Source organism: Candidatus Pelagibacter sp. PS_44, from assembly GCF_059417735.1.
In genome coordinates this window covers 172,482-230,152 of record NZ_CM182063.1, presented here as the reverse complement: position 1 = coordinate 230,152, position 57,671 = coordinate 172,482, and the positions used below count along the sequence as shown (strand labels likewise).

57 protein-coding genes and 1 tRNA gene (2 of these 58 cut by a window edge) are annotated in these 57,671 nt (G+C 29.8%); 18 read left to right on the top strand and 40 right to left on the bottom strand.

Annotated features, from left to right (window positions below; genetic code table 11):
* The 6 genes from alaS to AC5SLO_RS01205 form a co-directional block, all read right to left on the bottom strand.
* Positions 1–1,759, bottom strand: partial view of an alanine--tRNA ligase gene (gene alaS, locus AC5SLO_RS01230; RefSeq protein ID WP_494573391.1) — the 5' portion only. 911 nt of this gene lie to the left of the window's left edge; the window shows 1,759 of its 2,670 coding nt (coding positions 1–1,759); the start codon lies at positions 1,757–1,759; the stop codon falls past the left edge of the window.
* A gap of 97 nt (positions 1,760–1,856) precedes the next feature.
* Entirely contained in the window at positions 1,857–3,008 is a 1,152-nt protein-coding gene (recA, locus tag AC5SLO_RS01225; RefSeq protein WP_494573390.1) for a recombinase RecA, read from the bottom strand.
* Between the two features lie 105 nt (positions 3,009–3,113).
* Entirely contained in the window at positions 3,114–4,412 is a 1,299-nt protein-coding gene (locus AC5SLO_RS01220) for a TolC family outer membrane protein (RefSeq protein WP_494573389.1), read from the bottom strand.
* Positions 4,412–5,335, bottom strand: coding sequence for a uridine kinase (locus tag AC5SLO_RS01215; RefSeq protein WP_494573388.1), 924 nt, complete (start codon positions 5,333–5,335; stop codon positions 4,412–4,414). Before AC5SLO_RS01215 ends, AC5SLO_RS01220 begins: the two co-directional genes overlap by 1 nt.
* A gap of 6 nt (positions 5,336–5,341) precedes the next feature.
* A complete protein-coding gene (locus AC5SLO_RS01210; RefSeq protein ID WP_494573387.1) occupies positions 5,342–5,704 on the bottom strand; it encodes a GFA family protein in 363 nt (120 codons plus the stop codon).
* A 16-nt stretch (positions 5,705–5,720) separates the two neighbouring features.
* Positions 5,721–6,269, bottom strand: coding sequence for an SOUL family heme-binding protein (locus AC5SLO_RS01205; RefSeq protein WP_494573386.1), 549 nt, complete (start codon positions 6,267–6,269; stop codon positions 5,721–5,723).
* A 164-nt stretch (positions 6,270–6,433) separates the two neighbouring features.
* On the opposite strand from AC5SLO_RS01205, the gene AC5SLO_RS01200 reads away from it, so the two are divergent.
* Complete coding sequence (locus AC5SLO_RS01200; protein ID WP_494573385.1) at positions 6,434–6,829, top strand: LexA family protein; 396 nt, start codon at positions 6,434–6,436, stop codon at positions 6,827–6,829.
* Positions 6,807–8,084 (top strand): Y-family DNA polymerase, encoded by a 1,278-nt coding sequence (locus tag AC5SLO_RS01195; protein WP_494573384.1) that lies wholly within the window; start codon positions 6,807–6,809, stop codon positions 8,082–8,084. The genes AC5SLO_RS01200 and AC5SLO_RS01195 overlap by 23 nt, the downstream gene beginning before the upstream one ends.
* Before the next feature lie 4 nt (positions 8,085–8,088).
* Here AC5SLO_RS01195 and AC5SLO_RS01190 read toward each other — a convergent pair whose 3' ends face one another.
* The 3 genes from AC5SLO_RS01190 to AC5SLO_RS01180 are packed head-to-tail and all read right to left on the bottom strand — an operon-like array spanning position 8,089 to position 11,116.
* Positions 8,089–8,922, bottom strand: coding sequence for a heparin lyase I family protein (locus tag AC5SLO_RS01190; protein WP_494573383.1), 834 nt, complete (start codon positions 8,920–8,922; stop codon positions 8,089–8,091).
* The gene (locus tag AC5SLO_RS01185) at positions 8,919–9,791 is read right to left on the bottom strand and encodes a glycosyltransferase (protein ID WP_494573382.1); all 873 of its coding nucleotides are present in this window, start codon (positions 9,789–9,791) and stop codon (positions 8,919–8,921) included. Before AC5SLO_RS01185 ends, AC5SLO_RS01190 begins: the two co-directional genes overlap by 4 nt.
* 2 nt (positions 9,792–9,793) lie before the next feature.
* Positions 9,794–11,116 carry a glycosyltransferase family 39 protein gene (locus AC5SLO_RS01180; RefSeq protein WP_494573381.1) on the bottom strand — a complete coding sequence of 441 codons (1,323 nt, stop codon included), beginning with the start codon at positions 11,114–11,116 and terminating at the stop codon, positions 9,794–9,796.
* 80 nt (positions 11,117–11,196) lie between these two features.
* Here AC5SLO_RS01180 and AC5SLO_RS01175 point away from each other — a divergent pair, with 80 nt between their 5' ends.
* Positions 11,197–11,739: a TraR/DksA C4-type zinc finger protein gene (locus AC5SLO_RS01175; protein ID WP_494573380.1), complete on the top strand. Its 543-nt coding sequence runs from the start codon at positions 11,197–11,199 to the stop codon at positions 11,737–11,739.
* Here AC5SLO_RS01175 and AC5SLO_RS01170 read toward each other — a convergent pair.
* The 4 genes from AC5SLO_RS01170 to AC5SLO_RS01155 all read right to left on the bottom strand — a co-directional run bounded on the left by AC5SLO_RS01170 (position 11,736) and on the right by AC5SLO_RS01155 (position 14,552).
* Entirely contained in the window at positions 11,736–12,362 is a 627-nt protein-coding gene (locus AC5SLO_RS01170) for a glutathione S-transferase family protein (protein WP_494573379.1), read from the bottom strand. The two genes, AC5SLO_RS01175 and AC5SLO_RS01170, sit on opposite strands and share 4 nt — an antisense overlap.
* Positions 12,359–13,375 carry an NAD(P)/FAD-dependent oxidoreductase gene (locus AC5SLO_RS01165; RefSeq protein ID WP_494573378.1) on the bottom strand — a complete coding sequence of 339 codons (1,017 nt, stop codon included), beginning with the start codon at positions 13,373–13,375 and terminating at the stop codon, positions 12,359–12,361. The genes AC5SLO_RS01170 and AC5SLO_RS01165 overlap by 4 nt, the downstream gene beginning before the upstream one ends.
* Positions 13,376–13,696, bottom strand: coding sequence for a 2Fe-2S iron-sulfur cluster-binding protein (locus AC5SLO_RS01160; protein WP_494573377.1), 321 nt, complete (start codon positions 13,694–13,696; stop codon positions 13,376–13,378).
* An 85-nt stretch (positions 13,697–13,781) separates the two neighbouring features.
* Positions 13,782–14,552 carry a bacteriorhodopsin-like gene (locus tag AC5SLO_RS01155; RefSeq protein ID WP_494573376.1) on the bottom strand — a complete coding sequence of 257 codons (771 nt, stop codon included), beginning with the start codon at positions 14,550–14,552 and terminating at the stop codon, positions 13,782–13,784.
* A gap of 215 nt (positions 14,553–14,767) precedes the next feature.
* Here AC5SLO_RS01155 and AC5SLO_RS01150 point away from each other — a divergent pair, with 215 nt between their 5' ends.
* Both AC5SLO_RS01150 and AC5SLO_RS01145 read left to right on the top strand, forming a co-directional pair.
* A complete protein-coding gene (locus AC5SLO_RS01150) occupies positions 14,768–16,663 on the top strand; it encodes a propionyl-CoA synthetase (RefSeq protein ID WP_494573375.1) in 1,896 nt (631 codons plus the stop codon).
* Positions 16,663–16,995 (top strand): DMT family transporter, encoded by a 333-nt coding sequence (locus AC5SLO_RS01145; protein ID WP_494573374.1) that lies wholly within the window; start codon positions 16,663–16,665, stop codon positions 16,993–16,995. The genes AC5SLO_RS01150 and AC5SLO_RS01145 overlap by 1 nt, the downstream gene beginning before the upstream one ends.
* Here the strand turns inward: AC5SLO_RS01145 and AC5SLO_RS01140 are convergent.
* On the bottom strand, positions 16,992–18,296 hold the full coding sequence (locus AC5SLO_RS01140; RefSeq protein ID WP_494573373.1) for a dihydroorotase: 1,305 nt from the start codon (positions 18,294–18,296) through the stop codon (positions 16,992–16,994). The two genes, AC5SLO_RS01145 and AC5SLO_RS01140, sit on opposite strands and share 4 nt — an antisense overlap.
* 43 nt (positions 18,297–18,339) lie before the next feature.
* Between AC5SLO_RS01140 and ygfZ the strand changes: the two genes are divergently transcribed.
* From ygfZ to nadC, 3 genes are read left to right on the top strand one after another with little or no spacing between them, the layout of a single operon-like run.
* Entirely contained in the window at positions 18,340–19,227 is an 888-nt protein-coding gene (ygfZ, locus tag AC5SLO_RS01135) for a CAF17-like 4Fe-4S cluster assembly/insertion protein YgfZ (protein WP_494573372.1), read from the top strand.
* A gap of 51 nt (positions 19,228–19,278) precedes the next feature.
* A complete protein-coding gene (nadA, locus tag AC5SLO_RS01130; RefSeq protein WP_494573371.1) occupies positions 19,279–20,268 on the top strand; it encodes a quinolinate synthase NadA in 990 nt (329 codons plus the stop codon).
* A 5-nt stretch (positions 20,269–20,273) separates the two neighbouring features.
* Positions 20,274–21,107, top strand: coding sequence for a carboxylating nicotinate-nucleotide diphosphorylase (nadC, locus tag AC5SLO_RS01125; RefSeq protein WP_494573370.1), 834 nt, complete (start codon positions 20,274–20,276; stop codon positions 21,105–21,107).
* On the opposite strand, the gene ppdK is transcribed toward nadC, so the two are convergent.
* From ppdK to AC5SLO_RS01105, 4 genes are read right to left on the bottom strand one after another with little or no spacing between them, the layout of a single operon-like run.
* The gene (ppdK, locus tag AC5SLO_RS01120) at positions 21,091–23,766 is read right to left on the bottom strand and encodes a pyruvate, phosphate dikinase (RefSeq protein WP_494573369.1); all 2,676 of its coding nucleotides are present in this window, start codon (positions 23,764–23,766) and stop codon (positions 21,091–21,093) included. The genes nadC and ppdK overlap by 17 nt on opposite strands.
* Positions 23,766–25,832, bottom strand: a complete 2,067-nt coding sequence (gene glyS, locus AC5SLO_RS01115; RefSeq protein ID WP_494573368.1) for a glycine--tRNA ligase subunit beta — start codon at positions 25,830–25,832, stop codon at positions 23,766–23,768. The genes ppdK and glyS overlap by 1 nt, the downstream gene beginning before the upstream one ends.
* Entirely contained in the window at positions 25,832–26,716 is an 885-nt protein-coding gene (locus tag AC5SLO_RS01110) for a glycine--tRNA ligase subunit alpha (RefSeq protein ID WP_494573367.1), read from the bottom strand. The genes glyS and AC5SLO_RS01110 overlap by 1 nt, the downstream gene beginning before the upstream one ends.
* Positions 26,706–27,512, bottom strand: a complete 807-nt coding sequence (locus AC5SLO_RS01105) for a S49 family peptidase (protein ID WP_494573366.1) — start codon at positions 27,510–27,512, stop codon at positions 26,706–26,708. The genes AC5SLO_RS01110 and AC5SLO_RS01105 overlap by 11 nt, the downstream gene beginning before the upstream one ends.
* A 112-nt stretch (positions 27,513–27,624) precedes the next feature.
* Between AC5SLO_RS01105 and AC5SLO_RS01100 the strand changes: the two genes are divergently transcribed.
* Complete coding sequence (locus AC5SLO_RS01100; protein ID WP_494573365.1) at positions 27,625–28,638, top strand: polyprenyl synthetase family protein; 1,014 nt, start codon at positions 27,625–27,627, stop codon at positions 28,636–28,638.
* Here the strand turns inward: AC5SLO_RS01100 and pdxH are convergent.
* Positions 28,635–29,261, bottom strand: coding sequence for a pyridoxamine 5'-phosphate oxidase (pdxH, locus tag AC5SLO_RS01095; protein ID WP_494573364.1), 627 nt, complete (start codon positions 29,259–29,261; stop codon positions 28,635–28,637). The genes AC5SLO_RS01100 and pdxH overlap by 4 nt on opposite strands.
* A 33-nt stretch (positions 29,262–29,294) precedes the next feature.
* Here pdxH and aroC point away from each other — a divergent pair, with 33 nt between their 5' ends.
* The gene (gene aroC / locus AC5SLO_RS01090; RefSeq protein WP_494573363.1) at positions 29,295–30,377 is read left to right on the top strand and encodes a chorismate synthase; all 1,083 of its coding nucleotides are present in this window, start codon (positions 29,295–29,297) and stop codon (positions 30,375–30,377) included.
* An 8-nt stretch (positions 30,378–30,385) separates the two neighbouring features.
* Here aroC and dxs read toward each other — a convergent pair whose 3' ends face one another.
* Positions 30,386–32,302, bottom strand: coding sequence for a 1-deoxy-D-xylulose-5-phosphate synthase (dxs, locus tag AC5SLO_RS01085; RefSeq protein ID WP_494573362.1), 1,917 nt, complete (start codon positions 32,300–32,302; stop codon positions 30,386–30,388).
* Positions 32,299–33,171 carry a polyprenyl synthetase family protein gene (locus AC5SLO_RS01080; RefSeq protein WP_494573361.1) on the bottom strand — a complete coding sequence of 291 codons (873 nt, stop codon included), beginning with the start codon at positions 33,169–33,171 and terminating at the stop codon, positions 32,299–32,301. Before AC5SLO_RS01080 ends, dxs begins: the two co-directional genes overlap by 4 nt.
* Before the next feature lie 254 nt (positions 33,172–33,425).
* Between AC5SLO_RS01080 and AC5SLO_RS01075 the strand changes: the two genes are divergently transcribed.
* A complete protein-coding gene (locus AC5SLO_RS01075) occupies positions 33,426–34,358 on the top strand; it encodes an L-threonylcarbamoyladenylate synthase (RefSeq protein WP_494573360.1) in 933 nt (310 codons plus the stop codon).
* Between the two features lie 143 nt (positions 34,359–34,501).
* On the opposite strand, the gene AC5SLO_RS01070 is transcribed toward AC5SLO_RS01075, so the two are convergent.
* Positions 34,502–34,578, bottom strand: a tRNA-Arg gene (locus AC5SLO_RS01070).
* A 23-nt stretch (positions 34,579–34,601) separates the two neighbouring features.
* On the opposite strand from AC5SLO_RS01070, the gene AC5SLO_RS01065 reads away from it, so the two are divergent.
* Together AC5SLO_RS01065 and rpoH are read left to right on the top strand one after the other, a co-directional pair.
* A complete protein-coding gene (locus AC5SLO_RS01065; RefSeq protein ID WP_494573359.1) occupies positions 34,602–35,582 on the top strand; it encodes an RluA family pseudouridine synthase in 981 nt (326 codons plus the stop codon).
* A gap of 54 nt (positions 35,583–35,636) precedes the next feature.
* Positions 35,637–36,518, top strand: coding sequence for an RNA polymerase sigma factor RpoH (gene rpoH / locus AC5SLO_RS01060; RefSeq protein WP_494573358.1), 882 nt, complete (start codon positions 35,637–35,639; stop codon positions 36,516–36,518).
* Here rpoH and AC5SLO_RS01055 read toward each other — a convergent pair.
* The 18 genes from AC5SLO_RS01055 to AC5SLO_RS00970 all read right to left on the bottom strand — a co-directional run bounded on the left by AC5SLO_RS01055 (position 36,515) and on the right by AC5SLO_RS00970 (position 52,259).
* Entirely contained in the window at positions 36,515–37,807 is a 1,293-nt protein-coding gene (locus AC5SLO_RS01055) for an adenylosuccinate synthase (protein WP_494573357.1), read from the bottom strand. The two genes, rpoH and AC5SLO_RS01055, sit on opposite strands and share 4 nt — an antisense overlap.
* On the bottom strand, positions 37,807–38,619 hold the full coding sequence (gene thiD / locus AC5SLO_RS01050) for a bifunctional hydroxymethylpyrimidine kinase/phosphomethylpyrimidine kinase (RefSeq protein ID WP_494573356.1): 813 nt from the start codon (positions 38,617–38,619) through the stop codon (positions 37,807–37,809). Before thiD ends, AC5SLO_RS01055 begins: the two co-directional genes overlap by 1 nt.
* 1 nt (position 38,620) lies before the next feature.
* Positions 38,621–39,952 carry a phosphoglucosamine mutase gene (glmM, locus tag AC5SLO_RS01045; RefSeq protein ID WP_494573355.1) on the bottom strand — a complete coding sequence of 444 codons (1,332 nt, stop codon included), beginning with the start codon at positions 39,950–39,952 and terminating at the stop codon, positions 38,621–38,623.
* On the bottom strand, positions 39,952–41,004 hold the full coding sequence (gene folP, locus AC5SLO_RS01040; protein WP_494573354.1) for a dihydropteroate synthase: 1,053 nt from the start codon (positions 41,002–41,004) through the stop codon (positions 39,952–39,954). The genes glmM and folP overlap by 1 nt, the downstream gene beginning before the upstream one ends.
* Before the next feature lie 6 nt (positions 41,005–41,010).
* The gene (ftsH, locus tag AC5SLO_RS01035) at positions 41,011–42,909 is read right to left on the bottom strand and encodes an ATP-dependent zinc metalloprotease FtsH (RefSeq protein ID WP_494573353.1); all 1,899 of its coding nucleotides are present in this window, start codon (positions 42,907–42,909) and stop codon (positions 41,011–41,013) included.
* 60 nt (positions 42,910–42,969) lie between these two features.
* Positions 42,970–43,995, bottom strand: coding sequence for a tRNA lysidine(34) synthetase TilS (gene tilS, locus AC5SLO_RS01030; RefSeq protein ID WP_494573352.1), 1,026 nt, complete (start codon positions 43,993–43,995; stop codon positions 42,970–42,972).
* Complete coding sequence (gene ybgF, locus AC5SLO_RS01025; protein WP_494573351.1) at positions 43,976–44,959, bottom strand: tol-pal system protein YbgF; 984 nt, start codon at positions 44,957–44,959, stop codon at positions 43,976–43,978. Before ybgF ends, tilS begins: the two co-directional genes overlap by 20 nt.
* Positions 44,960–45,056: 97 nt before the next feature.
* Positions 45,057–45,533, bottom strand: coding sequence for a peptidoglycan-associated lipoprotein Pal (pal, locus tag AC5SLO_RS01020; RefSeq protein ID WP_271516389.1), 477 nt, complete (start codon positions 45,531–45,533; stop codon positions 45,057–45,059).
* A gap of 87 nt (positions 45,534–45,620) precedes the next feature.
* Entirely contained in the window at positions 45,621–46,961 is a 1,341-nt protein-coding gene (gene tolB, locus AC5SLO_RS01015; RefSeq protein WP_494573350.1) for a Tol-Pal system beta propeller repeat protein TolB, read from the bottom strand.
* 1 nt (position 46,962) lies between these two features.
* Positions 46,963–47,772, bottom strand: coding sequence for a cell envelope integrity protein TolA (gene tolA, locus AC5SLO_RS01010; RefSeq protein ID WP_494573349.1), 810 nt, complete (start codon positions 47,770–47,772; stop codon positions 46,963–46,965).
* Between the two features lie 5 nt (positions 47,773–47,777).
* Positions 47,778–48,194, bottom strand: coding sequence for a protein TolR (gene tolR / locus AC5SLO_RS01005; protein WP_494573348.1), 417 nt, complete (start codon positions 48,192–48,194; stop codon positions 47,778–47,780).
* Position 48,195: 1 nt separating this feature from the next.
* A complete protein-coding gene (gene tolQ / locus AC5SLO_RS01000; RefSeq protein ID WP_494573347.1) occupies positions 48,196–48,870 on the bottom strand; it encodes a protein TolQ in 675 nt (224 codons plus the stop codon).
* A gap of 53 nt (positions 48,871–48,923) precedes the next feature.
* Positions 48,924–49,418, bottom strand: coding sequence for a RuvC family protein (locus AC5SLO_RS00995; RefSeq protein ID WP_271516377.1), 495 nt, complete (start codon positions 49,416–49,418; stop codon positions 48,924–48,926).
* A complete protein-coding gene (locus AC5SLO_RS00990) occupies positions 49,418–50,143 on the bottom strand; it encodes a YebC/PmpR family DNA-binding transcriptional regulator (RefSeq protein ID WP_271516373.1) in 726 nt (241 codons plus the stop codon). Before AC5SLO_RS00990 ends, AC5SLO_RS00995 begins: the two co-directional genes overlap by 1 nt.
* Positions 50,144–50,148: 5 nt before the next feature.
* Positions 50,149–50,955, bottom strand: coding sequence for a TIGR00282 family metallophosphoesterase (locus AC5SLO_RS00985; RefSeq protein WP_494573346.1), 807 nt, complete (start codon positions 50,953–50,955; stop codon positions 50,149–50,151).
* Positions 50,952–51,497 (bottom strand): 5-formyltetrahydrofolate cyclo-ligase, encoded by a 546-nt coding sequence (locus tag AC5SLO_RS00980; RefSeq protein ID WP_494573345.1) that lies wholly within the window; start codon positions 51,495–51,497, stop codon positions 50,952–50,954. The genes AC5SLO_RS00985 and AC5SLO_RS00980 overlap by 4 nt, the downstream gene beginning before the upstream one ends.
* Positions 51,498–51,501: 4 nt before the next feature.
* Entirely contained in the window at positions 51,502–51,948 is a 447-nt protein-coding gene (locus AC5SLO_RS00975) for a cell division protein ZapA (RefSeq protein ID WP_494573344.1), read from the bottom strand.
* A complete protein-coding gene (locus AC5SLO_RS00970) occupies positions 51,936–52,259 on the bottom strand; it encodes a 5-formyltetrahydrofolate cyclo-ligase (RefSeq protein ID WP_271516365.1) in 324 nt (107 codons plus the stop codon). Before AC5SLO_RS00970 ends, AC5SLO_RS00975 begins: the two co-directional genes overlap by 13 nt.
* Positions 52,260–52,313: 54 nt before the next feature.
* On the opposite strand from AC5SLO_RS00970, the gene tkt reads away from it, so the two are divergent.
* The 5 genes in view from tkt to thiE are tightly spaced (at most 1 nt apart) and all read left to right on the top strand, a layout consistent with a single transcriptional unit that may run on beyond the window.
* Positions 52,314–54,278, top strand: a complete 1,965-nt coding sequence (gene tkt / locus AC5SLO_RS00965; protein ID WP_494573343.1) for a transketolase — start codon at positions 52,314–52,316, stop codon at positions 54,276–54,278.
* Complete coding sequence (gene gap / locus AC5SLO_RS00960) at positions 54,275–55,282, top strand: type I glyceraldehyde-3-phosphate dehydrogenase (RefSeq protein ID WP_494573342.1); 1,008 nt, start codon at positions 54,275–54,277, stop codon at positions 55,280–55,282. The genes tkt and gap overlap by 4 nt, the downstream gene beginning before the upstream one ends.
* Complete coding sequence (locus tag AC5SLO_RS00955) at positions 55,282–56,460, top strand: phosphoglycerate kinase (protein WP_494573341.1); 1,179 nt, start codon at positions 55,282–55,284, stop codon at positions 56,458–56,460. Before gap ends, AC5SLO_RS00955 begins: the two co-directional genes overlap by 1 nt.
* A gap of 1 nt (position 56,461) precedes the next feature.
* Entirely contained in the window at positions 56,462–57,472 is a 1,011-nt protein-coding gene (locus tag AC5SLO_RS00950; protein WP_494573340.1) for a class I fructose-bisphosphate aldolase, read from the top strand.
* Positions 57,459–57,671, top strand: the 5' end (the start) of a protein-coding gene (thiE, locus tag AC5SLO_RS00945) for a thiamine phosphate synthase (protein WP_494573339.1). It continues 411 nt past the right edge of the window; the window shows 213 of its 624 coding nt (coding positions 1–213); the start codon lies at positions 57,459–57,461; its stop codon lies off the right edge, out of view. The genes AC5SLO_RS00950 and thiE overlap by 14 nt, the downstream gene beginning before the upstream one ends.

Below are 57,671 nucleotides of genomic sequence, written 5' to 3'. Positions count from 1 at the left end.
ATCCTTTTTGTGTGACATGATCACCTAATACTCTTCTCAATGACTCATGCAGTAAATGAGTTGCTGAATGATAAGCTCTAGTATCATTCCTTCTATTAGTGTCTATTTTCATTTCAACATCTTGGTCAAGTTTAATTGATCCACTCAAAACTTTTCCATAGTGAACAAATAGATCTCCTATTTTTTTTTGAACATCTGTTACTTCAAATTTGAAATCATCCTTAATAATCACTCCCGTATCAGCTACTTGACCTCCTGACTCAGCATAGAATGGTGTTTGATTTACAACTATAATGCCTTCATCACCTTTATTTAGCACCGATACTTCTTTATGATTTTTTAGTAAACATTTGATTATGCCTTGAGCTTGGTCATATTCGTAACCAAGAAATTCTGTTGTCCCAATTTTTTCTTTAATACCATACCAAATTTTTTCAACAGTACTATCGCCTGAGCCCTTCCAATTTTTTCTTGCAAGTTCTATGCTCTCTCGCATTAATTCATCAAATCTTTTTTTATCAAATTTTAAAGATCTATATTTTAAAATATCTTCTGTTAAATCAATTGGAAATCCATAAGTCTCATACAGCTTAAATGCTACATCTCCTGGCAAAATATTATCAATCTTAGATATTTCTTCATTTAGAATTTTAATTCCTTTATCCAATAAAACTAAAAATTTTTCTTCTTCTGTTTTTAGAGTTTCTTTAATTAATGATTGTGCTCTTTCAAGTTCTGGATAATTATTAGACATCTCCTCTAATAGTGTTTTAAAAATATCATAAAAGATTGGTTTCTTAGATCCCAACAAATGTGAGTGCCTCATGCCACGTCTCATTATTCTTCTTAAGACGTAACCTCTTCCTTCATTAGAAGGCAAAACTCCCTCTGCTAATAAAAATGAACTTGCACGTAAATGATCAGCTATTACTCTAAAGCTTGATTGATTGTCATCAGTTACCTTAACTTTTAAAGTATCAGATGCTGATTGTATTAATTTTTTAAAATGATCTGTTTCATAATTATCATGAGTACCCTGTAAAAGTGCAGCTATTCTCTCAAGGCCCATTCCAGTATCTACAGATGGCTTTGGTAATTCAATTCTTTTATCTTTTGAAATTTGCTCATATTGCATAAATACTAAATTCCATATTTCTATAAAACGATTACCATCTTCATTTTTGCTTCCTGGTAATCCACCCACGAGATGGTCTCCATGATCATAAAATATTTCAGAGCATGGGCCACAGGGACCTAAATCACCCATTGACCAAAAATTATCTGTAGTAGAAATTCTAATTATTCTATCGTCATTAAATCCTGCTATTTTCTTCCAAAAATTGAATGCTTCATCATCACTATGATATACAGTTACATAGAGACGATCTTTATCAATTCCAAATTCTTTAGTGATTAAATTCCAGGCATAACCAATGGCTTCTTCTTTAAAGTAATCTCCAAATGAGAAGTTGCCCAGCATCTCAAAGAAAGTATGGTGTCTTGGTGTGTAACCTACATTTTCAAGATCATTATGTTTTCCACCAGCTCTTACACATTTTTGTGAAGTGGTTGCTCTTACATAATCTCTTTTTTCCAGTCCAGTAAATACATTCTTAAATTGAACCATACCTGAGTTTGCAAACATTAAGGTTGGATCGTTATTTGGAACTAAATTACTAGAATCTACTATCTCATGATCATTTTTTTGAAAATAATCTAAGAAAGTTGTTCTAATTTGATTTAGTGTTTTGTCGGCCATATTTATAAAATACAGCTTTTTTATTTGATGTCTAGATATGAGTAGGGAAAAAAGGCGCTTAAATTAAGCGCCTTTTAATAATTAAAGATGACTTTAACTAATTCTTTTTAGATGGTGGAGTTACTTCTTCTTTTGTCTCAGTAACCGGATCTTCTATTTGATCCTTCGCAGCTTTTTCAGGATCTAATGGATTACCTTCAATTTTTTTTGCTATTACACCAGCTTTTTCTCTAATTGCCATTTCAATTTCTGCTGCAACTTGAGGATTTTGCTCTAAGTAAATTTTAGCATTTTCTCTTCCTTGGCCAATTTTTTCACCTTTATAAGCATACCAAGCACCTGATTTTTCAACAATCTCAGCTTTTGCCCCAAGGTCAATCAACTCACCAACTTTGCTAATTCCTTTTCCATACATCAGATCAAATTCAACAACTTTAAATGGTGGTGCTACTTTATTTTTCACCACTTTAACTCTTGTTGAATTTCCAATTATTTCATCTCCATTTTTAATTGCACCTATTCTTCTAATATCCATTCTTACTGATGAATAAAATTTAAGCGCATTACCACCAGATGTTGTCTCTGGACTACCAAACATAACTCCAATTTTCATTCTTATTTGATTTATAAAAATCATCATTGTGTTTGTATTTGAAATTGAGCTAGTCAATTTTCTTAAAGCCTGACTCATTAATCGTGATTGAAGACCTACGTGATGATCTCCCATCTCGCCTTCAATTTCAGCCCTAGGTGTTAATGCAGCCACTGAGTCAATTACGATAACAGATATTGATCCAGATTTAACTAAAGTATCAGCTATTTCTAAAGCTTGCTCACCAGCATCTGGTTGAGAAATTAATAATTCATCAGTATTTACACCAAGGTTTTTTGCATATACTGGGTCTAATGCATGTTCAGCATCAACAAAAGCACATATACCACCTGCTTTTTGAGCTTCAGCAACCACCTGTAATGCTAATGTTGTTTTACCAGAAGACTCTGGTCCATAAATTTCTACAATTCTTCCTTTAGGCAAGCCACCAATACCAAGAGCTACATCTAAACTCAACGATCCAGTTGATACAGATTCTATGTCCATTGCTCTTCTTTGACCTAGCTTCATTACTGAACCTTTTCCAAAGTTATCAATAATCTGGCTCATTGCTGCGTCTAAAGCTTTATTTTTATCGTTTGCGTCTGTTGCTTGTTGTTTTGTAGATTTAACTACTTTTAGGTTATTTTTAGTCATTTTATGCCCTTTTTTATTAAATAATTAGTATTCGAATCGTGTTTTAAATGTACACATTTTGTTCTTATTTTCAATAGTTATTTTTTTAGTGAAAAAATTAGGTAATTACTGGAGTTTTAGATACTTGCTATTTAAGTAGCCTACTGACTGTAACAATTTAAATTGAGACAGTAGATAATTTCTTTCTGAATCTGCCAAGCTTATTTTGGCATTTAATAAAATTGAATTGGATTGGATCACATCCAAAGTTGATCTTCCAAGTCCTGACTCATATTCAACTGTTATTCCTTCGTTTGCAATCTCAGCTGCTTTAACTTGAGATGTAACAGAATTTAATAGGCTTTTAGAAACTTGAAAATTTGACCATGCACTTGCAACATTTGTATCATTAGATTTTAGGGCATTATCTAACAATAATTTTTTTCTATTCTTAAGATTTTTACTTTTATTTAATGAGGCATAATTTTTTCCTCCATTAAAAATTGGCCATGAAATAGTTGCTTTTAAAATTTCTTTATCACGTTCACCTATCGTTGAACTTACATCGTCTGATTTTGAACTATTAAAAGATAAGGATGCAGAGGGTGATAGATCTGATCTGGCTATAATCATATCTTTTTCTGATTGTTCATATTCTAATCTTGAAATAATTAAATTCGGGTTTTCTTTTTTAGAAATTTCAATTGCTTCATTTAAGCTTACAGGTAATGCAAAATTTAAATCAGATTCTTTGTCTAAAGAATTTATATCAGCAATTGGTCCTATTATTTTTTCATAGTTTAATTTGGCAGTTACTGTTTCATTTTGAGCTTGTAAAAATTTAGCTTGCGCTCCTGCAAGTGATGACTCGGATTGAGAGAGATCAGATAAAGTAATTTGTCCTCTTTCTAATCTAGCCTGGTCGGTTTCAACTTGTCTCTCTAATAAATTAACATTATCTTGATTAATCTTTAATTTTTCTTCAGCAAATATAAGTCCTGTATAAGCTTCTATGGCTTGATATAAAATTTCTTGCTCTGTTTTTAATAGTTTTGCTTGAGCCAAAGTTAATCCAATTTTACTTTTTTCTAAACTTGCAGTACCTGCAAATCCTTGAAATAGTTTTTGCTCAATATCTATAGATTGTGTTTTAGGATCAACGTCTGTAAACGCAGAGTTTGCTCCTGAACTATCAGTTTGCTTTTCAGTATTTTCTTGGCTTTTTGAGCCTGACAAAGTAACGCTTGGCAAAAATTGACTTTTTGATATTTTTACTTCTTCTAAAGAAACTTGAATATTTTCACGCTCTGCATTCAGCACTGGATTTTCATTGTAAGCTTGTAACAATGCTTCTGATAATGGTGCAGAAAAAACATTTCCACTAAAGAAAATAAATAATATAAATATTAAAAAGTTTTTTTTCATTATTTTTTAAATTTTATTTTTTGTATTTGATGTTTATTATTTAAATACATAATAACTGAAGAGTTTTTTACAGCATCTTTAAACATTTGTTGAGTAATTCTTTGATAGGTTTGCATAAAATTTATAACATCACCACTACTCATAATCTTTAAGTTTTTCTTATTTTTTGTTTGTAACCAAAGCTTTCTCTCTTGCTTTAGCCTCCACTCTCTTAATAAACTAAAGTTTTTAGCTTTTAAATATAGTAATCCATCTAATTGACCAAATAATGCTTTGTATTTATTTTTTAACTGATCATTAACATGCTTTCTCCATCTAGCTTGCTGATCATAGACTTTTTCAACTGAGTTTATTGGTTTTTTAAGTTGGTTATTTGATTGCGCTCTAGCCCCTACACACCAACCTTCAAAGATTACAACATCAGGTTTTTTTTTTATTCTATGCCACAAATTTTTTGGATAACGATCATCAATCGCTTTATTGAATGCTGGCACTTGTAATCTTTTAAAATTTTTAGCTTTAATCTTTTTAAAAAAATTTAGCATTAAATCAACATCATGTGTTCCTGGCACACCTCTTGTCATTAATAAAGAATGTTTTTTTTTAGATAATAATTTTCTATCTTTTCTTGTTTTATAAAAATCATCAATTGAAATTTTAAAAACATTTAGTTTAAAATATTTTTGTAAAATTAATGTTAAAAGTGATGAGATGGTTGTTTTTCCTGATCCTTGCCCTCCTGCTAAACCAATTATCAATGGATTTTTTTTTGTTTTTTTTGAAATCCAATAACTAATTGGGATTAGAAAAGATTTTATCATCTTATCTTTATTTTTAAATTTATCTTTTTTTGTTTCTTGTGAAGAAATAAATTTAAAACAATCTTTCTTAACCTTGCTATAACATTCGCCAACAGACCACATAAAAAATTATTTTTTATCTAAAGGATGATTTTGACCATCATTGACAGGAACATCTTTCATAACAAAAGTATTTATTTCATCTATACATCCTACATTAAATCCTGTCATTGCAGGATTTGCTCTTGGATTATGATGGGTATAAATTCCACAAACTGAACAAAAGTAATGTTTAGCTATTTTTGAATGGAATTGATAAAGAGTTAATTTATCTTCACCTTTGGTAACTTTAAAATCTTCATTTTTTACCATCGACATAATTGCTCCTTTTCTTTTACAAATAGAACAATTGCATTTTATTACTTTAGCTAAATCTCCTTCTAAATTAATTTCTGCTTCTACAGTGCCACAATGACAAGTTAGTTTTTTCATTATTTTTTCTCCATTTCTATAAATCTACTCTATACATTACTTCATTTCTTTTAAGTATTGGTAAAGTAAATGGTGAGTTATATGACGCTCTTATTGGTGGACTTAGAACCAATAAGTTGTCTTGCTTAAGCGCTTTTTCTAAAATATCCTTATTTTTTAAAAAATTTTTATCTGAAGATCTCCCCGAATATTCAATCACAGCATAATATCCACCCTCAATAGTTAAAATTTTTACTTCTGAGTCGACTGGTTTTGGTGCATTATCTTTATTAAATTTTGATGGCAAATAAAATTGCATCGTCATATTTTCATTTTTAATTTCTTGAGTAACTGGAACTGTCATTTTTATTTCTTCATTTTCTTTATTATTTCCTGAAATATAATTAAACAATTTTCTAAAACCATTACCTTGAACAGAATTTGTTTCAATGACCAAACGATTAGGGTATTTTCTTATTTCATAAATTTTATTCTCTTTTACTACCTCGTAGTTTGTTTCTTCGTATGCCATCAATTGAGAACTTAAAGTTAATATAAAGGTTAAAACTAATAAAATTTTTTTCATTTTCGAATTTTTTAAACTATCTCTGGTTGAAGTTATCCACAAGCATACAAAATGTGGTTTTGGATGTTCACCTTTTGATTCACTTTTGATTCACTTCCAGACTCAAAATACAACCTATTGCGTGCATTGTATAACTAGTCTATAAATAAGAACAAAATAAGAACATGAAACTAACTATCCCTTATTACTTACATAAAGCAGGTGCTGGGTTTCCCTCTCCTGCAACGGATTATATCGAAGAAGATATTGATCTGAACATACATTTAATAAAAAATGTTCCAGCAACTTTCATCATTCGTGTTCAGGGTAAATCAATGGTCGATGTTGGAATTAATGATGGAGATTTATTGGTAGTTGATAAAAGTTTAAAACCAAAAAACTTTTCAACAGTTATTGCAAACGTTCATGATGAGCTTGTGGTTAAAAGCTTGGTTCAAGAAAGAGATAAAAAGTTTTTAACGTCAGGGTCTAAAGATTTTACTGATAAAATTTTAATTAATGAAGAAGAAGACATCTTTATTTGGGGGGTTGTAACTTATGTCATACATTCTACGTACTAAAAAAATAGCATTAGTTGATTGTAATTCTTTTTACGTTTCTTGTGAAAGATTATTCAATCCTAAAATAAGAAGAAAACCTGTTGTAGTTTTATCTAATAATGATGGTTGTATCATCTCAAGATCTAATGAAGCAAAAGCTTTAGGGATCAAAATGGGTGAGCCTTATTTTAAAGAAAAAGATATTATCATAAAAAATAAGGTTGAAGTTTTCTCTTCTAATTATTCTTTATATGGTGATTTATCTAGAAGAGTAATGCGAACTCTTAAAAGATTTAATACAAAAATAGAGGTTTATTCTATTGATGAGGCTTTTTTAGATTTATCAAATTTTCCAGATCAAGATATAGAAAAAGTTGGCAAAGAAATTCGAGACACAGTTTTACAATGGACAGGGATCCCAACTAGTATTGGAATTGCTAAAACAAAAACTCTAAGTAAAATTGCAAATCATATTGCAAAGAAAAAACAATCAGGAGTTACTAGTTTAATTAATATTGAAAATATTGACCCTATTTTAGAAAAAATAGATATTAATGATATATGGGGTGTTGGTAGACAACTTACAAAATTTTATAATAAAAATGGAATTTATAATGCTAAGCAGCTTAAAAATAAATCTAACAGCTGGATTAAAAAATCTTCTAATGTTTTAAGTTCAAGAACTGCAATGGAACTTAAAGGTATTCCTTGTATTAATTTAGAAACAACTACTACAAAAAGAAAGAGTTGTGTTGTCTCAAGATCATTTGGGAAAAGAGTAGAAAGATTTCAAGAGTTAAAAGAAGCAGTTGCAAACTATTGTTTAAATGCATCTGAAAAAATTAGATCAGAGTCATTAGTTGCAAAAGCAATCACAGTATTTGTTAGAACTAGTCCCTTTCAAAGAAACTATGGATATTACTCAAATGCAAAGACAGTTGATTTTCCAATTGCAACAAACAATAGTATTGAAATAGTTAAAGCTGCAGTAACAATTCTAGAAACAATTTTCAAAAATGGTTACCAGTACCAAAAAGCAGGTGTCATGCTTACGGGATTATCTAACGCTAATGAAAAAACAAATCTATTTTCATCTGAAAAAGATGAAAAGATAAATACTTTAATGAGATCTATTGATAATACTAATTATAGATATGGTAGATCAACTTTAAGTCTTGCAAGTGCTGGGGTTCAAAAAAAGTGGAATATGAAAAGAGAGTATTCTTCTAAAATAGATACTGCTGATTTTTATTGTCTACCAACAATAAGAGCTTAAATAATTAATTTTGAATTAATTTCAAAAGTCTTTCTTTTTTATTTGTTCTAAATAAATTGTCATAATAGACAACTTGCGTTGGGTATTCTCCGTGCACTTCATCGTTCCATCTACTGATCCAACTATGGTAAATTCCAAATTTATTATAATATTTTCCTCCATAACCAGTCCTTCCTTTATAGTCATTATAAAGAATATCGTTTACATACATCTTTATAAATCCTTTATTAGGATCTTTAGACATTTTGGTATGAAATATGATTGTAGTCCACTTACCTCGCATATCATCAATTTTAAGATGTTTGTATATAAGTCCCTGGGAGTCCATTCCATTTACAGCAAAATATCTTGGTTCTAAATTACCTCTTTTAACTCTTAGCATCATTCTTGGATGTCTTTGTTGATTTGTATTTCCCCACTCATAAATCTGAAACAGAGAAGTGCTTACAGGTTCAACTGTTTGAAAATCCTCTGGTATATAAATACTTACAGAAATCCATTTTTCACCTGTATATCTCGGACCAGATGAGGAATACTCGCTTCTAGCTCTGTCTCCTCCTCCATGTCCAACAACTGCATCTCTTCCATTGTTTTTACAATCAGAATAATCTCCATCTTTATCTTTACCGCAATCTCTTGGCAGCAATGTTATCTTCCAGGCTTTTTCACCTAAAGCTGGAGAAGTAACAGTTTCTCTAAATTTCGAAAGTTTCTTACCTGTTGCAACACTTTTTTTCCATTGAAGATTTGTAATTTCTCTCGCATTTACTTCTTTAGAAAAATTTGTAGTTCCTAAAATTAGTAAACTAAGAAATATTGTAAAAAAAAAATTTTTCATTTAATTTGATCAATATTACTTATGTTTGATAAAGCTTTATCGAATTCATCAATATTTTCTCTTAAAGCCAAAGCAGAAATTGAGTAGATCATTGCTAGTAAAAGTACTAGAGGAATTGATGTTAAAATAGAGGCATAACTCTTTATTAAAAGGATATAAATTACAATAAATAAAGCTGATCGAATTAATACTGTTTTTTTAAAAACACTTATTATTGAAAGTGAATGCTTCAACAAATTCATAAAACTCATTTTAGAAGGACCAAAATACCTATCTCCTCTAATAGATGAAATCTCTAATAAGTCATTTTCTATTTTTGTTAATGAACCAGAAAAACTATTCCATGTAGCTTTTTCATTTATCAATTTTTCTACAGTTATTTTTGGAAGACATGTAAAATTTCCAAATTTAATTGATTTTCCTGTAAATGTTAAGGTTATTATTTTGTGAAATTCATAACATAATTTAAAAAACAAACCTTCGGATCTTTTTACCCTTTTTCCAACTATAGGTTTATCATTTGAATTTTGTATTAGATTTATAAACTCTTTAATTTCTTCAGGTCTATCTTCACCATCTCCATCCATAGGTATTACATAGTCAAATTCTTTTTTTTCATAAATATACTTTAATCCTGAGGCAATACATCTTGCATGACCTCTGTTTTCTTTCATATTTACAATTTCAATTGAATTAATATTTTCAGTGTTTTGATATTCATCAATTATTTGTTGAGAAGATGCATCGTTAATAACAACAATTGAAATCTCAGAATTGATACCTTCTATTTCAGAATTTATATTTTCAATTAGCTTGGTTAAGCTCTCTCGATCGTTGTAAACTGGAATTAAAATTACATATTTTTTCATAGCTATTTTGATCCAACACAAACATTATCAAGACACATATAATCTTTCAATTGATCAAGCTTTTCTTTTTCAACAAAACCCTCCCACACCGGTCTTGATTTTAGATGATATGATAAATTACCTGCATTCCACTCATTTCCATAAACTACATTTATCTTAGAATTGAACTGTTGATCCCAAGCATATTGAGTTTTAATAGCAATTTCCTTCCCTGGGTAATCAGTTCTTTTGTCTTCTTTTGATATTGAGACATAAGCATAAAGCACTGGTGACAGAAAAAATAAAAAGATGAAGCCAATCATAAATGGTTTTAACTTTTTAATATTGATTTGAGCTTGAAATAAATAGACAAATAAAGTTCCAAAAAATAAATAAAACGGTGTCATCCACATTGTTCTAATCTTAGAGCCTGTAACCGCTGAAGTTAAAAACATTAAAATGATAGGTAAAATGTTAATCGCTAACAAAAAAAGTAATTTTTTATCTTTAAAAGATATTCTAAATTTGATTTTTTTTACTAAAAGCCAAACTAAAATTAAAAATGGGATTAGTAATCCAATTTGCTTTATTAGAAAGATTAATGGAAATTTTGTATGATCAATTAAACCAGATTGTTCTAATCCAGTTCTTGCAAGTCCATAAGTTATAGTAATAAAATCATTATTGTTTAGCCAAATTAGATGAGGAACTAAAACAATCAAAAATACCTCTAGAGTTATAAGATACTTAAAATCAAATTTTCTATCTTTCTTAATAAATATTAAATATATAAATAAAAGATCAATTGAAACTAAAAGATAAACAAACAAATATTTGGATAAAAAACCAAATGCTGCAAATAATCCAACTAAAAAACAATCAGTAAATTTTATTTCTTTACTAGTATAAATTTTCCATGAAAAATAAACTGTTAAGGACCAAAATGGAAGCTGGCAAACATTTACATTAAATTCAGGAGTGGTAAAATTATAAAAATAAATTGCTTCAATAAGTAAAACTGAAATTATACCTAATAAATCACTATTAAAAAATTCTTTAGAAAATTTAAATACATAATAAAAAGAAATAACTACAAATATTTGACTAAGCAAATAATATATCCAATCTTGAGATCCAAAAATTTGAAAAAAAACTTCTGGAAAAAAAGCACTCATTGGAGGATGTTTGTTAAAACCCCATTCTAAATTGCTGCCCCATGCTAAGGCTTCAATTGTATCAAGAGGTAGATTGTTATTTGTTAACGAAGGAATTAATGTCCATAAAAATAAATGTGCTGTGAGAAAGACATAAAAGAACTTATTAATATTATTTTTATTAAGTAACATTTTATATAGATTTTATATGAATTAAGCTTGCTTGACACCTATTAATTGCTGAATATACTCCGGCCACTAAATTTATACATATGCCCAAAACTTCAAAAAAAACTGCTAAAAAAAAAGTTGCTAAATCTAAAAAATCTACTTCTATAAAAACAAAACCTGCTAAAGAAGTTAAAAAAGTTATTGTTGAAGAAAAAAAAACTAAAGCACCAGTTAAAATTTCAAAAAACTATCTTCCAAAAGAAACTGAAAAATATATGTGTGAAAAGCACTTAATTTTTTTTAAAATAAAATTAACTGAGTGGAAAAAAGAGTTAGTTAAAGCAAATAATGAGGCTCTCTATCATGGATCAATGGATGACAATAGTATTTCAGCAGACATTGTGGACCAAGCAAGCTCATACACAGATAAAGCTGTTGAAATGAAAGCGATCAACCGTCAAATAAAATTAATTTCTAAAATTGATCAAGCTCTATTGAGAATTAAAAATGGAACATATGGATTTTGTGAAGAAACAGCTGAGCCAATAGGATTAAAAAGATTAGTGGCTAGACCTGTTGCTGACTTATGTATAGCTGCTCAAGAAAAACACGAAAAAGAAGAAAAAGTATACGCTGACGATTAAGGCTTTGGTATTATTGAGCCATTTTTTAATAAATCATATCCTTTTATAACAGCCTCTCTTTTTGAAATATCCAAATACCATCTTGTCAGGCTTTTATAATTATTAAGTCCAATATCATGCCATTCATGTCTTGCTATCCAGGGCCAAGTTGCAATATCAGCAATGGTATATTCATTTCCAGCTAAGTATTTTGATGAAGATAATCTTTCATCTAACTCACCATAAATTCTTTTAGCGATTTTAAAATATCTTTCTTCTCCAAATTCACTTTTTCCAGGATTATAATGATGAAACTGATGATGTTGACCAATCATTGGTCCAATAATTCCCATCTGCGCCATCAACCATTGATTAATAATATAGCGATCTTTTAAATCATAAAACTTGTTATATTTTTCACCCAAATAAATAAGAATTGCCCCAGACTCAAATAAAGATTGTCCATTTTCATGATCAATGATTACTGGAATTTTTCCAAAAGGACTTATTTTTATGAAATCTTTTTTTAATTGTTCACCTTTAGATAAATCAATTTTAGTAACTTTAAAATCACAGCCTAACTCTTCTAACATTATTGTAATTTTTTTTCCATTTGGAGTGTCGGCAGTAAAAAGCTCTATCACTCTTTAATACCCAGTCTACTTTTTACTGTTTTGGAAGAAGTCGTAAATTCAAATCTGTATTTTTCATTTGGTTTTGCATACTTAAAACAGCCTCTAGCAGCTAATGCCCCTTCATGAAAACCTGAAAGAATTAGTTTTAGTTTTCCAGGATAGGAACAGATGTCTCCAATTGCAAAAATGCCTTTTTTATTAGTTTCAAAATTTTCTGTGTTAACAGGAATAGTTTTTTTATCTAAATTTAATCCCCACTCAGCAATAGGTCCTAATTTCATGATCAATCCAAAAAAACCCAAAACATAATCTGTTTTAATTTCATTTATACTTTCATCATCATGTTTAATGTTAATACTTTCAATTTTATCATCACCTTCAACTGAGTCTAGTTGGTACTTAGTATAAATCTCTATTTTACCTTCTTCTTTCAATTGATTAACTTTATCAATACTTGCTTGCATTCCTCTAAAATCATCTCTTCGGTGAACTAATATTACCTTTGAGGTATTTGATAATTCAATTGCCCAATCTAATGCTGAATCTCCTCCACCAAAAATAGTAACAGTTTTATCTTTAAAAATTTTTTTATCTTTTACTGAATATAATATTTTTTTACCTTCGTATTTTTCTATTTCTTTTGTTGAAAATTTTCTTGGTTCAAATGAGCCTACTCCAGCTGCAATAATTATGCTTGAAGTTTCAAATTGAGTTCCTTTATTTGTTTTTATTAACCATTTTTTTTCATCTTGCTTAATTTCTTCTACTCTTTCATTTAAATGAAAATTTGTTTTAAATGTTTTTATTTGCTTAAGTAAATTATTGGTTAATTCTTCCCCAGTACATTCTGGAATAGCTGGAATGTCATATATAGGTTTATCTGGATAGAGCTCAATACATTGTCCACCAATTTTATCTAAATTATCTACTACTTCACAAGTCAACCCAATTATTCCCAGTTGATGAACACAAAACAAACCAACTGGTCCAGCACCAATAATCAATGTATCTGTTTTAATCATTTAACCTTGCTTTGATGGAATGCTTACTATTAAGCCATCTAATTCATCTGAAACTATTAGTTGGCAGCTTAATCTACTATTTTTTTTTGGCTCAAATGCCATATCCAACATATCTTCTTCACCATCTTCTTTTTTAGGAAGTTTGTCAAACCACTCTTCATTTACATAAACGTGACAAGTAGCACAAGCCATACCACCTCCACAATCTGCATCAATACCTTGAATATCATTCTGGACAGCGCCTTCCATAACGGTTAGCCCATTGGGCACTTCTATAATTTTGCTGTTACCATTGTTTTCTAAATAAGTAATTTTAGGCATATATTCTAAATATAATTACAAAAGAAAAAAGGGCAAGTATGCAAAAACATACCTGCCCTTTTTTTTAATTATTTAACGAGTAAAACTACTTCTTAGCTCTACCAGGTTGTTGCATTGCTGCTGCCCAAATGATTAGACCAAAAGCGATCTTGTTCAAAAAGTCAGCTGCATTGTAAATCACGTTTAGCGCGTTAGCATCTACACCACCTGTTAGGTAACCAAATACATAACCTAATGGGTAAATAGCCCAACCAACTGTAACGATCATTCTCATAGCACCAAACGCAGTAACAAGAGCTTTGTTTCCGCTCTTCGCTGCATTTTTACCTGCTTCACCTGAAAACACTTCATAAAGAATGTAGAACCATCCAGCCATACCGATTACAAAACCAAGTGTAGCATTAATGTATCCTGCTTCTCCTAAGTATCCACCGACTAACATTACTAAAGTACCAATCATCAATCTCCAGAATATTCCAGAGTTTGCTTTATTTACTGCTGCAAGAACAAAATAGAATTCTAACATCAATAATGGAACTGTAATTAACCAGTCAATATATCTGTATACTGTTGGTGACTCACCAGTCATGATCCACACATCTCTCATGTACATGTAGTGTATGAATGCAATACCAGTTACTAGTCCTGCAACAGTTATTGAAACTCTCCAGCCAGCTGGAACTGATGCTCTTTCAATAAAAAAGAATGCCGTTGACGCTAATAACGCCATTGACACAAGCCAGAACGAAATTCCGACAAAGTCATCAGAAGCTAACAGTGCAGTTTCTGCGTTTGCTACACCTGTAACACCCATAAGGGCTACAGCTGTAAGAGCAAACAATTTTAGTTTTTTCATAAAAAACTCCCTCTTTTGTTAGTTTTTAACTTTTAGTTTATATAAACTAGACACAAATATTAGTTTGTATCTATAATGTGGATTAACTATCAAAATAAGTAAGTTTTTAGAAGTTTTAAATTCGTCTAATTTGTGTTGATTTTATTGACTTTTTAAATTTAAATACAATTTTTAATTTAAAAACCCAAAAATAATAAAAAATAGAATCAAAACCAATGAATAATAAATTTCACCAAATATACGAAAATTCTATTAAAAAACCTGAAGAGTTTTGGCAAGAAGTCTCGAAGGATATATTTTGGTTTAAAAAACCAGCAAAAATTCTAAACAAATCTAATCCTCCTTTTTATAAATGGTTTGAAGATGGAGTTACCAACACCTGTTATAATGCTTTAGACATTCATATCGATGAAGGTAGAGGTGAAAAATTAGCTTTAATCTATGACAGTCCCATAACTGGTAACAAAAAGCAGTTTACCTATAAAGAATTAAAAGAAAAAGTTTCAAAATTTGCAGGAGCTTTAAAAAACCAAGGGGTTAATAAGGGAGATAGAGTTATAATCTATATGCCCATGATCCCAGAGGCAGTTATTGCAATGTTGGCTTGTGGAAGAATTGGAGCAATTCACTCAGTGGTATTTGGTGGTTTTGCATCCAGTGAATTAGCAAGCAGAATCGATGATAGTAAAGCAAAAATATTAGTAACGGCTTCGTGTGGTTTTGAACCAGGAAGAACTGTTGAGTACAAACCTCTAGTGGATGAGGCCATAAAAATGGCATCTCATAAGATAGAAAAATTAATCCTATTTCAAAGATCTGGAAATGAAGCAAATATAAATGCTCCAAAAGAAATCAGTTGGGATGAAGCGCTTTCAAATGCAAAAGAAGTAGATTGTGTTGAAATGAATTCAAATGATTTAGCTTATATTTTATATACCTCAGGAACTACGGGTGTTCCTAAAGGAATAGTTAGAGATATTGGTGGTCATATAGTTGCTCTAAAATGGACTATGAAAAATATTTATAATATTGATACTGATGATGTCTGGTGGTCAGCAAGTGATATTGGCTGGATAGTTGGTCATTCTTATATAGTCTATGCTCCTTTGTTTAAAGGTTGCACCACAGTACTATTTGAAGGAAAACCTGTTGGCACTCCTGATGCTGGTGCTTTTTGGAAAATAATTTCTGATTATAAAGTAAAATCACTTTTTACTGCACCAACTGCTTTTAGGGCTATTAAAAAAGAAGACCCTGAGGGGAAGTTTTTTTCTAAGTATGATTTAAGTAAATTTGAGTCATTGTTTTTAGCTGGTGAAAGGGCTGACCCTGATACCATTAAGTGGGCAGAAAATTTATTAAAAGTTCCTGTAATTGATCATTGGTGGCAAACAGAAACTAGTTGGGCAATTAGTTCTAATTGTACAGGAATTGAAATGATGAAAACAAAGTATGGCTCAGCTTGTAAGGCAGTCCCTGGTTATGACGTTCAAATTATGAAGCCAGATCAAACTTTAGCAAAACCTAATGAGATGGGAGATATAGTTATAAAATTACCTTTGCCTCCTGGAACTTTTCCAACACTATGGAATGCAGATAAAAGATACAAAGATAATTACATGACGAACTATGACGGTTACTATGAAACTTATGATGCAGGTCATATAGATGAAGATGGTTACATTTGGATTATGTCTAGAACAGATGATATTATTAATGTTGCAGGCCACAGATTATCAACTGGAGCTATTGAAGAAGTTTTATCAGAACACCAATCAGTTGCTGAGTGTGCAGTATTAGGCGTTGCGGATAAATTAAAAGGACAATTGCCAATTGGTTTGGTCGTTCTTAAATCTGGTGTTGAAAAAGATCACGCAACAGTTTCAAAAGAGTGCATTCAGATGGTTAGAGATAAAATTGGTCCTGTTGCTGCATTTAAGATTGTAATTGTTATTAAAAGATTGCCAAAAACAAGATCTGGAAAAATATTGAGAGGAACAATAAGAAAAATTGCTGATGGGGAAGATTATAAAATGCCAGCAACTATTGATGATCCTTCAATTTTAACTGAGATAAAAGAAGACTTAATGAAAAATAATATTCTTAAATAATGATAAAGACATATTTATTTTTAACTATTGCAATTTTTTGTGAGGTAGGTGGAACAATGTTATTACCCGTTTCACAAAATTTTACCAAAATAATTCCAACCACAACACTTGCAATTTTGTATCTATCTTCATTTTACCTTTTAACATTTGTGGTTGATAAACTTCCTATCGCCATTGTTTATGCAACATGGAGTGGCCTTGGTATATTTACAATTGCAATATTAGGATATATTTTCTTCAAACAATCACTATCATGGCAGGCTGTTTTAGGGTTGTTCTTTATTGTTACTGGTGTTGTTCTGGTAAATAGCTTTACTATAAAAAATATCTAAAATTTTAAAGGCTTACCGTCAGGTTCACCCAATATCTTACCATCTCTCATTTTGATTTGGCCAGCAATAATTGTTGACACAGGAGTTCCTTTAAATTCATACCCATCAAAAGGTGACCAGGCGCATTTACTTTCAATATTTTCATTTTTAATTATAATTTTTTTATTCATATCAACGATTGTGAAGTCTGCATCAAATCCTTCTTTAATAAAACCTTTACCTTGAATGCCAAAAATTTTTACTGGATTTTCACATATAAAATTCATTAATTGTTCTAAACTTAATTTTCCATCATTAACATGGTTTAACATAACTGGTAAAAGTGTCTGAACACCTGGCATTCCAGATGGTGAATTTGGATATTTTTTTTCTTTGTTTTCTTTTAAGTGTGGAGCATGATCAGAACCAATTGTATCATTAAGATTATTTTTTACTCCATACCACAACCTGTCATAGTGAGACTTATCTCTTATTGGTGGATTCATTTGAGCATATGTTCCAAGTTTATCATAACAATCTGGGGCGTAGATTGTTAGATGTTGAGGCGTTATCTCAAATGTGATGTTACCTTTGTGCTGCGATAAAAAATCAATTTCTTGTTTTGTTGTTACATGAAGGATGTGTGCTTTTTTTTTATATCGCTCAGCTATTCTTACAATTCTTCTAGTCGATGAAATTGCACATTCCTCACTTCTCCAAATTGGATGTGAGTGAACATCTCCATCTTTAATTAATTTTTTATTCCTATTTAAAATTTCTTCATCTTCAGAGTGAACTGAAACAACTTTAGAACTACTTTTAAATACTTTTTCAATATCTTCTTCAAATTGAACCAATAGATTTCCTGTCGAAGAACCGGCAAAAAGCTTAATTCCACAACATCCTTCTAAGTTTTTTAAGTCTGCTAACTCATCAGCGTTATCTGGTGTTGCGCCAAAATAAAAAGCATAGTTGCAATACATTCTATTTTTTGCAAGATCTAATTTCTTTTGAAATTCAACTTTATTAGAAGTTGGTGGATTAGTATTTGGCATTTCAAAAACACTCGTTATTCCTCCAACAATTGCTGCCCTACTTCCAGAATGAAGATCTTCAGTGTCAGTTGATCCGGGTTCCCTAAAATGAGTTTGAGTATCAATACATCCTGGTAAAACAGTTAATCCCTTGGCATCAAAAACTTCTTTTGCTTCACTATCAATTTTACCAATTTCTATGATTTTACCATCTTTGATTGCTATATCTTGATCTTTAAGATCTTTATCTATGTAGCAAGAACCGTTTTTAATTATTAGATCTAACATTTATGAAAAAAGTAATTATATTATATTAAGACATCAATCAATTATGAATAATCAAAATGTGTACATTTTAGAAGATAGAGGAATTCTGTATATAAACGGTACAGATGCTAAAGAATTTTTACAGAATATGATTAGTAATGATATTGATAAAGTACGTGAAGACAGTAGTTGTTTTGCATCACTATTAACTCCTCAAGGAAAATTTCTTTTTGCTTTTATTATTATAAAACACAAGTCTGGCTACTTCATTGACTGTGAAAAATCCCAAACAGAAGCACTTTTCAAACAACTTAGTGTCTATAAACTTAGATCAAAAGTTGAAATTATGAATCTTAGTAACGAATTTGTTGTAGCTGCGTTTAATAAAGAAAAATTTTTAGAATTTGAAGGATCAAAAGATATTGCTGGGAACACAATTAAATATAGAGAAGATTCCATCTTGTTAGACCCAAGAAATAAAGATTTAGGTGCCAGGCTTATCATTAATTTAGAAAAGCTTTATCTATCTTTAAAAAAATTGGAGCTAAAAGACTCTCCAATTTCTGAATATTATGAATTGAGTCATAAATTAGGAATTCCTCAAAAAAACATGAATGAATTACAGAATAAGCTATTTGGAATTGAATGTAACTTTGAAGAATTGAATGGAATAGACTTTAAAAAAGGCTGTTATGTTGGGCAAGAGAATACTGCAAGAATTAAATTAAAAAATAAACTTTCAAAAAGATTATTACCTATTTATTTAATTGAAGGAGAAATAAATCAAGATGATTTAATCTATAATGGTGATTTTGAGATAGGAAAAGTTTTAATAAGTAATGAATATCCTTTTGCTTTAATTAAATATTTGGATGATAATTTTAATCAAGAAAATGAGTTTAAAAGCAAAAATGCCAAGTTAAAAATTAACATTCCTAGTTGGATTAATTAGTGCGTCAGAATAAATGCATGACAAGATTGTATCAAATTGATAGGTTTTAGTATGGAGTTCACTGAAGAAGTAAAAAAAGCAACCGATCCAATTTATCAAAAAATCTCAAAGGTTTTACCTGAAATTGAATGGTCGGTTCATGCTCCATATGTTCATAGAATTAATCAATTAAAAAAAGAAAAAAATGCAGTAATTCTAGCTCATAACTATCAGACACCTGAAATCTATCACGGTGTTGCAGACTTTGCAGCTGACTCTTTAGCGCTAGCAGTTGAAGCATCAAAAACTTCAGCTGATATAATTGTAATGGCTGGAGTACACTTTATGGCAGAGACAGCAAAATTAATGAGTCCTGAAAAAAAAGTTTTATTACCAGACATGCTAGCTGGATGCTCTTTGTCATCCTCTATTACAGGTAAAGATGTAAGATTACTAAAAGAAAAGTATCCGGGTGTTCCTGTTGTATCATATGTTAATACATCGGCAGATGTTAAAGCTGAAACTGATATATGCTGTACATCAGCTAATGCGGTTAAGATTGTAAATTCTTTAGGTGTCAAAAAAGTTATATTTTTGCCAGATGACTACCTAGCTAAATATGTAGCGTCTCAAACTGATGTTGAAATAATTGCTTGGAAGGGTATTTGCGTTGTACATGATCAGTTTAATGAAAAAGAGATAAACGAGATAAGAAATAATAATCCTGGAATAAAAATAATTGCCCACCCAGAATGTCCTCCAGATGTTATTAAAGCTAGTGATTTTGCAGGATCAACTTCTGGAATGATTAAATATGTTGAAGATAATCAGCCTAAAAAAGTAATGATGGTTACGGAGTGTTCTATGAGCGATAATATTCAAGTAGAGAATCCTAACGTTGAGTTTATTAAACCATGCAATTTATGCCCTCATATGAAAAGAATTACACTTCCAAAGATTTTAGCTTGTTTGGAAAATGAAACAGGTGAAATAATTATGGATAAAGAAACTATCAATAAAGCTCGCATACCCGTTGAAAGAATGACTGCTGTTGGCAGATAACAAAAGTGTCTAAATTTAAACTAAGTACCTATTATATAAAAAATAAAGTCAAGCTTGCCTTAAATGAAGACCTTTATCCAGATGGTGACATTACATCAAATTTAATCAAAAATAATAAAACTATTAAAGTTAAACTAATTTCCAATCAACCAGCAATAATTGCGGGATTAGAATTTGCAAAACACACATTTAAGCTAATAGATAATAAAATAAAATTTACTATTAAGAAAAAAGAAGGTTCAATTGTAAAAAAAAAAGATGTTATTGCAATAATACAAGGTAAGGCTGAAAATATTTTAATTGGTGAGAGAGTTGCATTAAATTTTTTGAGTCATATCTCTGGTATAGCAACTAAAACCAATCAATTTGTTAAACTAGTTAATAAGAACTGTAAAATTTGCTGTACCAGAAAAACAATTCCAACTTTAAGAATAATACAAAAATATGCTGTAAAGTTAGGTGGTGGAACAAACCACAGATTCAATTTAAGTGATGAGTTTTTAATTAAAGATAATCATATAGCAAGTTATGATATTAAAACTTTAGTTTTGCTGGCTATAAAGAATAAAAAAGGAAGAAAAATTACGGTTGAAGTTGATAATCTTAATCAACTTAAAAAAATAATAGGTCTAAAGTTTGATACAGTCTTATTTGATAATATGAATATAAAAACGCTAAAGACTGGAGTTAAAATCGCAAAAAAATACTACGAAACTGAAGCATCAGGAAACGTCAATTTAAAATCCATAAAAAAAATTGCAGCAACAGGTGTAGATAGAGTTTCTATTGGTAGTATCACTCATAGCGTTCCAGCTGTTGACTTTAAATTAGAGATTTAATTTTTTTTGATATTTCTGCTTGAGCAGCGGCCAATCTTGCAACTGGTACCCTATAAGGTGAGCATGAAACGTAATCTAAACCTACTTTTGAGCAAAAATGAATACTTTTTGGATCTCCCCCATGTTCTCCACAAATTCCAAGTTTAATTTTTTTATTTGTTTCTCTGCCTTTTTTTACTGCAATTTCAACAAGATCACCTACGCCATCATCTATGGAAACAAAAGGATCTATAGAAAAAATCTTATTATCAAGGTAATCATTTAAAAATTTTCCACTATCGTCTCTACTCAAACCAAATGTTGTTTGAGTTAAATCATTAGTGCCAAAGCTAAAAAACTCTGCATGTTTTGCTATGTCATTAGCTTTTATAGCTGCTCTAGGGAGCTCAATCATGGTTCCTACTAAATAATCAATTTTAACTTTTTTATCTTTTTGAACTTCTTGTGCAACTCTTATTACTAGATCTTTCATTATTTTAATTTCAGCTTCAGTCGATACAAGAGGAATCATTATTTCAGGAAATGCTGATTTAATCTTCTTAATTTTTAAATCAGATAAAGCTTCAAAAATTGCCCTACATTGCATTTCATAAATTTCTGGAAAGGAAATTCCCAATCTACAGCCTCTATGTCCTAACATTGGATTCTGTTCATGTAACTCATTAATTCTGGACTCTATTTCCTTCAATGGTAAGCCTACTACATTTGCTACATCATTTATTTCTTTTTCTGTTCTAGGAAGAAACTCATGTAAAGGGGGATCTAGCAATCTAACTGTTACTGGCAAATCACTCATAATTTTAAATATTTCAATAAAATCATTTCTCTGATGTGGTAATAGTTTTGATAAAGCTTTATTTCTATCATCAACTGTTTTTGACAGGATCATTTCTCTAACTGATAAAATTCTTTCTTCATCAAAGAACATATGCTCTGTTCTACAAAGACCAATACCTTCGGCACCAAAGTCTCTTGCAGTTTTTGTATCAAGTGGAGTTTCTGAATTAGTTCTAACCTTCAACTTTCTGAAACTATCTGCCCAACTCATTAATTTTGAAAAATCCCCAGAAATTTCTGGTTTAACTGTTGGAACTTCTCCAAGAATAATTCTACCAGTTGAACCATCAATTGTAATTATCTGTCCTTCTTTAACTTCAATTGAAGATGTTTTAAAAGTTTTTGCTTCATAGTTGATATCAATTTCACTTGAACCAGAAACGCATGGTCTTCCCATGCCTCTTGCCACAACTGCCGCATGACTAGTCATTCCTCCTCTAGCAGTTAAAATTCCTTTTGCAGCATGCATTCCATGAATATCTTCTGGGGAAGTTTCAACTCTCACTAAGATTGTATCTTGCATCACATCATTTAATCTTTCAGCCTCTTCTGATGAAAAAACAACTTTTCCACTTGCTGCACCTGGAGATGCAGGCAATCCATTTGCTATTACATTAACTAAACTTTTTTCATCAAGTGTAGGGTGCAATAAGGTATCAAGTGAAGCAGGATCTATTCTCATTACAGCCTCTTTTTTTGACAGCAATCCTTCTTTAACCATATCTACGGCAATTTTAACTGCAGATTTTGAAGTTCTTTTTCCAGATCTTGTCTGTAACATCCAAAGTTTATTATTCTCCACTGTAAACTCTACATCTTGCATGTCTTTGTAGTGTTTTTCTAAAACCTTTAAAATTTTATCTAGTTGCTTAAATACTTTTGGCATAGACTCTTCCATAGATGCTTCTTTAGCTTTAGCATCCTTACGAGCTTTTTTTGTAATATATTGTGGTGTTCTTGTTCCAGCTACCACATCTTCACCCTGTGCATTAATTAAGTATTCTCCGTAAACTTCATTAGAGCCATCAGATGGGTTTCTAGTAAAGACAACTCCTGTTGCACAATCATTACCCATATTACCAAAAACCATGGATTGTACATTAACAGCTGTGCCCCACTCTGCTGGTATTTGATTTAATTTTCTATAAACCTTTGCTCTATTACTCTCCCAAGATAAAAAAACTGCATTTATTGCTCCAAGCAATTGCTCAAATACATTTTGTGGAAATTCTTTTTTTGTTTGATTTTTAACAACTTTTTTAAAATCATTAATTAACCCCTCCCAATCACTAGCATCTAAATCTGTATCTAAAAGCACACCTTTTGTTAATTTATAATTTTCAATTAACTCTTCAAAATGATAGCTCTCCACCCCCATTACAACATTTCCATACATTTGGATAAATCTTCTATAACTATCTTTTGCAAATCTTGTATTTGAAGTTTTATTTGCTAGAGCTATTACAGTTTTGTCATTTAAGCCTAAATTCAAAATTGTATCCATCATACCTGGCATTGATACTCTAGCACCAGATCTAACAGACAATAATAATGGATTTTTTAAATCACCAAATTTTTTTCCTACTTCTTTTTCAATAATTCTTAATTCTTTTTTAATACTATTAATTATTTTGGAATTTAATTTTTTTTTATCTTTATAAAATAATTCACAAACTTTAGTTGAGATTGTAAAGCCTGGTGGGACAGGTAGCCCCATTCTTCCCATTTCTGAAAGATTAGCTCCCTTACCACCTAAAAAATTTTTAGGACTCTTTATCTTTTTAGACTCTTTAGATTTAAAATTTAATATCAGTTTATTCACTATTTGGTCTCTATGTTAGAAAAATTAATATAATTGTTAAATGTTCTACATAACATTTGTAAAAGTTCCAATCTGTTTTTTTTAATATTTTTATCCTCATCATTGACTTTTACGTTATCAAAAAAATCTGAAATTACTTTTTTTGCACTCGCTAAAACTATTAGTGTTTCCTTATAATTTTCATCTTTGTTAATGCTGCTAAAATATTTCCTTAATTCATTTATCTTTTTAAATAGGTTTTTTTCATAATCATTTTTAAAAATACCAGGATCAGTTGTATTTGATAATTCAATATCTTTATCTTTTAACTCACCACTTAATATACTTGATGCTCTTTTATAATTTATGACAATATCCTCTCCAATTTCTTTAGAAATAACGCTATTTAATGTTGATGCCTTATTATATATTTTATTCATATTATCTAAATTGTGAGAACCAACACTCGCTTCAATAATATCTCCTCTAATTTGTTTTTCTTTCATATAATATTTAAGCCTATCCATCAAAAATTCTGCTAATTCTTTTTGATGCAACTCATTAGTTAACTCAAAACCCTGGTCTCTATGCAGGGATGTTGAATAACTGATTAAATCTTTAATTTTAAAATCTTTATTGTTATCAATTAAAAGTTTTACGACACCCAAAGCAGATCTCCTTAATGCATATGGATCTTTTGAGCTTGTAGGTTTTTGATTAATACCAAAAAATCCAACTAGGGTATCAATTTTATCAGTAAGAGCTAAAGCTACACTAAATGGCTTTTTGGGTGTCTTGCTATCAAGACCGGATGGCAAATAATGTTCACGAACAGCGAGAGCTATTTCCTTATCAAAACCTTGTACTTCAGAAAAATAACCACCCATTATTCCTTGAAGCTCTGGAAACTCACCAACTAAATCTGAGATTAAATCTACCTTACAGATTGATGCTGATAACTCCACTTGATCTTTGCTAATTAATAATTGGTCTGAAATCATTCCTCCTAGTTTTCTCATTCTTTGGATTTTATCAAAATAAGAGCCCAATCCTTTAAAGTAATTCATGTTTTTCAATTTGGAAACTTGCTTAACAAGATTTTGGGATTTATTCTTTTCCCAAAAAAATTGAGCATCACTTAATCTTGCATCAACAACTCTCTCATTACCCAATTTTATAAAACCCAACGTATCCTTGTTATTTGCAACAACTAAAAATTCATTTGTGATCTTTCCGTTTTTATCAAAGGTTGGAAAATATTTTTGATGATGTTGCATTGTAATTATCAAGATTTCTTTAGGTATATCTAAAAATTTTTCATCAAATTTACAAACTATAATATTTGGTTGTTCGACTAAATCAGTAACCTCATCTAAAAGTTTCTTATTAGCCGCAATAGTGAAATTTTTTTTTTGAGATATTCTTTCAAATTGCTTTATAATAAATGCTTTTCTTAAAGATTGATTAATAATAATTCCTGAATGGCTAAAAAACTTTTCATAATTTTTGAAATTTTTAAAATTTTTTTTCTTATCTTCAAATTCTTTATCTGCAAAGGTTGTATTGGAAGAGCTTAAATGATGGAATTTAAAGTTTAAATTTTTACCATCAAAAATACCTAATATTGATTTTAAAGGTCTCGCCCAATTTAAACTATAATTCCCCCATTTCATTGATTTCTTCCATTGAAGATTTTCAAGTATTATTGGTGTTTGCTCTTGTAATAAATTAATTGTGCTAGTCTTTTTAGAAGATTTTATATAAAAATAAAATTCACCTTTTTCTATTTTTTTTTTAAATAAGTCTTTTTTTTCTATTTTATTTGATCTTATAAAGCCCTCTAATGCTTTTTCTGGTGCACTTATAATTGGTCCTCTTATTTCTTCTTCTTTTTGTATTACTTCTTTAGATAGTCCCTCAAATAAAATTACAAGGCGATTTGGTGTTGAAAAAGATGTACTTTTTTTAAATACAATTTTCTTTTCTGAAAAAAGTTTGTGAAAACTCTCCAATAGTGTTTTACGAGCATTTTGTTGTAATCCTGCAGGTATTTCTTCACTAAATAATTCTAAAAAAAATTCAGACATTAATCTATTTGGCTACTCAACCACATTTCTGCAACTGCCTTGGTAATATCTCTAATACGTCCAATATATCCTGCTCTTTGAGCAACACTTATGGCTCCTCGTGCATCTAAAATGTTAAATACATGACTAGCTTTTAGGCATTGATCGTATGCAGGTAATGAAATTTTTTTTTCTACTAATGCCTTTGCTTCAAATTCATGCATATCAAACATTTTAAATAGATTATCTGTATTGGCATGTTCAAAATTATATGCTGAGAATTCTTTTTCAGCTTGCAAAAATACTTCTCCATATTTAATACCTTCATCATTCCACAAAAGATCATAAACATTTTTTTTTTGCTGAGTAAACATGCATATTCTTTCTAAGCCATATGTGATTTCCACTGATACAGGTTTACATTCTATGCCACCCATTTGTTGAAAATAAGTGAATTGTGTAATTTCCATACCATCACACCAAACTTCCCATCCTAATCCTGCCGCTCCTAACGTTGGACTTTCCCAGTCATCTTCCACAAATCTAATATCATGTTCTTTATGATTAATGCCAATTACTGACAGGCTATTTAAGTAAAGTTTTTTAATGTTATCTGGTGATGGTTTAATCAAAACTTGAAATTGATAATAATGCTGCAATCTATTTGGGTTATTTCCATACCTACCATCTGTAGGTCTTCTTGATGGTTGCACATAGGCAGCCTTCCAAGGTTTTGGCCCTAATGATCTTAATGTCGTTGCAGGATGAAAAGTACCAGCTCCAACTTCTATATCATATGGTTGAAGGATTAAACAGCCTTGCTTGCTCCAATACTTCTGAAGATTCAGAATTATATCTTGAAATGATTTTGTTTTTTTATTTTTGATTTTTTCTTTAGAAGCCATATCTTTGCCAGATAGATCTTTCCTCCAAAATAGTTGCCAACTGGTCAACTTGATTTACAGAAGAAGAAAATTTTTTGCTAAACCATCCTTTTGGTTTTTCAAATTTTTTGATAACAACATCCTCTCCAAATTTTTCTTTCAAAATTTGACTAGTATCACCTAATTCATCAATTAAACCTAGTTCTTTTGCTTTACTGCCAGCCCAGAACTCACCTGAAAAAAGTTCAATACCATCTTTTTTTAATTTAGATCCTCTGCTTTCTTCAACAACATCTATGAAATCTTTATGCAAGTCTAGTTGAATACTTTTAAGTCTATCTATATCCTCTTTTTTTTCATCTTGGAAAGGATCCAGCGAACTTTTATTTTTCCCAGCAGTATGTACTCTTCTTTCAACACCAATTTTTTTTATAAGTTCGGTGAAACCAAATGAAGAATATATAACTCCTATGGAGCCAATGATTGAGCTTGAGTTTGCGTATATTTCATCCCCCGCACATGCTATTAGATAACCTCCTGATGCAGCAACATCTTCAGCAAAAACTATTACTTTAATATTATTCTTTTTTGCTTGAGCTCTTATGAATTTATATATTAAATGAGATTGAACTGGTGATCCTCCAGGGGAATTTATTGTAATTGCTACAGCTTTAGCTTTTTTTAGAGAAAATGCTTTTTTTATTATCTCTTCTTGACCTGCAAAATCAATACCCTGCTTAAATTTACCAGCATTTCCAATAACTCCATTTAATCTAATATGGGCTACTATTTTTTTCTTTTTAAAAAAAGAGAACATTGTTATTCCTTACAGAATTTTTGATTTAATATAAAGCCTACTTATAGTTGAAGATTAAGGTGCGTCAATTGATAAGTAATAAATATAACTGAATTATACTAACTTAATAATTATGGGCACTGTAGTTCAACTAAGAAATCAAATAAATAATTCTTACTTTCAACTGAAAGATTCTGTTGATGAAAAATTAGTTCTTGTTGAAGAAAAAATTAAATCAAAACTCATAAGTGAAGTAGATTTAGTTCAAAAAATGACTGATTACCATATATTAACTGGAGGAAAAAGACTAAGAGCCTTGTTGACTCTTGGATCCGCTAAATTGTGTGGCTACACAAAAGGTGGCAGAGATATTAATTTGGCAGCTTGTGTTGAGATGATACATGGTGCTACTCTTATGCATGATGATGTAATTGATCTTGGAAATATAAGACGAGGAAAAAAAACTCTTAACTCAATTTGGGGAAATCACTCTTCTGTATTAATTGGAGATTACCTTCTTAGCAGATGTTTTGAAATGATGGTAGAGGATGGTAATTTAGAAGTTTTAAAACTTTTATCTTCAACATCGTCTAAAATAGCTCAGGGAGAAGTTTTACAACTTCAGTATAAAGGAGAAACAGACATGCTTGAGGAAACTTATCTTAAAATAATTACAGCTAAGACTGCAGAACTTTTTTCAGCGGCCACTAAAGTTGGTGCAATTTTATCAAATAGTGAAACTAAAGAAAAAGAAGCTTTGGAGTTTTATGGAAAAAATTTAGGATTAACTTTTCAAATTGCAGATGACACTTTAGATTATAATTCTAATCTTAAAAATTTTGGTAAAAAAATTGGTAAGGATTTTTTTGAAGGTAAAATTACCCTTCCAGTGATTTTATTATTTCAAAAAGTTAATTCTTTAGAAAAAGATAAGTTACAAAATATTTTTAAACAAGAAATTAGATCTAAAGAAGATTTAAGTTTTACACTAGATCTAATTAATAAATATAAGATTATTAAAGAATGCTATAAAAAAGCAGAACATTTTATAAACCTTGCATCTAATTCATTAAGTATTTTTAAAAATAATGAAGAGAAAAAAATTTTAGAAGATCTTACTTCGTTTAGTCTTGAAAGAAGTTTTTAAGGGCTTAATAGCGTTCTATTCCACTCATCATTATCATCTTTAGTAAATTTAAGCCTCTCATGGATTCTGCTATTTCCATCTAACCAAAATTCAATACTTGAAGGTTCTAAAATCCAGCCTGACCAATAATTTGGTCGTGGAACATTATTATTATCTTTATATTTTTTTTTATAATCTTCTATCGATTTTATTAAATCATCTCTACTATCTAATACTGAACTTTGTTTGGAGGCCCATGCACCTATCCTACTTTCATAGCTTCTAGAATTATAATATTGGTCAGCTGTCTCATCTGTAACTTTTTTAACTATACCATTTACTCTTACTTGTCTCAAAAGACTTTTCCAATGAAAACACATTGCTGCTTTAGGGTTTTTTTTTAATTCATTACCTTTTTGACTTTCTAAGTTAGTATAAAAAATAAATCCTTGCTTATTAAAATCTTTTAATAAAACTATTCTTACTGAAGGAAAATTATTGAGATCAGATGTGGCCAATGCAAGGGCATTGGGATCGTTAGTCTCTGACCTTTTTGCCTCATTCATCCAAACTTCAAATAGCTTTATTGGGTCTTTAATATCTAAAAAGCAACTATTAAGTCCTAGTGAGTTTTTTTGATTCATAATTTTAACAAAATAATCTATATAATATAGATAATGTCATTTAATACTTTTGGAAAGCAATTTCGTTTCACAACATGGGGAGAATCTCACGGTCCTGCTCTAGGGTGTGTGGTTGATGGATGTCCACCAAATATTAGTTTAAAAGAACAAGATATACAAAAAGAATTGGATAGAAGAAAACCTGGACAATCAAAATTTACCACTCAAAGAAAAGAAGATGATAAAGTTCAAATTTTATCAGGTGTATTTGAAGGAAAAACAACAGGGACTCCAATATCTTTAATTATTTATAATAAAGATATGAGATCAAAAGATTACGGAAATATTAAAGATAAATTTAGACCTGGCCATGCAGATTTTACATACTTTAAAAAATATGGAATAAGAGATTACCGTGGAGGTGGAAGATCATCAGCTAGAGAAACAGCAGCTAGAGTTGCAGCTGGTGCAATAGCGAAAAAAGTTTTGGAAAATAAATTGGGTAAGAAATTCAAAGTTATTGGTGCTGTTACGCAGCTAGGTATACTTGGATGTGATACAACTAAATGGTCAGATAAAATTATCAATCAAAACCCTTTTTTTTGTCCTGATAAGAATATAATAAAATTGTGGGAAAAATATTTATTGAATATAAGAAAATCAGGTTCTTCTTGTGGGGCAATTATTGAGATAAGAGCAAGAGGAGTTCCTGTTGGATTAGGTGCTCCCATATATTCTAAATTAGATATGGATATTGCTTCTGCTATGATGAGTATTAATGCTGTCAAAGGAGTTAATATTGGCTCAGGTATGAATTCAGCTCAATTAAGTGGAGAACAAAATTCTGATGAAATTTCTCAAAAAGGAAAAAAATTAAAATTTAATTCAAATAATGCAGGAGGCATATTAGGTGGAATTTCAACTGGTCAAGAAATTATTGCATCTTTTGCTGTAAAACCAACTTCTTCTATTTTATCAACTAGAAAAACGATTGATAAATTTGGAAAAAATACAACTATTTCTGTTAGAGGTAGACATGATCCATGCGTTGGAATTCGAGCAGTTCCTGTTGGGGAAGCTATGATGAATTGTGTTTTATTAGATCATTACCTGATGAATAAAGCTCAGTGTGGATAGTTCTTATTTTAATTTTTAACTACTTTAATTGACTCTTTAACAAAAAGAACATCATGTATCTTTTTTGAAATTTGTGAAGCATTTAAACCAGCAACATCATACATTTTTTTTGGATCATCTTGTTCTATAAAAATATCTGGTAATGTCATTGATCTAAATTTCAAACCTTTATCAAATATTCCTTTCTCTGCTAATAAATTTTTAACATGAGAACCAAAACCACCAATTGAACCTTCTTCTATAGTTATCATCAAATCGTGTTCTCTAGCACATTTTAAAATAAGTTCTTGATCTAAAGGTTTTGCAAATCTTGCATCAATGATTGTGGGGTTAATGCCTTTAATTTTAAGCTCCTCTGCTGCAATTTTACACTCCTCCAACCTAGTTCCTAAAGACAAAATACAAACTTGTTTTCCCTTTTGAATAACTCTTCCCTTACCTATTTCTAAAGTTTCATCTATAGATGGAAGCTCAAGACCAACTCCAGTTCCTCTAGGATATCTAATTGCACATGGCTTGTCATTAATGTGCACTGAAGTATTGATCATTTTTATAAATTCAGACTCATTACTAGGAGCCATTACTATAAAATTTGGTAAGGTTGATAAATAAGTAATATCAAAAGAGCCCGCATGTGTAGATCCATCTGCTCCCACTAAACCAGCTCTATCTATAGCAAATCTTACTGGTAAACTTTGTATTGCTACATCATGAACAACTTGATCGTACGCTCTTTGTAAAAAAGTTGAATAAATTGCAACATAGGGTTTATAATTTTCCGTTGATAAACCAGCAGCAAAAGTAACCGCATGTTGTTCTGCTATTCCAACGTCAAACATTCTCTTTGGAAATTGTTTTGCAAAAATATCCATACCTGTGCCTCCTGGCATTGCTGCTGTAACACCAACTATCTTACTATCCTTTTCAGCATGTTTGACTAGAGTATTTGCAAACACCTTTGTATAAGCTGGAAGATTTACACCACTTTTTACTTGTTCACCTGTAACTACATTAAATTTGGAAACACCATGATAATGATCACTTGCTTTTTCAGCAAATGAATATCCTTTTCCTTTTTGCGTTTTAACATGAATCATAATTGGTCCTTGATGCTTAGAGTCTCTTGCATTTTTTAAAATTGGAACAAGTGTATCCAGATCGTGTCCATCAATTGGACCAACATAGTAAAATCCCAGTGAATTAAATAGTGTTCCTCCTGTAACAGCTGAACGTAAAAAATCCTCAGCTTTACCTGCATTTGTACTAAATCTTTTAGAAAAGGCTGAAGTAATTAATTTAAAAGTCTCTCTTAAGCTAAAATATATTTTACCAGAAAATAATTTTGCTAAATAAGTTCTCATTGCTCCTACAGGTTTAGCGATCGACATGTCATTATCATTTAAGACTACTATCATTTTAGTTTTTGAGGCCCCAGCATTATTCATTGCCTCATAAGCCATTCCTGCACTAATTGCACCATCACCAATGACGGCAATTACATTATTTGACTTGTTAGATAGCTTGTTTGCCTCAGCTATTCCTAGCGCTGATGAAATAGATGTTGAGCTGTGAGCTGCTCCAAATGGATCGTATTCACTCTCTGATCTTTTAGTAAAACCTGATAAACCATTTCCTTGTCTTAAAGTTTTAATCTTTGACTTTCTACCAGTTAAAATTTTATGGGGGTATGTTTGGTGACCTACATCCCATATTAATTTATCATTTGGTGTATCAAATACATAATGTAAGGCTACAGTTAGTTCTACAACACCTAGTCCAGCACCCAAATGTCCACCAGTTTGAGAAACTGCGTTTATCATCTCTGATCTTAATTCATTAGATAAATCTTGAAGTTGATTCTCAGAAAGTTTCCTTAAATCTGCTGGAAAATTAATTTCTTTTAAATATTTATAATCTTCAATCATTTATTTCTTTTTAAAATATAATTCAGTGTCTCATTTAAATTATTTGATTTAAAATTATGTTTATCTAAATCACTAATTATCTTAAATTTAATATTTTCACTATATTTAATAGCATTTTTGTATCCAAGTAAACTGATTAAGGTTGCCTTACCTTTTTTTTTATCTTTACCTGTTTTTTTTCCAGCAACCTTGGAAGATCCTTGATAATCGATTACATCGTCTGCTATCTGAAATAAGAGACCAACATTAGAACCAATTTTATCAAAAAAATTTATTTCTTTTGCTGATCTATTTTTTATTATTGGAGCAACAGAACAGCAGAAACTAAATAATTTTCCAGTCTTTTTTACTTCCATATTTATAATCTTATTTTTTGAAACTTTTTTTTTTTCAAAATTTAAATCTAAATATTGTCCTCCTGCTATTCCTAAATGACCAGAACATTCAGATAATCTTTTAATTAAAGACAATTTACTACTTTCACTTATTTTTAAATAAGAGCTACTTAAAATTTCAAAAGCCATTGTTAAAAGTGAATTGCCTGCAAGAACTGCTGTAGCCTCACCAAATTTAATGTGTGTTGAGGGTTTACCTCTTCTTAAAGCGTCATTATCCATGCAGGGTAAATCATCATGAATTAATGAGTATGCATGTATACATTCTACTGCTGCACCAATAGCAATTAATGTCGGATATTTAATCTTAAATATAGAGCCAATATCTAATAAGATTTTTGACCTAATCTTTTTTCCGCCAGGAAATAAGCCATATTTCATTGCAGGAATTAATTCAGTTTTTTTTTGTTTGGTAATAAATTTTTGTAAAAATATATTTGTATCTTTTGCTATTTCTTTAAGCTTATTTCTCATTTTTTTTTGTTAATATTTTATTAATTCTATTTTTTGTTTCTTCATTAATTTTTTTATTGTCCTTATGAAATTTTTTTTCAATAATATTATTTAATCTTAACAACTTTTGATAATCGTCTATAGAATTCTCTAGATCTTTTTTTTTTCTAGATATTCAATAATTTTATTTGCTTCAATTGTTAATTCTTCTAAAGAACCAGGGGTATTATCAAGTGGTAAATTTTTATCTTTCATATAATAATAATTATTAATATATGAAATTTTATCAATCAAAAATCAAAAAAGCGAAAAATTATCTTGATAATCATTATTGCATAGGTGTCCCTACAGAAACTGTCTATGGATTAGCAGCCAACGCATACTCTAATAATGCAGTTAAAAAGATATATAAATTGAAAAAAAGACCAAAATCTAACCCCTTAATTGTTCACTATCACAATATCAAAGACTTAAAAAAAGATTGTTTGTTAAATGATAGTTTTATCAAATTGTATAAAAAATTCTCTCCTGGGCCGATTACATATGTCTTAGATTTAAAAAAAAATTCCAAAATTTCTAAAATAGTCACTAACAAAAAATCTAATTTAGCAGTAAGATTTCCTAAACATAAAATCTTTAGAAAATTATTAAAAGAGCTTGATTACCCATTAGCTGCTCCTAGTGCAAACATTTCAACGAAAGTAAGTGCTGTGCAGAGTTCAGATATTGTAGAGGATTTTGGAAATAAAGTTAAATATATTTTAGATGGAGGTCAATGTAAAATAGGTATAGAATCAACAATAATTGATTTAAGAGATAAGCCAAAAATACTTAGATTAGGTGGTCTAGAAATTTCTAAAATAGAAAAAGTTTTATCTAAGAAAATTAAAATAAATATTAATCCTAAAAAAAAAATTTCTCCTGGCCAATCTAAAATTCACTATTCACCTGGTATTCCACTAAAAATGAATATTAAAAAAACTAAAATTGATGAGGCATATATTTTAATAAAAAAAAGAAAAAATCATTTATCTAATTATTTTTATCTGAGTAAAAAAGGAGATTTGAATGAAGCTACTAAAAACCTTTATTCCTGTTTAAGAAAAATAAAAAACAAAGGTTATAAATCAATAGCAGTAGAAAAAATTCCTAATGTGGCTCTTGGAAAAACAATTAATGACAGATTAATTCGAGCCTCTAAATTTTGATTAAAAAAAACCAATTGAACTAATCAATTTTTTAAAATTATATAAAAATAACATGATAGTTGATAAAATTAATTTTGAAGCTAAGCAAATGAGATTGTTGGTTTACTTTGACTAAATAGATGTAGTAAAATAACATCAATAATTGGTGCGCCTGCTAGGAGTCGAACCCAGAACCTCCTGATCCGAAGTCAGGCGCTCTATCCAGTTGAGCTACAAGCGCGTATAGTATTAATATTATATTTTATGGAAAAAAACATTAATTTAATAGTTAAAGAAGATGAAATCAACCTCAGGCTTGATGTATTTATTAATAAACGTGAAAATTTAATTAGCAGAACAAGAATTAAAAATTTAATACTGAAAGAAAAATTAAAGCTAAATAATAAGATTGTTAATAGCCCATCCAAAAAAGTACTAATTGGTGATAAAATAACCCTTCAAATTCCTGAACCAAAAGAAGCGTCTTTAAAACCTTATAATTTTAAATTAGAAATCATCTATGAAGATAGTGACCTTCTTGTAATAAATAAACCAGCTGGAATTATTATGCATCCAGGAGCAGGTAATTATGATGAGACAATTGTAAATGCTCTAATGCATTATAATAAAGACTCTTTATCTACAATTGGTGATGAACTGCGCCCTGGTATCGTTCATAGAATAGATAAGGACACTTCTGGATTAATTGTTATTGCAAAAAACAATGAAACACATGAAAATTTATCCCATCAATTTAGCGAACATTCAATTACCAGAGTTTACCAACTTTTAATCTGGGGGAAACTTAGACCTTCGTCTGGAAAAATTGATACGTTTATCACTCGAAGTTCGAAAAATAGACAAATGATGGAAGTAAGTAATTCTAAAGGTAAAAGAGCAATTACAAATTATAAAACTATTGAAGTTTTTGAAAATGACAAAACACCTACATTAAGTTTTGTTGAATGTAGATTAGAAACTGGACGCACACACCAAATAAGAGTTCACATGACTCACATGGGTAATAGCATTATGGGTGATGGTAAATATAAAAAAAAATATAAAAAACTTAAAAATATTGACACAAATTTAGAAAATTTAATTTGTAAATTAAACAGACAATTTCTACATGCTCAAACGTTGGGTTTTATTCACCCAAAAACTAATGAGGAGATGGTCTTTACCTCAATTTTGCCACAAGAACTTGAAAATATTCTAATATTGCTTAGAAATACTAGTAAATAAAGTCTTGAAATAATATCACGGTCAAATAAATAAATACTAATCATGAGCACTACTATGAATAACAACCTACCAACACTTTCTAACGAAGGTGGTCTATCCGCTTATCTTGAGCAGATTAAAAAGTTTCCTATGCTCGAAGCTGAAGAAGAATATATGTTAGCAAAAAATTGGAAGGCAACAGGAAATATAAAATCTGCAGAAAAGTTAGTAACAAGTCATCTTAGACTTGTTGCAAAAATTGCAATGGGATACCGAGGATATGGTCTTCCAGTAAATGAAATGATTTCTGAAGGAAATGTAGGATTAATGCAAGCTGTAAAGAAATTTGAACCAGAAAAAGGTTTTAGATTGGCAACATATGCAATGTGGTGGATCAAAGCATCTATACAAGAATATATATTAAGATCTTGGAGCCTAGTAAAAATAGGAACAACAACTGCTCAAAAAAAATTATTTTTTAATCTAAAAAAAATTAAAAATCAAATTGCACCTCAATCTCAGGGTGATTTAAGACCAGAACATGTAAATGAAATAGCAAATAAACTTGATGTTAGTAAAGATGAAGTAGTTTCAATGAATAGAAGACTGTCAGGTAAAGAATTTTCTCTTAATGCTCAAGTTGGTGAGGATGGAGATGAGTGGCAGGATTGGTTGGTTGATAAAGAATTAGATCATGATTTAAAATTTGCTCATCAAGAAGAGATGGTTCAAAGACAAGGTTTGTTAAAAGACTCTATGAAAATATTAAATGAAAGAGAAAGAGAAATTTTATATTCAAGAAGATTAAATGATGAACCTACTACACTGGAAGACTTAAGTAAAAAGTATAAAATTAGTAGAGAAAGAATTAGACAAATTGAGAATAAAGCTTTTGAGAAACTTCAAAAACACATGCTGTTATCTGCTAAATCAAAAAATTTGCTACCTGTTAATTAAACTTCAAAAGGATTTTCTAAAAGAATAGTGTCTTCTCGTTCAGGGCTTGTCGAAATACTTGAAACCTTAGTTCCAATAAAGTCCTCTAGCGCATAAATATATTTTTTTGCATTCTCGGGTAAAGCCTCAATATTTTTTATTCCTTGAGTAGCACTTTTCCATCCAGGAAAAGTTTTATAAATTGGTTTTATTTTTAGTTGATCTTCAACGGCTGCAGGCAAATAATCCATTCTTTTTCCATCCAATTCGTACTCAACACACATTTTAATTTCATCTAATTCGTCTAAAACATCTAATTTAGTCAGTGCAATACCATCTATTCCTGAAATTTTAATTGTTTGTCTTACTAAGACCCCATCAAACCAACCACATCTTCTTTTTCTGCTTGTAACAGTACCAAATTCTTTTCCTCTTGATCCAAGTAATTCTCCAATATCATCGGTTAACTCAGTGGGAAAAGGACCTTCACCTACTCTTGTTGTGTAAGCTTTAGTTATACCAAGAACATAATGAATAGAATTTGGTCCACAACCAGTTCCAGTCGCAGCACTAGAAGCTACAGTGTTAGAGGATGTTACAAAGGGATATGTTCCATGATCAACATCAAGTAAAATTCCTTGTGCGCCTTCAAATAATATTTTCTTTTTTTGTTTTTTGAATTCATCAATTCTAAGCCATACAGGCTGAGAAAACTTAAGTATTTCCGGTGCAATTTTTAACAAGTCCGCTTTGAGTTTATCTTTTTCAAAGATTCTCTTACCTAAGCCTTTTCTAATTGCATTGTGGTGTAAAAGTACAGTTTCTAATCTATGATCAAGATTACTCTCTGACAATAAATCCATAACTCGAATTGATCTTCTTCCAACTTTATCTTCATAAGCAGGGCCAATTCCTCTTCTTGTAGTTCCAATTTTTCCTTTTCCAGCAGCATCTTCTCTTATCTCATCCATTTCTCTGTGAAATGGTAAAATTAAATTAGCAGATTCTGAAATTATAAAATTATCTATATTAACCTCAACACCTTTAGATTTAATTTCTTTAATTTCCTCCAATAATGCCCAGGGATCAACAACAACTCCATTGCCAATAATTGAAATTTTATTTTTTCTTACAATTCCAGAAGGTAACAATCTTAACTTATACGTGACTCCATCTATAACTAAAGTATGCCCCGCATTATGTCCGCCTTGGAATCTAATTACAACATCTGCTTGGTCTGACAGCCAATCAACGATTTTTCCTTTACCTTCATCTCCCCACTGTGATCCAACAACTACAACGTTTCTCATTATCTAAATTCTTTTTCTATTGTTATCGAGCTTAAATGGTTAATCGGTCCATGGCCTTTACCAAAGTTAATCTTAGAATTAATTGAATTATTTACATACTTAGTTGCAAGCTCACAAGATTTCTTTAGTGTTTTTCCACATCCAAAAAATGAAGTAATAGCTGAAGATAAAGTGCAACCAGTTCCATGTGTATTATTAGTTGTAATTCGATTGTTTTTAAAAATCATAATCTCTTTTTTATTAACAAAAATATCTTGGACTATTTTAGAATTTAGATGCCCCCCTTTAATAAATACATTTTTAGCACCAAGGTTTAACAGCTTGCTTGCTGCATAAATCATATCTTCTTTACTTTTAATCTTTGTATTAGTTAAGATTTCTGCTTCAGGAATATTTGGAGTTATTAAACTAACTATTTTAATCAATTTATTTTTTAGTAATTTTATTGCTTCATTATCAATTAGCTTTGCACCTCCTTTGGCTACCATAACTGGATCTAAAATAATTTTATTAACTTTTATTATGTCTAAAGATTTAATAACAGACTTGATAACTTTAGAAGAGTGCAACATGCCAATCTTGATTGCATCAGGCCTAATATCTTTTGAAGTAAATTCTATTTGTTTAGATATTTCTTTTGGATTTATTGAGATTATTGATTTTACACCTGTAGTATTTTGAACTGTAACTGCTGTGATTGCTGTCATGGCATAAGATCCTAGAGCAGTGACTGTTTTAATATCAGCTTGAATGCCAGCTCCACCAGAAGAGTCCGATCCAGCAATTATCAATATTTTTGCTTTAGGTTTCAATTTATTTTATTTTTTTCCTAATAATTTCTAAACAATTCAGTAAAAGTTTTTTATTTATACCTTCTCCCATAATTCTTATTTTAGATTCTGTTCCTGACTTTCTAACTAGGATTCTTCCCTGATTTTTTATTAATTTTTCAGCTTTTTTAATAGAACTTCTTACATCGATATTATTTATTATATTTTTATCTTTTACTTCAATATTTTCTAGGATTTGTGGAGTTTTAATAAAAGTATTAAAAAAATTACTAGCCCTTTTCCCTTTTCTTAGAGAAAATAATACTTCTAAAGCAACCAACAAACCATCTCCTGTAGTTGCAAATTTTCCTAAAATAATATGACCTGATTGTTCACCTCCAAGATTAAAATTATATTTTTGCATTTTTTCTTTTACATATCTGTCCCCAACATTTGCTCTTATAAATTTTATATTCTTTCCTTTAAAAAATTTTTCTAAACCATAATTAGACATTAGAGTGCCTATCACACCTCCTTTTAGCATTTTTTTTTGTTTCCACCTAAGAGCTATTGCTGCAATTATTTGATCTCCATCAATGATATTACTTTTTTCATCACACAAAATAATTCTATCCGCATCGCCATCTAAAGAAATACCAAGGTGTGCTTTATATTTTTTTACTGCATTTTTAATTTTACTTGGATGTGTTGAACCACAATTTTTATTAATATTTAATCCATTTGGTTTTGCACCAATTGTAAACACTTTTGCTCCAAGGGATTTTAATAATTCTGGACCTGCTTTATAGCCAGCTCCATTTGCACAATCTATTACTATTCTTAAACCTATAAGGTTAAAATCCTTTGGAAAATTTTTTTTTAAAATTTTAATATATTCATCATTTGCTGTTTCCAGTCTTTTAACTCTCCCTAATTTTTGTGGTCGACTTAAATTGTTATCAATTTTTTTATCAATTAATTTTTCTATTTTTTTTTCAATTTTGTCAGATAATTTTAGACCATCTGGTCCAAATAATTTTAGACCATTGTCAGAATAAGGATTATGTGAAGCTGTTATCATAATACCCATATTAGCCTTCATTTTTCTTGTTAGCATTGCAAGACCATTCGTTGGTAAGGGACCCAAAGTATAAACATGCATGCCTGCTGAAGTTAACCCCGATACTAAAGCAGGCTCAAGTGTATAACCTGACAACCTAGTATCTTTTGCAATAATAGCTAATTGTTTTGTTTTTTTTTGAATTTTAAAATATGTTCCTGATGCTAATCCAAACTTGAAAAACATATCACCATTAATATTCTTGCTATTAACTAATCCTCTGATGCCATCTGTGCCAAAATATTTTTTTGTCATTAGTTTTGGATTATGTTTTTAAATACTTTTATACTTTGCATTAATTCCTTTACGTCGTGTATTCTCAAAATTTGCACCCCTTGTGAGGCTAAATAAAGAGACGAAGCAACTGTTCCTCCAGTTCTATTTTCTGTATCATTTATGCCAGCAATTTCTTTGATAAATCTTTTTTTTGACACACCCACTAATATAGGAAAACCAAGTGTATGAAAAATAGAAATATCCCTTATTAAATTCATATTATGTTTCAAATTTTTTCCAAAACCTATACCTGGATCAATTATAATATTATTATGTTTTATACCCTTCGTTCTTAACAGTTTTATTTTTTTTTCAAAAAAATCATAGATATCTAATAGTGCATTTTTATAGACTGGTTTAATTTGCATTGTTTCTGGTGTCCCTTGACAATGATGAATAACAAATGGCGTTTTATAATCTCTTAAGATCTCAATTGTTTTTTGATCATATTCTAGCCCTGAAATATCATTTATAATTTTAACTCCAAGTTTAATTCCTTTCTTCATTATTTCTGATTTTCTGGTATCTAATGATATTGGCAATTTTTTACTTATCTTCTTAATAGTATTTTCAATTCTTTTCCATTCTCTTGCATTGCTTACAGTTTGTGACCCTGGTCTTGTTGACTCACCGCCCACATCAATAATATTTGATCCAAATTTAAATAAATTCATAGCATGAGCCACACCTCTATTTTTTTTATTAAATCTTCCTCCATCAGAAAAACTATCTGGTGTTAAATTTAACACGCCCATTAAATTTGGAATATCATTTAAATTAAGATTGGCAAAATTTTTATTCTTTTTAGTAATTATGGAAAGATCTTTTGTAACTTTATTTCTTAAAAATTTTGGTAAATTCTTAACATTTTTTATCTGAATTGTTTTTTTTGAATTTCTAGAAATTATCTCAATTTCATTAAAGGAGATTTTATTATTTCCTCTTAATGGTAAGTTAATTTTTTTATTTACAAGATTAATTGATTTTTTTCCATGAGTAAAATTACACGCTCTTGTGTAATATTTTTTCATTAATTTTTAATGAACTATTTTTGGCTTAAGACCCATTGAGCTTAAAGCAGAATCTTTATCATCATCTTCCACTTTTAAATCTTCTTTGTTGCTTGGGTATATATTTTTATTTATTAGGTTGTCTATCTCTTCACCAGTTAATGTTTCATAAACTAAAAGTGCTTTTGCAATTTTATGAAGATCATCAACCTTAGTTGTTAATATTTCTTTTGCTTTATTGTACCCTTCATCAACTAGTTTTCTTATTTCTTTATCTATTTTTTGAGCAACAGCTTCTGACACACTTTGTGTTCTAGCTACTGATCTACCTAAAAAGACCTCTTCTTCATTTTCACCATATTCTACAGGTCCTAATTCTTCTGTCATTCCATATTTTGTTACCATTGCTCTAGCTAATTGTGTGGCTTGGTTTATGTCTGATCCAGCTCCACCGCCAGCTCCTGTTGAAATATTATCTTTTCCAAAAATTACTTCTTCAGCCACTCTTCCACCAAAACAAACAGCCATTCTAGCTTTTAAAAACTTAATTGAATACCCATGCTTGTCTCGTTCAGGTAAATTCATTACCATTCCTAAGGCTCTCCCTCTTGGTATGATTGTTGCTTTATGTATTGGATCATAGCCTTCCATATTAAAAGACACAAGTGCATGCCCACCTTCATGATAGGCTGTTAATTTTTTTTCATCCTCTGTCATAACCATTGATCTTCTTTCAGCACCCATCATTACTTTATCTTTGGCTTCTTCAAACTCATCAAGAGTTACTATTCTTTTATTTTTTCTAGCTGCTAATAAAGCTGACTCATTTACTAAATTTGCAAGATCAGCCCCTGAAAATCCTGGTGTTCCTCTTGCAATAGTTCTTAAGTTAACATCTGGAGCCATCTTTATTTTTTTAACATGCACTTTTAAAATTTTTTCTCTACCAATAATATCAGGATTTGAAACAACTACCTGTCTATCAAATCTTCCTGGTCTTAATAAGGCTGGATCTAAAACATCTGGTCTGTTTGTAGCCGCAATAATTATGACACCCTCGTTTGTGTCAAATCCATCCATTTCAACTAATAATTGGTTTAATGTTTGCTCTCTCTCGTCATTTCCACCGCCTAGACCAGCTCCTCTACTTCTTCCTACAGCATCTATTTCATCAATAAAGATTATACATGGGGAATGCTTCTTACCTTGTTCAAACATGTCCCTAACTCGTGATGCACCAACACCAACAAACATCTCTACAAAATCTGAACCTGAAATAGTAAAGAAAGGAACCCCAGCTTCTCCTGCTATAGCTCTTGCAAGTAATGTTTTTCCTGTACCCGGAGGACCAACCAACAAACACCCCCTAGGGATTTTACCTCCTAATTTACTAAATTTTTTTGGATCTTTTAAAAATTCTACAACTTCTACTACTTCTTCTTTTGCTTCTTCAACTCCAGCAACATCGTTAAAAGTAACTTTTCCTTTTAACTCATTCATCATTTTAGCTTTAGATTTACCGAAGCCCATTGCGCCACCTTTTCCACCTTGCATTTGTCTCATAAAAAAAATCCAAACAGCTATTAATAACAACATTGGAAACCAAGATAATAAAATACCAAAAAGCGATGGCATTTTATCTTCTATTGGAGCTGCAGAAATACTTACTCCTTTACTAGACAGTTTTTCAATTAAATTAGGATCATTAGGTGAATATGTTGAAAAAGAGTCTCCATTAGAAAAAACACCTTTTATATTGTTGCCCTGTATTTCAACTTTTACAACTCCACCATTTTCTACCTCAGTTAAAAATTCTGAAAATATAATTGAATTATTTGCACCCATGCTAGCCTGTGGGTTTTTAAACATATTGTAAAGTCCAATTGTTAGAAAAACAATTACAGCCCACATTGCTAAATTTTTCATGTTCATAACCTTAAGATAATAATTATTGCTAATTAAACAAGTGTCAAATTGTTACATAATTCAGACTTTATGCACACTTTCTCTGGATATTAATATAGTTTCGTTAATCCTTTCAATAAAACAGCCACCCAATGTTAACTTGGTAAAAGATTTTTGTTTAATGGCATTAATTACTTCATCAATACTTTTCCCCCTAACAGGATAATATTTTCTTCCAATAATTTGAATAATTTTTGTTAAAGATCTAAAAATTACCTCATGTGACTGATCAAAAAAAAATTTGTTTAAAATGTAAGTTTTATCTTTATTCAATAACTTTGAATTCTTATTTAAATTTCTATCCACATAAAATTTAATTGATCTATCTGAGTCTTTAAGATTATTAATGGTTAGTTCAAGCTTTTTAATATCCAAACCTTCTTTTTCTAAAGAGTGTAATAAGTTTCGAATTCTTGTTCTTTTATATTTTTCATCTTTATTAGATGGGTCATTAACATAAAAATTAAAAATAATTTTTGTGATATAAATTAAATCTTTTTTTTCTATATCAAGAAGTGGTCTTAAAATATTAATATTTTGATCTCTGTATTTACTAATTTTATTGAATGAAATTAATCCATTTAATCCACTTCCTCTAACTATTCTGATTAAAAAGTTTTCTAAAACATCATTTAAGTGATGTCCTAACAATAAGTGTTTTATATCTTTTTTTTTACACTGATTAATTAATAATGAATATCTTTTATTCCTTGCTATAGCTTGAATATTTTTAGTTGGTTTTTTTCCATTCCATTTTAAAATCTCACAATTTATATCAATGCTCTTTAAAAAATTTTTTATATTTGTGGCCTCTAAAGATGACTCTCTTCGAAGTCTATGATCAACAATAAAGTAATATATTTTTATATTTTTTTTAATAGCATAACATTTTGCTAAATATGCTAAAGCTAGACTATCTGGGCCTCCTGATACAGCCACGGCTAGGTTTTCTTCAACCTTCAAAGATGCTACAAACTTTTTATATATTCTAGAAATTTTTTTTTTATTTAAGTATTCAAGAATCTGACTACGTGTTTTGTTTTTCACACTCAAATTTTTTAGATTCATACTTAGCTTTTTGTAATACTGATTGATTGGCTTTAGGATATTGCTTTGCAACACCTTCAATCATCTTACATCCTTGTTCTTTTTCACCTATCTGTACCATTGATACACCAAGTTTTAATAAATTTATAGGAGCCTTCTCACCTTTTGGATATTTTTGATAACCTTCCAAATAAGCTGAGGCAGCATCTGTATAAAGCTGTCTAATTCTAAACGTTTCAGCATACCAATATTGTGCATTACCTGCTAAAACATTTTCTGGATTGGCTAATACAAACTCTCTAAAAGCTCGCTCAGCGGTATTATAATCTCCCACTTTTAAAAAACTTGTTGCAAACTCATATTGTTTTTCAGGTATATCATCTGGCAGTATTGTTTGTTCTGCCTGAAAAGTTTCTGTTACTATAGAAGAGGTTGTTTCAATAGATTGAATTTGTTGTGTGGTGTTTTTGTCTTCATTATCTTTATAAGAAATTGAACCCAAATCTTGTGGCTGTGAAGAGCCTGGTAAAACTTTTTCCACTGTTTCTTTTGGTCTAGATGTTAATTTTTGATTTACTTCTCCTGATGATAATGCATTTTCAATTTCTTGAAATCTTACTTGATTATCAGCTTGAACTTTAGAAAGTCTATTTGATAATTTATCAAGCTTAAAATTAATTTCTTCAAATTTGTTAGTTAATTCTTGAAACTGATTTTCAATATCTGATAGTTTTAGTAAATGTCTTGTTAAAACATCTTCCGAACTTTGATCAAAATTTTCTTGATTACTGAAGCTGCTTGTATTGATTGATCCTGAATAAACTGCCTTCTCAAGTGTTTTTAAATCTTTTTGAATTAGTTCTAATACTTCATTTAAATTATGATTATCAGCCAATGTAATATTTGAAAATAAAATAAATAAAGCTAGGGCCTTGATGTGAAATATTTTTTTATAACTTAACATAAAGTCTAATTTGTAATTATAATGATGGCAAAAAAAAGACCCTATTCACTAATTAAATAGTGATAGGGTCTTTTATAAATTAATTTATTTAACTAACTTAATTAGCTTTAACAGTAACCGATCTTCTGTTTTTTGACCAAGCTAATGGATTAGATCCAGAGTCTACAGGTCTTTCTTTACCATAACTTAATACTGAAATTCTGTCAGAAGAAATTCCATAAGTCATTAAATAATCTTTTGCTGAATTAGCTCTTCTTTCGCCTAATGCTAAGTTATACTCTCTTGTACCTCTTTCATCTGCGTGACCTTCTAATACAACATTAATATCTGAGTTTTTTCTTAACCATGCAGCTTGTTTTCTTAAAGTATCTCTTGAAGCTGTTGTAAGTACTGTTTCATTCGTTGCAAAGAAAACTCTGTCAGGAACACCTGAGGCTAAATATTCTACTGAATCTGTTCCCGTATAAACATCACCTTGAAGTTGACCTGTTGTTTTTTTAGTTGCACATGCTGATAGCACTAAACTTGCTATTAAAATCAAAAATGTATTTTTTAAAATCTTGCTTAAGTTCATTATTGCTCCTTAGTCCATTTATTGTAATTCGTTATTTTTTTCATATTTAATTAGACCTTTCAAGTTAAAAATCAAGCTTAATTACAGCTAATTCGTTAATAAAGATGACCAAGATGGGTCTGAAGCATCTGTTTCTGTTTCAATCAATCTTTCGTTATAACCTGTCAAATCTATAGACCACAATTTAGCAGAAAATCCCTCTCCTTTTGCGTTTGTTTTTGTTTCTCTATAAAATATTAATACTCTTCCATTTGGGGACCATGATGGTGCCTCTTGATAAAAATTTTCTGTTAATAATCTTTCACCACTTCCATCTGTTCTCATTACTCCAATATAAAATTTTCCTTTATGCAGCTTTGTAAATGCAATTAAATCTCCCCTTGGAGACCATACTGGCGTACCGTAAAGTCCGTTGCCAAAAGATATTCTTTTAACATTTTTTCCATTGCTTTCCATTATATAAATTTGTTGGTAACCGCTTCTATCAGAATTAAAAGTAATATATTTTCCATCTGGAGAATAAGAAGGGGAGGTATCAATTGAAGGATGATTTGTAATTCTTTCAACAATTCTATTCTCTAAATCCATTGTATAAATATCTGAATTTCCATCTTGAGCAAAACTCATTATAATTTTTTTAGCATCCGGAGAAAACCTTGGTGCAAATGTCATTCCTGGAAAATCTCCAACTACTTCTTGCATTCCCGTTTCAATATCTAGTAAATAAACTCTTGGTAAGTTTCTAAAATAAGAGAGATATGTAACCATTTGATTAGTTGGGCTAAATCTTGGTGTTAAAACTAACTCATTCCCTAGAGTTAAAAATTTATTATTAAAACCATCTTGATCCATAATGGCTAATTTCTTTATTCTATTAGTTTTTGGCCCCTCTTCCGCTACATAAATTATTCTTGTATCAAAATATCCTTTTTCACCTGTTAGACGCTCATAAACTTTATCTGTAATTATATGACCAACTCTTCTCCAATTACTTGGAACAGTAGTAAATGCTAATGCCATCATTTCTTTTCCAGCTAAAATATCCCACAGTCTAAATTCAACTCTTAATTTATCTTCTACAAAAGTTACTTTGCCAGTTATTAATGCTTGTGCTTTAATTAAATTCCAATCTTCAAATCTAGGTTTTAAATTTGCAATATCAGGTTTTTGAAGAAATGCATTTTTATCTAAAGGATTAAAAAGGCCTGTCTGTTTTAAATTATTTTCAACTATTAAAGATATTTCAGCTCCTAAATTTTCTTTTTTTAAAATTTTTTTAAAATTTTCTTTAGAATTATCATCAATTGAAAGTGGAGAAACAGCAACAGGAAGAGGGCTCAAGTTTCCTCTCGTAATATCAACTTCTATCAAAGCCATTGCTTTAATTGGAAATATGATCAGTAATATTAATAAATATCTATATAGCATTTTATCCTTCTAACATTTCTCTTGCATCAAAATTTAATTGTAACTCTTTCCATCTCTCATATCCAGTGCTAGGTACTCTAAGAGGCTGACATAGTTTTACTGCTCTCAATGCACTTTCTGCTAAAACTTTATAAAATCCTTGTCCTGGTTTATTCATTCTAGCATGATCAAGAATTTCAGAATCTATAATAGATCCATCTGGCTTTAATTGTAACTTAATTCTAACTAGTAAATTTTCGTTGTAAGGTAATCCTAAAGGAATACTCCAACATCCAAATATTTGTGCTTTTAGAGCATCTTCTTCACTTAGTGATAAACCACCAAATTCTACATTCTTATCTTGATCCTGGCTTATTTCATTGCTTTTTTTGTTTGTTTCAGCACTTTCTACTTTAGATTTATCAATTAAGGCTGCAATATTATTTGGATCAAATAAATCTTTTTTTTCAAATTCTGAAACTTGTTTAATTTCTGTTTCAACTTTTTCAGGGTTTTGTTTGTCTTCTTTAATTTCTTTAACCTTTTCTAATTTTTCATCAGGCAAAGGTATTGCATCTTGTTTGTCTTTTTTAACTGCTTTTGGAGGGGCTTGTTCAGAGACAAGTTTTTTTTCTTTTTCCTTAACCTTTTCAATTATTTTTTTTGCTTTAGGTGCAAATGGAATATTTGTTTTATCTGTAATCTGAATTAGTTCAACTGAAACAATCGGTGGTAAATCAATTGGTTTTTTTGCTAAGAAAGGTAAACTCATGGCAGTAATTAATACAAGAAGTATATGAAACCCAAAAGAAATAAATATATTTCTATTCACTTTTACTACCTCTCTTTATATGGTTCAGAAATCAATGCTACTTTAGTAAAACCAGACCCAGACAACATTCCCATTATCTCCAAAACCCTACCATAATTTATTGATTTATCTCCTCTGACATAGATTCTTGTATCTGTTCTATTCTTCGATACAGCTAAAATCTTCGCTGTTATTTTATCATAATCAACTTTTGATTCTTGAATAAATATCTCACCTTTAGCATTAATAGATAGTGTTAATGGTTCAAGCTCTTCTGGTAATGTGTCTGCAGAACTTTCGGGTAAGTCGACCTGTACTCCGACTGTTAACAATGGAGCTGTAACCATAAATATAATTAACAAAACTAACATTACATCCACAAAAGGAGTAACATTTATTTCACTCATAGGCTCTTTTGATGAACGATTGAGTTTAAAAGCCATTTTAAATTATTGATAAAAATCTTTTAGAAAAATTTTCTAATTTTTGTGAATATTTTTTTGAGTCTAAATTAAATTTATTGTAAGCAACAACTGCTGGAATCGCTGCTAACAAACCTAATGCAGTTGCAAATAAAGCTTCGGCTATTCCTGGTGCTACAATTGCTAAACTAGTATTTCTTGAAATGGCAATTGATTGAAATGAATTCATTATTCCCCAAACAGTTCCAAATAAACCAATAAACGGTGCCGTTGAACCAACTGTTGCTAAAAAAGTAAAACCTTTATCAATTTTTGATATTTGTTTTTCAATACTAACCTCCAGCATTCCACTCATTCTGTCACTTAAATTAGCTTTATTTTTAGCTTTTAATAAAGTTTGCATAGCTTCCTTAAATAATAAAGCCATAGGGTTTTCTAAATTAGCTGGTAAACTATTATAAAAAGTCTCTGCAGATTTTGATCTCCAAAATTTTTCTTCAAATTCCTCTGACTCTATATTTATTTTTTTAAATAATTTAAATTTTTCGATAATAATAGCCCATGAATATATAGAGCAGGCAATAAGCGTAAGTATTACTGATTTTACAATAAAATCTGCTCTTAAAAACAAACTCCATAACGAGAAATCAGTATTTGATGCAAGTCCTACTGCTTGTGATGTAATATCAGCTTCCATTATTAAGCTTTCACACTAAAATGTGTCATGAATTTGACTTTATTAAAGTTAAATTAACCCTCTAATTTATAAGTTTCGTAATAAAAACTAGCTATTAAAATTGCATCCGCTTTGTTAGAATCTTTCTTCTTAGATAATTCTGATGAATAATAAGGAAATACTTCGATTGCCTTAGTTCTGCTGGCATCTTTTTCTGAATTAATAAGATTAAAGTACTTTTTCCATTTAGCAGGTCTAACAAAATACATTGGTAATTGCATTGCAGAACATATCCCTTTTAAAATTCCAAATGATTGACCAAAATTAAACATACTTGTAACTCCTTGACCGGGCATAGCCGAAACCTGCTCAATCACCACTTTAATATCTTCTTTTTTTAAATCTTTTATTCTTAAAGAAATTTCATGATAAATTTGAGCACCATTTACTTGTTTTTTATTTTTTTTCCCTTCGGGCATATTGGGCATCTCAACAACATCAATTATTTTTCCATCTTGAAAAAAACAAATAGAACCTGTTATGCCTGGGTCAATTCCAATTATAAGCATTAATTATTTTTTAAATTAATATTTGAGTAAACATTTTGTACGTCATCATCATCTTCAAGAGTTTCTAGAAATTCAATTGCAGAGTCAATTTTATCTTTTTCAACATCAACACTTTTTAAAGGTACCCATTCGATTTCTGTAGAAATAAAATTTGCTATCGTTTTTTCAAGATTTTTTTTTACATTATAAATTTCATTCATGGGACATTGTATTTCATGAAAATTTTCATAGGAAATACATTCATCTGCACCCGACTCAATTGCTAGTTCAAAAATTTGTTCGTCTGAAATTTCTTTTTTATCTATTTTTATAATACCAAGTTGATTAAAATTATGAGAGGCAGACCCCTGTGTTCCTAAATTACCACCACTTTTTTGAAATATTGTTCTGATATTGGAGGCTGTTCTATTTTTATTATCTGTTAGAGCTTCAACAATTACTGCAATTTTATCTGGTCCAAAACCCTCATATCTTAAATTCTCAAAATTATTGTCATTGCTAGCTGAGGATTTGTCTATTGCTCTTTCGATATTATCTTTTGGCATATTCGCTGATCTTGCAGCCTGGATAGCAGATCTAAGTCTCGGATTCATTGCTGGATCTTTGTCGCCTAATTTTGCAGCAACACTTATTTCTTTTGAGAGTTTTGAAAATACTTTTGATCTTTGTTTGTCTGCTTTTCCTTTAGAATGTTTGATACTTGCCCATTTTGAGTGACCCGACATAATAATTAATGAGAATTTTTTAATTCTCCTCCATATATAAAGTTTTCAATTTTATTTGCTAAGCCTGTTTCTATATTACAATCAACAATCACACCACATAAAGTAGCATCACCAATTGATGGAAAGTGTTTAGTAGATTTTTTTTTTAGAAAACGGTTAATTGAATTTTCTTTGTTCATTCCAATTACAGAGTCATAATCTCCACACATTCCTGCATCTGTTTGATAGGCGGTTCCTCCTTTAAGAATTCTAGCGTCATTTGTTGGTATATGGGTATGAGTGCCAACAACTAATGTGGCCTTTCCATCAAAAAAATGACCGATTGCATTTTTTTCACTAGTAATTTCACCGTGGAAATCAACAACAAGAAAATCATAATCTTCTTTCAAATTATATTTTTTAATAAATTTTTCTGCCACTTGAAATACATCATCACATTTTTTCATAAATACATTTCCCATTAAATTTAGTACTCCAACCCTCATCCCATTTTTTGAATTAAATATTTCAAATCCCTTTCCTGGAGAAGGTTCAAATAAATTTTTTGGCCTCAACAATCTATTTTCTTTTTCAATATGAGACATAGTTTCTTTCTGGTCCCAAACATGATTGCCTGTCGTAATAACATCCACGCCACAGTTAAAAAAATCTTTACAAATTTCCTCTGTAAGTCCAACTCCTGCATCAGCAGCGTTTTCACCATTAACAATAACAAAATCAATTTTATGATCTTTTATTTTTGATAGTAAATTGTTTAAGACCATTGAGCGGCCTGAGATACCCACTACATCCCCTAAAAAAAGGATTCTCATTTTATAATATCCTCATTTGTTATAATAAAATCAAGTTTTTGATCATGTTTGTTAATAGGAATTTTTTTTATTTTTTGACATGATAGAGCTAAGCCAATTTTGATAATATTTTTTTTTCTTGATAATTTTTCAATAAAACGATCATAATATCCACCACCATACCCCAATCTATTTAAATTTTTATCAAATGCGACCATAGGAATAAATAAAATATCAGGGTGAACTAATTTTTTTGCTTCTGGCTCTGGTATACCAAGATTATTAATTTTTAATGGATTAATAAAAGTCCAATTGTAAAAGTCCATTTGAAAACTTTTTTTAATTACTGGTAATGATATTTGATAATTATCTTTTTCAAATTTTTTGAGTAAATCTAAATCATCAAATTCAAAATTGATAGGAAAGTATCCACCAATTTTTTTAGCAATTATATTTTCTTTTTTAAAAAAAATAATAATTCTCTTGTAATCTAACTTAATATTATCTTTATTATATGTTTCTCTAATTTTAAGAATTTTATTTCTTAATCTTTTTTTTAGCACAAGTTTATTGGACTGGATTTTCTAAATTAGCTTTTGCAACAAAATTTTCAATTTCATCAGCAGCATCTTCTATTATCTTTTCATAGTCTTGCTTATTTTTTTCAATTTCATTTTTAAATTCTTCATGATTTTGAGTAAGTTGAGCTATTTCTTCTTCTTTTTTATCTTTATATTCATAAACTAAAGATTTTAACTCTCTAAATTTATTAGAAAGATCTTTAAGTTGCTCTTTTTTTAATTCTACTTTTTTCTTGGTCTCAAAATATTCATCCATTACTTGAACAGAAGTAATTAATAAAAGTTTATTTTCACCAATATTTCCTAAATCATTTTTAAGTTTATTAAACTTTTCATTAATATGAATAAGCAATTCTTCTAGATGCTCCTCTTGTCCATCGTCACAAGACAATAAAAAATCTTTACCATTAAATTTGATATTTACATTTGCCATTTATCTATTTCTTCCAATAAAGTATCTGTTTCTTGATTTAATTCATCAATTTTTTCTGAAAATTCAGTTTCTTTTTTTTGTTCATCCAATTTTTGTTGTTTAATCTCCTCTAATTTCTGATTAAGAGCTTTATGTTCGCTCATTAGGTTTTGATATTTTTCTTCAATTTCTTTTTTTTCAATTTCTAATTGATTTTTTTGAGCATTCAAATTTTCTAGATTAGTTTTTAGTGAAGGGTTTTGTAATTTCAAATTCTTAAGTTTATTAATTGCAAAACTCAATTTTTTTTCTTTTTCAGTCTCTGTTTTCATATATATATATTTATAATATTAAATTGAGTCTACGAAGTCTAGATAGGATAATTTTTGAACAAACTACATAAAGATTTATCAAACGCAATAAGGTTTTTGTCTATAGACGCGGTACAAAAAGCCAACTCAGGTCACCCTGGAATGCCCATGGGTATGGCCGATGTTGCTACAGTTTTATTTAGAAGTTTTTTAAGATTTAATCCCAATAATCCTAACTGGCTAAATAGAGATAGATTTGTTTTGTCTGCGGGTCATGGATCAATGTTATTGTATTCTTTACTTTATCTAACTGGATACAAAAGTGTTTCTATAAAGGATATTAAAAATTTTAGACAATTAAATTCAATTTGTGCAGGACACCCAGAATATCATCCTGGAACAGGAATTGAAACAACCACTGGTCCACTTGGGCAGGGTATTGCTAACTCTGTTGGATTTGCTGTAGCGGAAGAAATTCTTAAAAAAAAATTAGGTAAAGAAATAATTAATCATAAAACTTATGTTTTAGCAGGTGATGGTTGTTTAATGGAAGGCATAAGTCACGAAGCTATGAGTTTGGCTGGTCACTTAAAATTAAAAAATCTTATTATGCTTTTTGATAATAATTCAATTTCAATTGATGGACCAACAAGCTTGGCTGTATCTGATAATTATAAAAAAAGATTTGAAAGCTATGGTTGGGATTATATCTTAATTAATGGTCACAATGAAAAAGAAATATTTAATGCATTAAAAAAAGTTCAGAATGCAAAAAGACCTACTGTTATTTCATGTAAAACAAAAATTGGTTATGGGTCACCAAATAAATCTGGTAAATCATCTTCACATGGTAGTCCAATTGGGATAGATGAGATCAAACTTGTTAGAAAAACATTAAACTGGCAATATAAGCCTTTTGAAATACCCAAAAATATTTTAAACGAATGGAAAAAAACTGGCGATAAAGGAATTAAATTAGAAAAAAATTGGAATAAATTTTATAAAAGAAAAAAATTTATAATAGATAAAATATTAAATAATAATTTTTCTAAATCATTAAAAATCGAAAAACAAATTTCATTAAAAGAAAATAAAAGCCTAGCTACAAGAAAATCTTCTGAATTAGTTTTGAATGCATTAACTAAAGAGAACAATACTTTAATTGGAGGATCTGCTGATTTAGCTGGATCTAATAATACTAAAACTAAGTACCAAAAAATTATAAATTCTAACAATTTTAATGGGGATTATATTCATTATGGTGTTAGAGAGCATGCAATGTGTGGAATAATGAATGGTATTGCACTTCATAGTAAGTTCATCCCTTATGGAGGAACATTTTTAATATTCTCAGATTATTGTAAACCATCGATACGTCTATCAGCGCTAATGGGTCAAAGAGTTATATATGTAATGACACACGACTCTATTGGTTTGGGTGAGGATGGTCCAACCCATCAGCCAATAGAACAATTGTCCGGCTTAAGATCTATTCCAAACCTAAATGTTTTTAGACCTGCAGATAGAATGGAAACTATAGAATGTTGGGAATTGTCTCTAAAAAATTCAAATACACCCAGCATCTTATCATTGACTAGACAAAATCTTGATCCTATAAGAAAAAAATATTCAAACTTAAATAAATGCTCATTTGGAGCATACGAGGTTTTAAGAACAAATAAAAAGATCAACCTCACTATACTTGCTAGTGGATCCGAAGTTAATCTTGCAATTGAAACTAGCCACAAATTAGCCAAAGACAAAATATACTCTAAAGTAATATCTGTTCCATGCCATGATATTTTTGACAAACAGTCATCTTCTTATAAGCAGAAAATACTTGGTGAAACAAAATTTAAAATATCTATTGAAGCTGCATCAACAGATTGTTGGAAGAAATATATTGGTACTGATGGTTTGACATTTGGAATAGAAACTTTTGGAAAAAGTGCGCCTTATAAAGAGATTTATAAATATTTTGGATTAACAGTTGAAAATATTTCAAAAAAGACAAAAAACCTTATAAAGAATAAGAAATGACATTAAAAGTTGGAATAAATGGAATGGGCAGAATTGGTAGAATGGTAATTAGAGCAATCATTGAAAGCCAAAACAAAAATATAGAAATTAAACATATAAACAACCGATCAAATGCAGAAGCAAGCTGTACACTAATAAAATATGACTCTGTTCATGGAAAATTTAACGCAGAGTTAGAATTTGATGAAAAGCATTTAATTATTAATAAAAATAAGATTACTTTTTCTCAACACTCAAATATTGAAGATATAAATTGGAAATCATATGGAGTTGATTATGTTTTTGAATGTACTGGAAAATTTAATTCAAAAGATAAATTATTAGCTCACCTTAAAAATGGCGCTAAAAAAGTTATAGTTTCAGCCCCATGTAAAGATGCAGATAAAACAATTGTATTTGGTGTTAACGAAAATATTTTAACAAATGATGACCAAATTATTTCGGCCGCTTCGTGTACTACTAATTGTCTGGCTCCTGTTGCAAATGTTTTAAATAATGATTTTGAAATTGAAAAAGGATTTATGACTACTATCCATGCTTTTACTAGTGATCAAAGAATTTTAGATAATTCTCATAAAGATCCAAGAAGAGCAAGATCTGCCAGTCAATCAATAGTTCCAACTTCTACAGGTGCCTCAAAAGCAATTGGTGAAATTATACCTGCTTTAAAAGGAAAACTTGAGGGTGTAGCTATGCGAGTGCCTACACCAAATGTTTCCTTAATAGAATTAGTTTTTTGTACTAAAAAAGAAATAAGTAAAGAAATCATCAATATGGCATTTACAAATGCAGTGAAGAAACAAACAAAAAAAGTTTTAGAAGCAACATCAGAAAAATTAGTATCCATTGATTTTAATCACAATTCAGCTTCTGCAATCGTTGATCTTTCCTTGACTAATGTTGTGGGTAAAAATATGGGTAAGATTTCTGCGTGGTATGATAATGAATGGGGCTTTTCAAACAGAATGTGTGATATAGCAGAATATCTTCATAAAAACTCTTAATGAAAAGTATAAAGGACCAGGCTGATCTTAATCAAAAAAATATATTACTTAGGTTGGATTTAAATGTTCCATTAGAAAATGGAGCAATTACTGATACCACCAGAATTGATAAAATATTACCAACAATTAAATATTTATTAGAAAAAAATGCAAAAATAATAATACTTTCACATGTTGGTAGACCCAAAGGTAAAGTTGTTAAAGAACTATCCCTTGAACCTATATGTGAAGATCTAAAAATCAAATTAAAAACTGATATTAAATTTATAACTAAAAACATTCGAGAAATAAATTCAACTGATCTTTTTAAAAATCAAAATGAAAAAATTGTGATACTTGAAAATCTTAGGTTTTATGAAGAAGAAGAAAAAAATGACAACGCTTTTGCTAAACATTTGGCAAGTTTAGCTGATATTTATGTTAATGATGCATTTTCATGTTCTCACAGAACGCATGCCTCGATTTTTGAAATAACAAAATTTATTACCTCATATTCAGGTCTCCAATTTGACTTAGAAATTGAAGCATTAACTAAGATTACTTCTGAAATTAAGAAGCCTATTACTTGTATAATTGGTGGCTCTAAAATTTCTTCTAAAATTAATATTATAAAAAATTTAATCCCGAAGTTTGATAATATTATAATAGTTGGAGGAATGGCCAATAATATACTTAAATACCTAGATCATGAAATTGGAAAATCTCTTCAAGAGGATAATTGTCATCAAATCATTGAAGGAATATTTTCTTTATCAAAAAAAGAAGATTGCAAGATACTTTTTCCAGAAGATGTTGTGGTTGGAAAAAATTTAAATGGCGATCCAGCAGTAAAAGAATTAAAGGATATTTCTAAAGATGACTTAATTTTAGATATTGGTCCTAAATCAATAAAAACTATCAATAACTTAATAGATAAAAGTAACACTATCCTTTGGAATGGACCTGCGGGTTATTTTGAAAACCCTAATTTTGCTAAAGGAAGTATTCAGATTGCAAAAAAAATTGTCGAAAAAAATAATAATAATACAATTTATTCTGTAGCAGGTGGAGGTGATACTGTTTTACTATTAAATACTATCGATGCAGTTAATTCTTTTAATTTTGTCTCAACCGCAGGTGGAGCTTTTTTAGAATATCTTGAAGGAAAAGAGCTTCCTGGTATAAAAGCTCTTAACTAATATGTCAGAACTAAACAAAATAGCACTTAAAATACTGTCAAATGGCAAGGGCATCCTTGCTGCAGACGAAAGTAATGGCACTATGACAAAAAGACTGGATTCTGTTGCAGTTCCTTCAACTCCAGAAAATAGATTATTATTTAGAGAGACACTTTTTACCTCAGAAGCAATGAAAAAATTTATTGGTGGGGTTATTTTATATGATGAAACAATTAAACAAATTTCTAATTCTAACAAAGCTATACCAGAATTAATCTCTGCAACAGGTGCCGTTCCTGGAATTAAAGTTGATACTGGAGCAAAAGTTATGGCAAATTCTACTGAAGAAAAAATTACAGAAGGTCTTGATGGTTTAAGAGAAAGATTGAAAGAATATTATAAATTAGGGGCAAGATTTACAAAATGGAGAGGTGTTTATAATATTACAAAAAAGCACCCAAGCGAATTATCTATTCATTCAAACGCACATGCTCTTGCAAGGTACTCAGCCTTGGTTCAAGAATGTGGAATGGTGCCAATAGTAGAACCAGAAGTTTTAATGGATGGTGATCATTCAGCTGAAGACTGTTTTAACAAAACTTCAAAAGTTCTTAAAAAATGTTTTGAGGAGTTAATGCTCCATAATATTGACTTCAGTGGAATAATTTTAAAACCTAATATGATTTTAGCAGGAGCTAGTTCAAATAATAAAATATCAAATGAGGAAACAGCTAAACTTACTCTAAAATGTCTTAAAGAAAATGTACCAACTGAAGTGCCTGGTATTGCATTCCTATCAGGAGGTCAGACAGAGGTTGAGGCAACAGAAAATTTAAATTTAATAAATAAGCACAATGATACAAATTTTATCATGACCTATTCGTATGGAAGAGCCTTACAACAAAGTGCTCTTAAATTCTGGTCAAAAGATATTAAAAATATTGAAGGCACACAAAACGTATTTAATCATAGAGCAAACATGTGTACATTAGCAGCTCAAGGGAAATGGTCATCTGAACTTGAGTCTCAATAAAAAAAATACAAAGTTTATATATTTAATTTCACCAAATAAAATAGAAGAAGATGAATTTTATACAAATTTATCATTAGTATTAAAATCAAGAAAAGTTAGCTATTTTCAATTGAGACTAAAAAAAGAAACAATCAAAAATAAACTTATTATTGGAAAAAAAATTCGAACAATATGTAAGAAGTACAAAGTAAAATTTTTA

Bases quoted from the DNA above. Each gene is read 5' to 3' on its own strand.
- AC5SLO_RS01210 (WP_494573387.1), bottom strand. From the start codon at position 5,704: ATGAAAAAACTAACTTGTCATTGTGGCACTGTAGAAGCAGAAATTAAT.
- AC5SLO_RS01175 (WP_494573380.1), top strand. From the start codon at position 11,197: ATGCCCAAAACTTCAAAAAAAACTGCTAAAAAAAAAGTTGCTAAATCT.
- AC5SLO_RS00975 (WP_494573344.1), bottom strand. From the start codon at position 51,948: ATGGCAAATGTAAATATCAAATTTAATGGTAAAGATTTTTTATTGTCT.
- nadA (WP_494573371.1), top strand. From the start codon at position 19,279: ATGGAGTTCACTGAAGAAGTAAAAAAAGCAACCGATCCAATTTATCAA.
- pal (WP_271516389.1), bottom strand. From the start codon at position 45,533: ATGAACTTAAGCAAGATTTTAAAAAATACATTTTTGATTTTAATAGCA.
- dxs (WP_494573362.1), bottom strand. From the start codon at position 32,302: ATGATTGAAGATTATAAATATTTAAAAGAAATTAATTTTCCAGCAGAT.
- AC5SLO_RS00985 (WP_494573346.1), bottom strand. From the start codon at position 50,955: ATGAGAATCCTTTTTTTAGGGGATGTAGTGGGTATCTCAGGCCGCTCA.
- AC5SLO_RS00995 (WP_271516377.1), bottom strand. From the start codon at position 49,418: ATGCTTATAATTGGAATTGACCCAGGCATAACAGGTTCTATTTGTTTT.
- AC5SLO_RS00970 (WP_271516365.1), bottom strand. From the start codon at position 52,259: ATGAAAACAGAGACTGAAAAAGAAAAAAAATTGAGTTTTGCAATTAAT.
- AC5SLO_RS01185 (WP_494573382.1), bottom strand. From the start codon at position 9,791: ATGAAAAAATATGTAATTTTAATTCCAGTTTACAACGATCGAGAGAGC.
- glyS (WP_494573368.1), bottom strand. From the start codon at position 25,832: ATGTCTGAATTTTTTTTAGAATTATTTAGTGAAGAAATACCTGCAGGA.
- AC5SLO_RS01055 (WP_494573357.1), bottom strand. From the start codon at position 37,807: ATGAGAAACGTTGTAGTTGTTGGATCACAGTGGGGAGATGAAGGTAAA.
- tolQ (WP_494573347.1), bottom strand. From the start codon at position 48,870: ATGGAAGCTGATATTACATCACAAGCAGTAGGACTTGCATCAAATACT.
- AC5SLO_RS01220 (WP_494573389.1), bottom strand. From the start codon at position 4,412: ATGAAAAAAAACTTTTTAATATTTATATTATTTATTTTCTTTAGTGGA.
- AC5SLO_RS01215 (WP_494573388.1), bottom strand. From the start codon at position 5,335: ATGTGGTCTGTTGGCGAATGTTATAGCAAGGTTAAGAAAGATTGTTTT.
- AC5SLO_RS01145 (WP_494573374.1), top strand. From the start codon at position 16,663: ATGATAAAGACATATTTATTTTTAACTATTGCAATTTTTTGTGAGGTA.
- AC5SLO_RS01205 (WP_494573386.1), bottom strand. From the start codon at position 6,269: ATGAAAAAAATTTTATTAGTTTTAACCTTTATATTAACTTTAAGTTCT.
- pdxH (WP_494573364.1), bottom strand. From the start codon at position 29,261: ATGAATCAAAAAAACTCACTAGGACTTAATAGTTGCTTTTTAGATATT.
- folP (WP_494573354.1), bottom strand. From the start codon at position 41,004: ATGAAAAAATATTACACAAGAGCGTGTAATTTTACTCATGGAAAAAAA.
- AC5SLO_RS01165 (WP_494573378.1), bottom strand. From the start codon at position 13,375: ATGATTAAAACAGATACATTGATTATTGGTGCTGGACCAGTTGGTTTG.
- tolR (WP_494573348.1), bottom strand. From the start codon at position 48,194: ATGGCTTTTAAACTCAATCGTTCATCAAAAGAGCCTATGAGTGAAATA.
- tolB (WP_494573350.1), bottom strand. From the start codon at position 46,961: ATGCTATATAGATATTTATTAATATTACTGATCATATTTCCAATTAAA.
- AC5SLO_RS01075 (WP_494573360.1), top strand. From the start codon at position 33,426: ATGAAATTTTATCAATCAAAAATCAAAAAAGCGAAAAATTATCTTGAT.
- glmM (WP_494573355.1), bottom strand. From the start codon at position 39,952: ATGACAAAAAAATATTTTGGCACAGATGGCATCAGAGGATTAGTTAAT.
- AC5SLO_RS00950 (WP_494573340.1), top strand. From the start codon at position 56,462: ATGTCAGAACTAAACAAAATAGCACTTAAAATACTGTCAAATGGCAAG.
- AC5SLO_RS01160 (WP_494573377.1), bottom strand. From the start codon at position 13,696: ATGCCTAAAATTACTTATTTAGAAAACAATGGTAACAGCAAAATTATA.
- AC5SLO_RS01155 (WP_494573376.1), bottom strand. From the start codon at position 14,552: ATGAAAAAACTAAAATTGTTTGCTCTTACAGCTGTAGCCCTTATGGGT.
- AC5SLO_RS01195 (WP_494573384.1), top strand. From the start codon at position 6,807: ATGTCATACATTCTACGTACTAAAAAAATAGCATTAGTTGATTGTAAT.
- AC5SLO_RS01190 (WP_494573383.1), bottom strand. From the start codon at position 8,922: ATGAAAAATTTTTTTTTTACAATATTTCTTAGTTTACTAATTTTAGGA.
- AC5SLO_RS01100 (WP_494573365.1), top strand. From the start codon at position 27,625: ATGGGCACTGTAGTTCAACTAAGAAATCAAATAAATAATTCTTACTTT.
- AC5SLO_RS01110 (WP_494573367.1), bottom strand. From the start codon at position 26,716: ATGGCTTCTAAAGAAAAAATCAAAAATAAAAAAACAAAATCATTTCAA.
- AC5SLO_RS01065 (WP_494573359.1), top strand. From the start codon at position 34,602: ATGGAAAAAAACATTAATTTAATAGTTAAAGAAGATGAAATCAACCTC.
- AC5SLO_RS01080 (WP_494573361.1), bottom strand. From the start codon at position 33,171: ATGAGAAATAAGCTTAAAGAAATAGCAAAAGATACAAATATATTTTTA.
- ftsH (WP_494573353.1), bottom strand. From the start codon at position 42,909: ATGAAAAATTTAGCAATGTGGGCTGTAATTGTTTTTCTAACAATTGGA.
- AC5SLO_RS01140 (WP_494573373.1), bottom strand. From the start codon at position 18,296: ATGTTAGATCTAATAATTAAAAACGGTTCTTGCTACATAGATAAAGAT.
- ybgF (WP_494573351.1), bottom strand. From the start codon at position 44,959: ATGTTAAGTTATAAAAAAATATTTCACATCAAGGCCCTAGCTTTATTT.
- AC5SLO_RS00990 (WP_271516373.1), bottom strand. From the start codon at position 50,143: ATGTCGGGTCACTCAAAATGGGCAAGTATCAAACATTCTAAAGGAAAA.
- gap (WP_494573342.1), top strand. From the start codon at position 54,275: ATGACATTAAAAGTTGGAATAAATGGAATGGGCAGAATTGGTAGAATG.
- AC5SLO_RS00955 (WP_494573341.1), top strand. From the start codon at position 55,282: ATGAAAAGTATAAAGGACCAGGCTGATCTTAATCAAAAAAATATATTA.
- AC5SLO_RS01150 (WP_494573375.1), top strand. From the start codon at position 14,768: ATGAATAATAAATTTCACCAAATATACGAAAATTCTATTAAAAAACCT.
- recA (WP_494573390.1), bottom strand. From the start codon at position 3,008: ATGACTAAAAATAACCTAAAAGTAGTTAAATCTACAAAACAACAAGCA.
- ygfZ (WP_494573372.1), top strand. From the start codon at position 18,340: ATGAATAATCAAAATGTGTACATTTTAGAAGATAGAGGAATTCTGTAT.
- aroC (WP_494573363.1), top strand. From the start codon at position 29,295: ATGTCATTTAATACTTTTGGAAAGCAATTTCGTTTCACAACATGGGGA.
- AC5SLO_RS01105 (WP_494573366.1), bottom strand. From the start codon at position 27,512: ATGTTCTCTTTTTTTAAAAAGAAAAAAATAGTAGCCCATATTAGATTA.
- AC5SLO_RS01180 (WP_494573381.1), bottom strand. From the start codon at position 11,116: ATGTTACTTAATAAAAATAATATTAATAAGTTCTTTTATGTCTTTCTC.
- AC5SLO_RS01200 (WP_494573385.1), top strand. From the start codon at position 6,434: ATGAAACTAACTATCCCTTATTACTTACATAAAGCAGGTGCTGGGTTT.
- rpoH (WP_494573358.1), top strand. From the start codon at position 35,637: ATGAATAACAACCTACCAACACTTTCTAACGAAGGTGGTCTATCCGCT.